60 protein-coding genes are annotated in these 54820 nt (G+C 59.6%); 22 read left to right on the forward strand and 38 right to left on the reverse strand.

Annotation, left to right across the window (positions count from 1 at the left end):
* Positions 1 to 110: 110 nt before the first annotated feature.
* Together BFP90_RS08280 and BFP90_RS08285 are read right to left on the reverse strand one after the other, a co-directional pair.
* Positions 111 to 1286, reverse strand: coding sequence for an aminotransferase class V-fold PLP-dependent enzyme (locus BFP90_RS08280; RefSeq protein WP_065896423.1), 1176 nt, complete (start codon positions 1284 to 1286; stop codon positions 111 to 113).
* 18 nt (positions 1287 to 1304) lie between these two features.
* The gene (locus BFP90_RS08285) at positions 1305 to 1541 is read right to left on the reverse strand and encodes a DUF3820 family protein (RefSeq protein ID WP_065887770.1); all 237 of its coding nucleotides are present in this window, start codon (positions 1539 to 1541) and stop codon (positions 1305 to 1307) included.
* 205 nt (positions 1542 to 1746) lie between these two features.
* On the opposite strand from BFP90_RS08285, the gene BFP90_RS08290 reads away from it, so the two are divergent.
* Positions 1747 to 2214, forward strand: a complete 468-nt coding sequence (locus BFP90_RS08290) for a ferritin-like domain-containing protein (protein ID WP_065895035.1) — start codon at positions 1747 to 1749, stop codon at positions 2212 to 2214.
* A 130-nt stretch (positions 2215 to 2344) separates the two neighbouring features.
* On the opposite strand, the gene BFP90_RS08295 is transcribed toward BFP90_RS08290, so the two are convergent.
* Entirely contained in the window at positions 2345 to 2815 is a 471-nt protein-coding gene (locus tag BFP90_RS08295) for a MaoC family dehydratase (protein WP_034115694.1), read from the reverse strand.
* A gap of 57 nt (positions 2816 to 2872) precedes the next feature.
* Positions 2873 to 3817: an alpha/beta hydrolase gene (locus tag BFP90_RS08300; RefSeq protein WP_065896424.1), complete on the reverse strand. Its 945-nt coding sequence runs from the start codon at positions 3815 to 3817 to the stop codon at positions 2873 to 2875.
* Positions 3818 to 4030: 213 nt separating this feature from the next.
* Here BFP90_RS08300 and fadD2 point away from each other — a divergent pair, with 213 nt between their 5' ends.
* Both fadD2 and fadD1 read left to right on the forward strand, forming a co-directional pair.
* Entirely contained in the window at positions 4031 to 5719 is a 1689-nt protein-coding gene (gene fadD2 / locus BFP90_RS08305) for a long-chain-fatty-acid--CoA ligase FadD2 (RefSeq protein ID WP_065895033.1), read from the forward strand.
* A 389-nt stretch (positions 5720 to 6108) separates the two neighbouring features.
* A complete protein-coding gene (fadD1, locus tag BFP90_RS08310; protein WP_065887701.1) occupies positions 6109 to 7800 on the forward strand; it encodes a long-chain-fatty-acid--CoA ligase FadD1 in 1692 nt (563 codons plus the stop codon).
* Positions 7801 to 7931: 131 nt separating this feature from the next.
* Here the strand turns inward: fadD1 and BFP90_RS08315 are convergent, their stop codons facing one another.
* Positions 7932 to 8309, reverse strand: coding sequence for a hypothetical protein (locus BFP90_RS08315; RefSeq protein ID WP_065895032.1), 378 nt, complete (start codon positions 8307 to 8309; stop codon positions 7932 to 7934).
* A 200-nt stretch (positions 8310 to 8509) separates the two neighbouring features.
* Between BFP90_RS08315 and BFP90_RS08320 the strand changes: the two genes are divergently transcribed.
* The 3 genes from BFP90_RS08320 (at position 8510) to def (ending at position 10366) form a co-directional block, all read left to right on the forward strand.
* Positions 8510 to 8695, forward strand: coding sequence for a CsbD family protein (locus BFP90_RS08320; RefSeq protein ID WP_065895031.1), 186 nt, complete (start codon positions 8510 to 8512; stop codon positions 8693 to 8695).
* A gap of 181 nt (positions 8696 to 8876) precedes the next feature.
* Positions 8877 to 9830, forward strand: coding sequence for a YihY/virulence factor BrkB family protein (locus BFP90_RS08325; RefSeq protein ID WP_065895030.1), 954 nt, complete (start codon positions 8877 to 8879; stop codon positions 9828 to 9830).
* Positions 9827 to 10366 carry a peptide deformylase gene (def, locus tag BFP90_RS08330; protein ID WP_065896425.1) on the forward strand — a complete coding sequence of 180 codons (540 nt, stop codon included), beginning with the start codon at positions 9827 to 9829 and terminating at the stop codon, positions 10364 to 10366. The genes BFP90_RS08325 and def overlap by 4 nt, the downstream gene beginning before the upstream one ends.
* A gap of 108 nt (positions 10367 to 10474) precedes the next feature.
* On the opposite strand, the gene BFP90_RS08335 is transcribed toward def, so the two are convergent.
* On the reverse strand, positions 10475 to 10906 hold the full coding sequence (locus tag BFP90_RS08335; RefSeq protein WP_065896452.1) for a GNAT family N-acetyltransferase: 432 nt from the start codon (positions 10904 to 10906) through the stop codon (positions 10475 to 10477).
* A gap of 184 nt (positions 10907 to 11090) precedes the next feature.
* Between BFP90_RS08335 and BFP90_RS08340 the strand changes: the two genes are divergently transcribed.
* Positions 11091 to 12017: an aliphatic sulfonate ABC transporter substrate-binding protein gene (locus tag BFP90_RS08340; RefSeq protein ID WP_065896426.1), complete on the forward strand. Its 927-nt coding sequence runs from the start codon at positions 11091 to 11093 to the stop codon at positions 12015 to 12017.
* A gap of 68 nt (positions 12018 to 12085) precedes the next feature.
* On the opposite strand, the gene BFP90_RS08345 is transcribed toward BFP90_RS08340, so the two are convergent.
* From BFP90_RS08345 to BFP90_RS08375, 7 genes are all read right to left on the reverse strand, one after another.
* Complete coding sequence (locus BFP90_RS08345; protein ID WP_065896427.1) at positions 12086 to 12556, reverse strand: hypothetical protein; 471 nt, start codon at positions 12554 to 12556, stop codon at positions 12086 to 12088.
* 133 nt (positions 12557 to 12689) lie between these two features.
* Positions 12690 to 14105, reverse strand: a complete 1416-nt coding sequence (locus tag BFP90_RS08350; RefSeq protein ID WP_065896428.1) for an MFS transporter — start codon at positions 14103 to 14105, stop codon at positions 12690 to 12692.
* A gap of 182 nt (positions 14106 to 14287) precedes the next feature.
* Entirely contained in the window at positions 14288 to 14725 is a 438-nt protein-coding gene (locus BFP90_RS08355) for a hypothetical protein (RefSeq protein WP_065895026.1), read from the reverse strand.
* A gap of 131 nt (positions 14726 to 14856) precedes the next feature.
* Positions 14857 to 15594, reverse strand: coding sequence for an NAD-dependent epimerase/dehydratase family protein (locus tag BFP90_RS08360; protein ID WP_065896429.1), 738 nt, complete (start codon positions 15592 to 15594; stop codon positions 14857 to 14859).
* A gap of 16 nt (positions 15595 to 15610) precedes the next feature.
* Positions 15611 to 16243 (reverse strand): glutathione S-transferase family protein, encoded by a 633-nt coding sequence (locus BFP90_RS08365; RefSeq protein ID WP_065895024.1) that lies wholly within the window; start codon positions 16241 to 16243, stop codon positions 15611 to 15613.
* Positions 16244 to 16426: 183 nt separating this feature from the next.
* Complete coding sequence (locus BFP90_RS08370) at positions 16427 to 16666, reverse strand: DUF6124 family protein (RefSeq protein WP_065896430.1); 240 nt, start codon at positions 16664 to 16666, stop codon at positions 16427 to 16429.
* Positions 16667 to 16978: 312 nt separating this feature from the next.
* The gene (locus tag BFP90_RS08375) at positions 16979 to 18010 is read right to left on the reverse strand and encodes a LacI family DNA-binding transcriptional regulator (protein WP_163002785.1); all 1032 of its coding nucleotides are present in this window, start codon (positions 18008 to 18010) and stop codon (positions 16979 to 16981) included.
* Between the two features lie 213 nt (positions 18011 to 18223).
* On the opposite strand from BFP90_RS08375, the gene BFP90_RS08380 reads away from it, so the two are divergent.
* The 3 genes from BFP90_RS08380 (at position 18224) to BFP90_RS08390 (ending at position 20628) form a co-directional block, all read left to right on the forward strand.
* Positions 18224 to 18757, forward strand: a complete 534-nt coding sequence (locus BFP90_RS08380) for a gluconokinase (protein ID WP_065887724.1) — start codon at positions 18224 to 18226, stop codon at positions 18755 to 18757.
* An 82-nt stretch (positions 18758 to 18839) separates the two neighbouring features.
* Positions 18840 to 20192 (forward strand): GntP family permease, encoded by a 1353-nt coding sequence (locus tag BFP90_RS08385; RefSeq protein WP_065887726.1) that lies wholly within the window; start codon positions 18840 to 18842, stop codon positions 20190 to 20192.
* Between the two features lie 109 nt (positions 20193 to 20301).
* Complete coding sequence (locus tag BFP90_RS08390; RefSeq protein WP_065896432.1) at positions 20302 to 20628, forward strand: hypothetical protein; 327 nt, start codon at positions 20302 to 20304, stop codon at positions 20626 to 20628.
* Between the two features lie 346 nt (positions 20629 to 20974).
* On the opposite strand, the gene alaC is transcribed toward BFP90_RS08390, so the two are convergent.
* Entirely contained in the window at positions 20975 to 22192 is a 1218-nt protein-coding gene (gene alaC, locus BFP90_RS08395) for an alanine transaminase (protein ID WP_065895020.1), read from the reverse strand.
* Between the two features lie 195 nt (positions 22193 to 22387).
* Between alaC and BFP90_RS08400 the strand changes: the two genes are divergently transcribed.
* Positions 22388 to 22870: a GyrI-like domain-containing protein gene (locus BFP90_RS08400; protein ID WP_065895019.1), complete on the forward strand. Its 483-nt coding sequence runs from the start codon at positions 22388 to 22390 to the stop codon at positions 22868 to 22870.
* A gap of 60 nt (positions 22871 to 22930) precedes the next feature.
* Here BFP90_RS08400 and BFP90_RS08405 read toward each other — a convergent pair whose 3' ends face one another.
* The 3 genes from BFP90_RS08405 to BFP90_RS08415 all read right to left on the reverse strand — a co-directional run bounded on the left by BFP90_RS08405 (position 22931) and on the right by BFP90_RS08415 (position 25705).
* Positions 22931 to 24106, reverse strand: a complete 1176-nt coding sequence (locus BFP90_RS08405; RefSeq protein WP_065896433.1) for a hypothetical protein — start codon at positions 24104 to 24106, stop codon at positions 22931 to 22933.
* Between the two features lie 156 nt (positions 24107 to 24262).
* Positions 24263 to 24757: a GNAT family N-acetyltransferase gene (locus BFP90_RS08410; RefSeq protein ID WP_065895140.1), complete on the reverse strand. Its 495-nt coding sequence runs from the start codon at positions 24755 to 24757 to the stop codon at positions 24263 to 24265.
* A gap of 93 nt (positions 24758 to 24850) precedes the next feature.
* Positions 24851 to 25705 (reverse strand): LysR family transcriptional regulator, encoded by an 855-nt coding sequence (locus BFP90_RS08415; RefSeq protein WP_065896434.1) that lies wholly within the window; start codon positions 25703 to 25705, stop codon positions 24851 to 24853.
* Positions 25706 to 25793: 88 nt separating this feature from the next.
* On the opposite strand from BFP90_RS08415, the gene BFP90_RS08420 reads away from it, so the two are divergent.
* Positions 25794 to 26231, forward strand: coding sequence for a multidrug/biocide efflux PACE transporter (locus BFP90_RS08420; protein ID WP_065895015.1), 438 nt, complete (start codon positions 25794 to 25796; stop codon positions 26229 to 26231).
* Positions 26232 to 26242: 11 nt separating this feature from the next.
* Here the strand turns inward: BFP90_RS08420 and BFP90_RS08425 are convergent, their stop codons facing one another.
* Positions 26243 to 27004, reverse strand: a complete 762-nt coding sequence (locus tag BFP90_RS08425) for an SDR family NAD(P)-dependent oxidoreductase (protein WP_065896435.1) — start codon at positions 27002 to 27004, stop codon at positions 26243 to 26245.
* 105 nt (positions 27005 to 27109) lie between these two features.
* On the opposite strand from BFP90_RS08425, the gene BFP90_RS08430 reads away from it, so the two are divergent.
* Positions 27110 to 28006, forward strand: coding sequence for a LysR family transcriptional regulator (locus BFP90_RS08430; protein ID WP_065896436.1), 897 nt, complete (start codon positions 27110 to 27112; stop codon positions 28004 to 28006).
* Positions 28007 to 28183: 177 nt separating this feature from the next.
* Here BFP90_RS08430 and BFP90_RS08435 read toward each other — a convergent pair whose 3' ends face one another.
* The 5 genes from BFP90_RS08435 to BFP90_RS08455 form a co-directional block, all read right to left on the reverse strand.
* The gene (locus BFP90_RS08435) at positions 28184 to 29788 is read right to left on the reverse strand and encodes an inorganic phosphate transporter (RefSeq protein ID WP_065895012.1); all 1605 of its coding nucleotides are present in this window, start codon (positions 29786 to 29788) and stop codon (positions 28184 to 28186) included.
* A gap of 97 nt (positions 29789 to 29885) precedes the next feature.
* Complete coding sequence (locus BFP90_RS08440; RefSeq protein WP_065887744.1) at positions 29886 to 30914, reverse strand: transporter; 1029 nt, start codon at positions 30912 to 30914, stop codon at positions 29886 to 29888.
* A gap of 133 nt (positions 30915 to 31047) precedes the next feature.
* Positions 31048 to 32220: a sensor histidine kinase gene (locus tag BFP90_RS08445; protein ID WP_065896437.1), complete on the reverse strand. Its 1173-nt coding sequence runs from the start codon at positions 32218 to 32220 to the stop codon at positions 31048 to 31050.
* A gap of 147 nt (positions 32221 to 32367) precedes the next feature.
* The gene (locus BFP90_RS08450; RefSeq protein ID WP_065887745.1) at positions 32368 to 32676 is read right to left on the reverse strand and encodes a PepSY domain-containing protein; all 309 of its coding nucleotides are present in this window, start codon (positions 32674 to 32676) and stop codon (positions 32368 to 32370) included.
* Between the two features lie 91 nt (positions 32677 to 32767).
* Complete coding sequence (locus tag BFP90_RS08455) at positions 32768 to 33919, reverse strand: glycerophosphodiester phosphodiesterase family protein (RefSeq protein WP_065887746.1); 1152 nt, start codon at positions 33917 to 33919, stop codon at positions 32768 to 32770.
* Between the two features lie 232 nt (positions 33920 to 34151).
* On the opposite strand from BFP90_RS08455, the gene BFP90_RS08460 reads away from it, so the two are divergent.
* Positions 34152 to 34475 (forward strand): DUF2025 family protein, encoded by a 324-nt coding sequence (locus tag BFP90_RS08460; RefSeq protein ID WP_065896438.1) that lies wholly within the window; start codon positions 34152 to 34154, stop codon positions 34473 to 34475.
* A 45-nt stretch (positions 34476 to 34520) separates the two neighbouring features.
* Here the strand turns inward: BFP90_RS08460 and BFP90_RS08465 are convergent, their stop codons facing one another.
* Together BFP90_RS08465 and BFP90_RS08470 are read right to left on the reverse strand one after the other, a co-directional pair.
* Positions 34521 to 34841: an antibiotic biosynthesis monooxygenase family protein gene (locus BFP90_RS08465; protein WP_065896439.1), complete on the reverse strand. Its 321-nt coding sequence runs from the start codon at positions 34839 to 34841 to the stop codon at positions 34521 to 34523.
* Positions 34838 to 35545: a CTP synthase C-terminal region-related (seleno)protein gene (locus BFP90_RS08470; RefSeq protein ID WP_065896440.1), complete on the reverse strand. Its 708-nt coding sequence runs from the start codon at positions 35543 to 35545 to the stop codon at positions 34838 to 34840. The genes BFP90_RS08465 and BFP90_RS08470 overlap by 4 nt, the downstream gene beginning before the upstream one ends.
* Before the next feature lie 80 nt (positions 35546 to 35625).
* Here BFP90_RS08470 and BFP90_RS08475 point away from each other — a divergent pair, with 80 nt between their 5' ends.
* Positions 35626 to 36510: a LysR family transcriptional regulator gene (locus BFP90_RS08475; RefSeq protein ID WP_065895006.1), complete on the forward strand. Its 885-nt coding sequence runs from the start codon at positions 35626 to 35628 to the stop codon at positions 36508 to 36510.
* Here the strand turns inward: BFP90_RS08475 and BFP90_RS08480 are convergent.
* The 3 genes from BFP90_RS08480 to BFP90_RS08490 all read right to left on the reverse strand — a co-directional run bounded on the left by BFP90_RS08480 (position 36507) and on the right by BFP90_RS08490 (position 39323).
* Positions 36507 to 37025 carry a DUF1003 domain-containing protein gene (locus BFP90_RS08480; RefSeq protein ID WP_065895005.1) on the reverse strand — a complete coding sequence of 173 codons (519 nt, stop codon included), beginning with the start codon at positions 37023 to 37025 and terminating at the stop codon, positions 36507 to 36509. The two genes, BFP90_RS08475 and BFP90_RS08480, sit on opposite strands and share 4 nt — an antisense overlap.
* A gap of 74 nt (positions 37026 to 37099) precedes the next feature.
* A complete protein-coding gene (locus tag BFP90_RS08485; protein ID WP_065896453.1) occupies positions 37100 to 38419 on the reverse strand; it encodes a methyl-accepting chemotaxis protein in 1320 nt (439 codons plus the stop codon).
* A gap of 283 nt (positions 38420 to 38702) precedes the next feature.
* A complete protein-coding gene (locus BFP90_RS08490; protein ID WP_065896441.1) occupies positions 38703 to 39323 on the reverse strand; it encodes a TetR/AcrR family transcriptional regulator in 621 nt (206 codons plus the stop codon).
* 121 nt (positions 39324 to 39444) lie between these two features.
* Between BFP90_RS08490 and BFP90_RS08495 the strand changes: the two genes are divergently transcribed.
* The 4 genes from BFP90_RS08495 to BFP90_RS08510 all read left to right on the forward strand — a co-directional run bounded on the left by BFP90_RS08495 (position 39445) and on the right by BFP90_RS08510 (position 43694).
* Positions 39445 to 40503: an MBL fold metallo-hydrolase gene (locus tag BFP90_RS08495; protein WP_065896442.1), complete on the forward strand. Its 1059-nt coding sequence runs from the start codon at positions 39445 to 39447 to the stop codon at positions 40501 to 40503.
* Positions 40504 to 40611: 108 nt separating this feature from the next.
* Positions 40612 to 41349 (forward strand): hypothetical protein, encoded by a 738-nt coding sequence (locus tag BFP90_RS08500; RefSeq protein ID WP_176718025.1) that lies wholly within the window; start codon positions 40612 to 40614, stop codon positions 41347 to 41349.
* A 199-nt stretch (positions 41350 to 41548) separates the two neighbouring features.
* The gene (locus BFP90_RS08505) at positions 41549 to 43000 is read left to right on the forward strand and encodes an amidase family protein (protein WP_065895002.1); all 1452 of its coding nucleotides are present in this window, start codon (positions 41549 to 41551) and stop codon (positions 42998 to 43000) included.
* Positions 43001 to 43136: 136 nt separating this feature from the next.
* Positions 43137 to 43694, forward strand: a complete 558-nt coding sequence (locus BFP90_RS08510; RefSeq protein WP_065895001.1) for an AAA family ATPase — start codon at positions 43137 to 43139, stop codon at positions 43692 to 43694.
* On the opposite strand, the gene BFP90_RS27180 is transcribed toward BFP90_RS08510, so the two are convergent.
* From BFP90_RS27180 to argH, 7 genes are all read right to left on the reverse strand, one after another.
* The gene (locus BFP90_RS27180; protein WP_083203185.1) at positions 43624 to 44004 is read right to left on the reverse strand and encodes a helix-turn-helix domain-containing protein; all 381 of its coding nucleotides are present in this window, start codon (positions 44002 to 44004) and stop codon (positions 43624 to 43626) included. The two genes, BFP90_RS08510 and BFP90_RS27180, sit on opposite strands and share 71 nt — an antisense overlap.
* Before the next feature lie 107 nt (positions 44005 to 44111).
* Entirely contained in the window at positions 44112 to 45059 is a 948-nt protein-coding gene (locus tag BFP90_RS08520; RefSeq protein ID WP_065896443.1) for a hypothetical protein, read from the reverse strand.
* Between the two features lie 54 nt (positions 45060 to 45113).
* Positions 45114 to 46283: an MFS transporter gene (locus BFP90_RS08525; RefSeq protein WP_065896455.1), complete on the reverse strand. Its 1170-nt coding sequence runs from the start codon at positions 46281 to 46283 to the stop codon at positions 45114 to 45116.
* Between the two features lie 89 nt (positions 46284 to 46372).
* The gene (locus BFP90_RS08530; RefSeq protein ID WP_065894998.1) at positions 46373 to 47194 is read right to left on the reverse strand and encodes an ABC transporter substrate-binding protein; all 822 of its coding nucleotides are present in this window, start codon (positions 47192 to 47194) and stop codon (positions 46373 to 46375) included.
* 25 nt (positions 47195 to 47219) lie between these two features.
* Positions 47220 to 47984, reverse strand: a complete 765-nt coding sequence (locus BFP90_RS08535; RefSeq protein ID WP_065887758.1) for an amino acid ABC transporter ATP-binding protein — start codon at positions 47982 to 47984, stop codon at positions 47220 to 47222.
* 25 nt (positions 47985 to 48009) lie between these two features.
* Complete coding sequence (locus BFP90_RS08540) at positions 48010 to 48888, reverse strand: amino acid ABC transporter permease (RefSeq protein WP_065896444.1); 879 nt, start codon at positions 48886 to 48888, stop codon at positions 48010 to 48012.
* A gap of 145 nt (positions 48889 to 49033) precedes the next feature.
* Positions 49034 to 50461 (reverse strand): argininosuccinate lyase, encoded by a 1428-nt coding sequence (argH, locus tag BFP90_RS08545; RefSeq protein ID WP_065896445.1) that lies wholly within the window; start codon positions 50459 to 50461, stop codon positions 49034 to 49036.
* A gap of 193 nt (positions 50462 to 50654) precedes the next feature.
* On the opposite strand from argH, the gene BFP90_RS08550 reads away from it, so the two are divergent.
* The 3 genes from BFP90_RS08550 (at position 50655) to BFP90_RS08560 (ending at position 52432) form a co-directional block, all read left to right on the forward strand.
* Complete coding sequence (locus tag BFP90_RS08550; RefSeq protein ID WP_065896446.1) at positions 50655 to 51614, forward strand: LysR family transcriptional regulator; 960 nt, start codon at positions 50655 to 50657, stop codon at positions 51612 to 51614.
* Positions 51615 to 51867: 253 nt separating this feature from the next.
* Complete coding sequence (locus BFP90_RS08555; RefSeq protein WP_065894994.1) at positions 51868 to 52155, forward strand: type II toxin-antitoxin system Phd/YefM family antitoxin; 288 nt, start codon at positions 51868 to 51870, stop codon at positions 52153 to 52155.
* The gene (locus BFP90_RS08560; protein ID WP_370671689.1) at positions 52145 to 52432 is read left to right on the forward strand and encodes a type II toxin-antitoxin system RelE family toxin; all 288 of its coding nucleotides are present in this window, start codon (positions 52145 to 52147) and stop codon (positions 52430 to 52432) included. Before BFP90_RS08555 ends, BFP90_RS08560 begins: the two co-directional genes overlap by 11 nt.
* Positions 52433 to 52555: 123 nt before the next feature.
* Here the strand turns inward: BFP90_RS08560 and BFP90_RS08565 are convergent, their stop codons facing one another.
* From BFP90_RS08565 to BFP90_RS08570, 3 genes are all read right to left on the reverse strand, one after another.
* Positions 52556 to 53203, reverse strand: a complete 648-nt coding sequence (locus BFP90_RS08565; protein WP_065887762.1) for an HAD-IB family hydrolase — start codon at positions 53201 to 53203, stop codon at positions 52556 to 52558.
* Between the two features lie 72 nt (positions 53204 to 53275).
* Complete coding sequence (locus BFP90_RS27185; RefSeq protein ID WP_083203186.1) at positions 53276 to 53992, reverse strand: HNH endonuclease; 717 nt, start codon at positions 53990 to 53992, stop codon at positions 53276 to 53278.
* A gap of 99 nt (positions 53993 to 54091) precedes the next feature.
* Complete coding sequence (locus tag BFP90_RS08570) at positions 54092 to 54622, reverse strand: BRO-N domain-containing protein (protein ID WP_065896447.1); 531 nt, start codon at positions 54620 to 54622, stop codon at positions 54092 to 54094.
* Positions 54623 to 54820 lie beyond the last annotated feature (198 nt).

Consider the following 54820-nt stretch of genomic DNA (forward strand, 5'->3'; position numbering starts at 1 on the left):
TCAAAAGCAGATCAAGATCAAGAGCGACTCGCTTCGCATCGTGGTTACGGTTGGGCGCTACAGAGTTGTGAAGATACCTATGGCCATCGGGGGCAAGCCCCCTCCCACATTTAATCTTTGCTCAGTTCGGTAATGGCGTTGACCAGCGTGCCGATGTCCTGCGCTGACGTCACCAGCCCCGGCGTCACTCGAATACAGGTGCCAAACGCCGCGCCTGAGCGGGTCGTGGTGAACACGTCATGCTCCTTGAGCATGCGGTCAACCATCATCTGCTGATCGCGTCCAATGAACTTGAATGCGGTAATCGCGCAATACAGCCTCGGATCATCCGGGGTCAGCACCTCAATGCCCGGCAACTCGCGCACCTGGCTCACCCACATGTCCCGCAGATGGTTGACCCGGGCACCCTTGGCCGCCGCGCCGCCCAGTTCCCGATGCTCTTCAAGCACTAATGGCAAGCTCATCAGCGCCGGAAAGTTCGGTGTGCTGTAGGACGTACGTGCCCGCACATCCGTGGCGGGGTAGTGGAATTCGCCCATGTCCGCGTCGATATCCGGCAGGCGTTCGGGGGCAATGTAGAGAAAGCCCAGGGTCAGCGGCGCGCCGATCCATTTGTGCAGGTTGAAGCCGGCGAACTGAATGCCCAGTTCGCCAAGGTCGAAATCGATCTGGCCCAGGGCGTGGGCGCCGTCAAGGATCACGTCGACCCCCTGATCACGTGCAGCCCTGGCAATCGCCGCCACCGGCATCACCAGGCCGGTACGGTGGGTGACATGGGTCAGCGCCATCAGCTTGAGGCGCGGGTGTTGATCGAAGGCGTCGCGATACGTCTGCACCAGGCTGTCGAAGCTGGCCGGGTGGGTGTGGGAAATTTCGATCACTTCAACACCGCGCACGCCCGCCAGCCAGCGCATCGCGCCTTTGACTGTGTCGTACTCCAGATCACTGATCAGCACCTGATCGCCCGGTTGCAGGCGGTTGTAGTTGCGGATCAGCGACTGCAAGGCTTCGGTGGCGTTGCGGGTGAAGGCCACCGAGCCGGGGTCGGCATTGATCAACGCGGCCAGTTGGCGGCGAATCTGGTTATTTTCCCCTTGCTCGAAGCGCTGACGCACATACACCGAGTTGCTGCGGTTGATAAACGCCACATGCTCCAGGTACTGCGCCTGGACTGCACGGCTCATGCGCCCGAAGTAACCGTTTTCCAGATTGATCGGGCCGGGCTCCAGCGCATAGCGCTGGGCGATGGCCTGCCAGTGAGGTTCGTTGTTTGCATTCCTTGGCATGGTGTGGCGCTCAATCAATTAATGGCGAGGGGCGGGTTTACCGTGTTTAACGCGCAACGGTTCGAGCAATTCGGCCAGGCCGTTGTGGTCGATTTCCTGCATCAGTGCCAGTAAGCCGCCCAGTTCTCCGTGGGGAAATCCCTCGCGAGCGAACCAGTTCAGGTAAGGGCCGGGCAGGTCGGCGATGATCCGGCCTTTGTATTTGCCAAACGGCATTTGGCGGGTGATCAGCAATTCGAGCTTTTCAGGGTTCATGGTTTCGAGCAGTGAAGGCGGGGTGTTCGAAAATACAGGCATTCTGCATGAAGGCCAAATGACAGATCATGCAAATAACATACATACAGATGGTTCAATTATTCGTAAGCTGTTGAATTATTTAATAAAATTAATTTTTCAAAACCTGGCACGGGCGCTGCAATCATTAAGGCAACCTTCATCAATCCACACAAGGAATTGAAAAATGACTGACATCAACAAAGAATCGATCTCTGTACTCAACGACCTGATCGAGACCAGCATCGATGGTCAGAAAGGTTTCAAAGAGTGCGCAGAAGATATCAAGCACCCTGAACTCAAAGCGCTGTTCGCCAAGCGCTCTGTTGATTGCGGCACTGCTGCCGCCGAGCTGAAAACCGCCGTACGTGCCCTGGGTGGCGATCCGGAAGATTCCGGCAGCGTGGCCGGTGCCCTGCATCGCGGCTGGGTTGACGTGAAGTCCATGGTGACCGGCAAGGACGAAGAGTCCGTGCTGAACGAAGCCGAGCGCGGTGAAGACCACGCACTGAAGGCTTATAAGGAAGCGATCGAGAAGATCAACAAGCACAACCTGCTGGGCATTCGTGACCTGGTTGAGCGTCAGTATCACGGCGTGCAACGTAACCACGACCAAGTCAAAGCCTTGCGTAACCAGGCTCGCGCCCAGTCGTAAGCCCTGTGCTGTAAGGCTGTAAAATGTGGGAGGGGGCTTGCCCCCGATAGCGGTGGATCAGTCGATAGCTCTATGACTGACACACTGCAATCGGGAGCAGGCCCCCTCCCGCTTTGCTTTCGTCTGCCTGTCAGCCGATGCTGATCGGCGGCAGTTCGGTCAGCGTTACAACTTGCTGCTTACGCGGCGCAAGGATCTCCGCTTCGCCATCCACCACCAGTTCATCACGCTGGTTGAACACGCGAGTGGCAATGCGTACCCGGAACTTGGGCAGTTTTTCCAGAATTTCCAGGCGCACCGTCAGGGTGTCGCCGATTTTGACCGGCTTCTGAAAGCTCATCTGCTGTCCGATATAAATCGTGCCCGGCCCAGGCAATTCGCAGGCAACCGCCGCACTGATCAGCGCGCCGCTGAACATGCCGTGGGCGATACGCTCCTTAAACATGGTTGCCTTGGCATATTCGGCATCCAGGTGCACCGGGTTGTGATCGCCGGACATGGCGGCGAACAGCTGGATATCGCGTTCTTCGACGGTCTTGCTGAAGCTGGCGGTCTGGCCGACTTCAAGGGCCTCGTAGGGGGTGTTGGTTACCTGGGTCATCTAAACGTGCATCCTGTGGCTAATCGATAATTTAATCGGCTGATTTTAAACGCAAAGTCATTCGCAGCGGGTGGGCCTGCGCAATGCCTGGGTGTGCTCGAGCCACGTCAGGACATCCGCGGTGACGTCGTCGCGGTTGGTTTCGTTGAACACCTCATGACGCGCCTGCGGGTAGAGTGTCAATTGCAGGTGCTGGCAGCCGGCCTCACGCAGGGCGCGGGCCAGGCTCTTGAGACGCTTGCCTTCACTCACCGGATCACATTCACCGCCGATCAGCAGCATCGGCAGGCCCGGATCGATCTGCGCGAGATTGGACGCTTTGCTGATGTGCTGCAAGCCGCCGAGCAGGTCGACCCACAGTTGATTGGTGCAGCGAAAACCGCACAGCGGGTCATGGATGTACTTGTCGACTTCAACCGGGTCGCGGCTGAGCCAGTCGAAGGCGGTGCGATTGGGTTTGAACGCCTTGTTGAATGAACCGAATGACAGAAAATCAATCAACCCACTGCGCCCGCGCAGGCCCTGGCGCGCGCGCTCGATACGTGCAATCAGCCGCGCTGCGCGATACAGCGCCACCGGCTGGAAATTCGAACCGCTCAGAATGGCGCCGTGCAAGCTGGCGCTGTGGTGCAGCAGGTACGCCTGGGCGATATAGCTGCCCATGCTGTGGCCCAGCAAGATGATCGGCAGCCCCGGATGCTGCTGGCCGATGTGCTGGTTGAGGCTGGCCAGGTCTCCCACCACCTTGTTCCAGCCATCGTTCTCGGCATACAGCCCCAGGGTGCCCTCGTCGGCGGTGCGGCCATGCCCGCGTTGGTCCAGCGCATATAAACCGTAGCCGGCGCCACACAACGCCTGGGCCAGGCGTGCATAGCGGCCGCTGTGCTCGGCCATGCCGTGGGACAGCATCACCACGGCCTTGGGGAGCGCGTCAGGCATCCATTGATTGACGAACAGCCGGCTGTGGTCATTCGCTGTCAGCCAGAAAGTGCTGTGGTTCATGGCGGTTCCTTTGCTCAGGGTCGTTGCAGTGTATAGCTCATCTGCCCGAGGGCGGGGTATCTGCCTGCGCCTTAGCGACAAGATTCATACAATCAATGACACAGTTCAGCGTATTTGCCTGTTTGGCCATTACTGCTAACGTCCTCAAAGCTCCGCTCTTTGTAGCTGCATAGAAAAGCGGCCGGACCTGTTCAGGTAAAGAGGACAAGAATAATGCAACCTGATTTCTGGAATGACAAACGCGCCGCGGGCGTTCCCAATGACATTGATCTGACCAGCTACACATCGGTGATCGAAGTTTTCGAGCGCTCCTGCAAGACCTTTGCCGACCGTCCAGCGTTCAGCAACATGGGCATTACCCTGACCTACGCCGAGCTTGAGCGCCACAGCGCGGCGTTCGCCGGTTACCTGCAACAGCACACCGACCTCAAGCCCGGCGAGCGCATCGCGGTGCAGATGCCCAATGTGTTGCATTACCCGATTGCCGTTTTTGGCGCACTGCGCGCCGGGCTGATCGTGGTCAATACCAACCCCTTGTACACCCCGCGTGAAATGCGCCACCAGTTCAAGGATGCCGGCGTGCGCGCGCTGGTCTATCTCAATCTGTTCGGTTCGCGGGTTCAGGAGGTGTGTGCCGACACCGAGATCGACTACCTGATCGAAGCCCGGATGGGCGACTTCATGCCCGCCGCCAAGGGCTGGCTGGTCAACACAGTGGTCGATAAGGTGAAGAAGATGGTCCCGGCCTACCACCTGCCGCGTGCGCTGTCGTTCAAGCGCGCCCTGCGCATGGGCGGCGGCCTGGGCGTGACCCGCCATCCGGTGACCCTCGACGACATCGCTGTGCTGCAATACACCGGTGGCACCACGGGCCTGGCCAAGGGCGCGATGCTCACCCACGGCAACCTGGTGGCGAACATGCAGCAGGTGCGGGCGTGCATGTCCCAGACCGGCGACGATGGTCACCCGCTGGTCAAGGAAGGGCAGGAGGTGATGATTGCGCCGCTGCCGCTGTACCACATCTATGCATTCACCGCGAACTGCATGTGCATGATGGTATCCGGCAACCACAACGTGCTGATCACCAACCCGCGGGACATTGGCGGCTTCATCAAGGAGCTGAAGAAGTGGCGTTTCACCGGGTTGCTGGGGCTCAACACGTTGTTTGTGGCGCTGATGGACCACCCGGACTTCAAGCACCTGGACTTTTCCCATCTGAAGCTGACCAACTCCGGCGGCACGGCGTTGATCAAGGCCACCGCCGAGCGCTGGCAGCACATCACCGGTTGTGCGATCGGTGAGGGCTACGGCCTGACCGAAACCTCGCCGGTGGCCAGCACCAACCCGTATGGCAATAAGTCGCGATTGGGTACGGTCGGCATTCCGGTGCCGGCCACGGCCATGAAAGTGATCGATGACGAGGGCACCGAGCTGCCGCTGGGCGAGCGCGGTGAGCTGTGCATCAAGGGCCCGCAGGTGATGAAGGGCTATTGGCAGCAACCGCAGGCCACCGCCGAAGCGCTGGACGCCGAAGGCTGGTTCAAGACCGGCGATATCGCGGTGATCGATGCCGACGGTTTTATCCGGATTGTGGACCGTAAGAAAGACCTGATCATCGTGTCGGGCTTCAACGTGTACCCCAACGAAATCGAGGACGTGGTGATGGCGCATCCGGCCGTGGCCAACTGTGCGGTGATCGGCGTGCCGGACGAGCGTACCGGGGAGGCGGTGAAGCTGTTTGTGGTGGCGCGTGCCGAGGGGGTGAGCGTTGAGGAGTTGAAGGCGTACTGCAAGACCAATTTCACCGGGTACAAGGTGCCCAAGCATATTGTGCTCAGGGATTCGCTGCCGATGACGCCGGTAGGCAAGATTCTGCGGCGGGAGCTGCGCGACATCGCCTGAACCTTGAATTGAAATGCAATTAAAAATGTGGGAGGGGGCTTGCCTCCGATAGCAGTGATTCAGTCAACACATTGAGTGACTGACACACCGCCATCGGGGGCAAGCCCCCTCCCACATGTGTTATTTGTCGCCCGGTATGGCTCATTCCAGAGCGGATTCCAGCGGTATAGAATCTTTGCTCTAAAAATGACCACTGGATATTCTTGAGTCATGTTTATGACTGTAGGGCCCTCTTTTGGCTCTAGGCGGGCCTTGGCAAAGCTGCTACTCTCGGCGCGCTTTGTGACGTCTAGGCCTGCTTGAAAGCGCCAGATTCACCTTAAAACACACACCAATAATAATCGCATCAAATGCGATGATGAATTCGCGTCGCTGAGGAGTGGGCTTCCATGAACGAAGACTTTTGGAAGGATAAGTACCCCGCCGGGATTGCTGCACAAATCAATCCAGACGAGTATCCGAATATTCAGGCGGTATTGAAGCAGTCCTGCCAGCGCTTCGCCAACAAACCGGCTTTCAGCAACCTGGGCAAGACCATCACCTACGGTCAACTGTACGAATTGTCCGGCGCATTTGCCGCCTACCTGCAACAGCATACCGACTTGAAGCCCGGCGATCGAATTGCCGTGCAACTGCCCAACGTCCTGCAGTACCCGGTCGCCGTATTCGGCGCCATCCGTGCCGGGCTGATCGTGGTCAACACCAACCCGCTGTACACCGCGCGGGAAATGGAACATCAATTCAACGACTCCGGGGCCAAGGCCCTGGTCTGCCTGGCCAACATGGCGCACCTGGCTGAAAAAGTCGTGCCCAAGACCGCCGTCAAGCACGTGATCGTGACCGAAGTGGCCGACTTGTTGTCGCCGTTCAAGCGCCTGTTGATCAACAGTGTGATCAAGTACGTGAAGAAAATGGTTCCGGCGTATCACTTGCCGCAAGCAATCAAGTTCAATGACGTGCTGGCCAAGGGGCACGGCCAGGCGGTCAGCGATGCCAACCCGGCCAGCGGCGATGTGGCTGTTCTGCAATACACCGGCGGCACCACCGGGGTGGCCAAGGGCGCGATGCTGACTCACCGCAATCTGGTCGCCAACATGCTGCAATGCAAGGCGCTGATGGGCTCCAACCTCAATGAGGGGTGCGAAATCCTGATCACGCCGCTGCCGCTGTATCACATCTATGCGTTCACCTTTCATTGCATGGCGATGATGCTGATCGGCAACCACAACATCCTGATCAGCAACCCGCGCGACCTGCCGGCGATGGTCAAGGAACTGTCGAAGTGGAAGTTCAGCGGCTTTGTCGGCCTTAACACCCTGTTCGTGGCGCTGTGCAATAACGAAGGTTTCCGCAAGCTGGATTTCTCCGCGCTGAAGGTCACGCTGTCCGGCGGCATGGCGCTGCAACTGGCGGCGGCCGAACGCTGGAAGGCCGTGACCGGTTGTGCCATCTGCGAGGGTTACGGCATGACCGAAACCAGCCCGGTGGCCACCGTCAACCCGATCCAGCATATCCAGATCGGCACCATCGGCATTCCGGTGCCTTCCACCGTGTGCAAGGTGATTGCAGACGATGGCACCGAGCTGGCGCTGGGCGAAACCGGCGAGCTGTGCGTCAAGGGCCCGCAAGTGATGAAGGGCTACTGGCAGCGTGAAGACGCCACCGCCGAGATGCTCGACAGCGAAGGCTGGCTGAAGACCGGTGACATCGCGATCATTCAGCCCGATGGCTACATGCGTATTGTCGACCGCAAGAAGGACATGATCCTGGTCTCGGGCTTCAACGTGTACCCCAACGAACTGGAAGACGTGCTGGCGGGCCTGCCGGGTGTGTTGCAGTGCGCAGCCATCGGCGTACCGGATGAGAAGTCCGGGGAGCACATCAAGCTGTTCATTGTGGTCAAGCCGGGGGCCACCCTGACCAAGGAGCAGGTGATGGAGCACATGCGCGCCAATGTCACCGGCTACAAAGTACCCAGGGCAGTTGAGTTCCGCGATGCATTGCCGACCACCAACGTGGGCAAGATCCTGCGGCGTGAATTGCGTGATGAAGAACTGAAGAAGCTCGGTCTTAAAAAGTAACTTAAACCAAATGTGGGAGGGGGCTTGCCCCCGATAGCAGTGGTTCAGTCAACACATTGAGTGACTGACACACCGCCATCGGGGGCAAGTCGAATCGTCGCACCGCCCCTCCCACATTTTTGATCGCGTTCTTACAGAGCGAACTGGGCGAAGCCGATTCCTGCACCGGCCGGCCGCACGTCCTTGAGGAACGAGTCCTTGTCGGCGCTCAACTCCAGGGTGATCTCCGGCTTGCGTTTGCCGGCATTGCGCACCACCAGCCCTTCGAGGTTTTCGCGCAGGAACAGGGTCGGCACCTTCAGGTGCAGCAACTGGTCGGTGTCGGCGTTGTGCATCAACAGGTGGATCCACTCGTACTGGCCCACGCCGATCCGCACCACGGGCAGGTCGAACCACCAGATGTTGCGTTTGCGGTCCAGGTCGGTGAAATGACAGTTGTTGACGCCGAGTACGGCACCCCCCAGTTCCTGGTTTCTGCGGGCGATGGCCTGTGCTTTATCGAGTTTCATAACCTTCCTACGGGATCTGTTATTCAGCGTGTGAGCCTGAATGTGCCGGGCATTCTCGTGGGTTGGCCACAAAACATAAAGGCAAACCTGCCCCTTTCGATGAAATGCCCGCTGAAAATAATTGAAACTCTGGCGCATGGCGTCGAGTCAACCGCAGCGTAGTGACCAAAAACCATTTGATTGTTATCAGGAGTAATACCATGGGCAGCACTTCCGATAAGGTAAAAGGCATGGCTAACGAAGCCGTCGGTAACGTCAAGCAAGGCGTCGGCAAGGTTACCGATAACGATAAACTGCGTGCTGAAGGCGTGATCCAGGAAAAGAAAGGCGAAGCGCAGCAGGCCGTTGGCAAGACCAAGGATGCGGTGAAAAAAGCCACCGAGTAACACGGCTTGGCTGGCTCCTCTCCAGCAGCCCGACGGCCATCCACGGATGGCCGTTTTTGCAGGTACTGGCGCAACTAAACTTCAGAAATTGTTTCAAAGTCGCCAAATGGGCTACTTTGATGTAGAAAACGGCCCCTGAGTCGCCCACGACTTCAACTCTTTGCGGCGAAAGGAGACGCTAATGATTTTTCCGGTACTTGATGGTCTCAAGCTGCACAAGGTGCTGGTGCGCACCGTCACCGAATTCGTCGACGACGAGATGCCCACCTACGCCTCGGCGCTGGCGTACCAGATGCTGTTCTCGCTGTTTCCCTTCCTGCTGTTCCTGATTGCTTTGATCGGTTTCCTGCACCTGCCGGACTTTTTCACCTGGCTGCGCCTGCAGTCGGAGCTGGTGTTGCCGCCCCAGGCTCTGGAGCAGGTCAACCCGGTGATTGACCAGCTGCAGCAATCCAAGGGTGGGCTGCTGTCGGTGGGTATCGTGATCGCCCTGTGGACCGCTTCCGCCGGTGTGCGCCTGATGATGAGTGCGATGAACGCGGCGTATGACGTGGTGGAGGGGCGGCCGATCTGGAAGCGTTTTCCGCTGTCGATTTTCTACACCGTCGGCATCGCCGGCATGCTGCTGGCCGCCGCCGCGCTGATGGTGCTCGGCCCGCAAGTGATGGAGTGGCTGGCGGGGCAGATCGGCATGCAGGAGTTCGTCGTCACCCTGTGGACGATCCTGCGCTGGCCGCTGATCGTGATCCTGCTGATGTTTGCCGTGGCCCTCATGTATTACGTGATGCCTGACGTGGAACAGGAGTTTCGCTTTATCACCCCCGGTTCCGTGCTCGCGGTGGTGGTGTGGATCGTCGCCTCCCTCGGCTTTGGCTACTACGTCAAGACCTTCGCCGACTACAACGCCATGTACGGCAGTATCGGTGCGATCATCGTCCTGCTGCTGTACTTCTATATTTCCGCCGCCGTGTTGTTGCTCGGTGCGGAGATGAACGCCGTGATCGAACACATGTCCGCCGAGGGCAAGGACCCCGGCGAGAAGGAAATCGACGAACCGGGTCATACCTCTGAAAAACAGCATGTCTCAGGCCTCGGCCGGGACCACTCCAAGCCCCTCGCCGAGCCTGAACAATGATCCGTGACATCCTCAAAATGGGCGATGAACGCCTGCTGCGCATCGCCCCGCCGGTACCGCCGGAAATGTTCGACAGCCCCGAGTTGTGGCAACTGATTGATGACATGTTCCAGACCATGGAACATGTGGGCGGCGTCGGCCTGGCCGCGCCGCAGATCGGCGTCGACCTGCAACTGGTGATCTTCGGTTTCGAGGCCAGCGAGCGCTACCCTGACGCGCCGTCGGTACCGCAGACCATCATGATCAATCCACTGATCACCCCGCTAAGCCCGGTACTGGAAGAGGGCTATGAGGGTTGCCTGTCCGTCCCCGGCCTGCGCGGCGCCGTGGACCGTTACCAGCAGATTCGCTACGAAGGTTTCGACCCCAAGGGCGAGCCGATCGTACGCTTCGCCGACGGCTTCCATGCACGGGTGGTGCAGCATGAATGCGACCACCTGATTGGGCGCTTGTACCCGTCGCGGATTACCGACTTCAGTAAATTCGGGTTTATCGAGGTGATGTTCCCGGAAATGGACCCAACCGCCGACGAATGATCTGCAGGCCCTCTGTAGGAGCGAGCTTGCTCGCGAAAAACGTCAACGATAACGCGTGCTTCCTGAATGAACGCGGTGCCTGTGAATTTTTCGCGAGTAAGCTCGCTCCTAACCACCGCTATCGGGAGCAAGCCATCCAGGTGATTGAAGTCCCATCGCGATCATCGGCTTGTTGCGCTTGTAACGCACCAGCCGCTCACTGAGCGATTGCGGCAGTACGGCGTCCTGTGAAAACCCCATACGCCGGTACAACCCTTCAAGGTCCGGATGGCACAACAGCCAGACCGTGCCGTCCACACCCGCCACGGCCTGGTGGATCAATCGCGCTGCCAGCCCCTGGCCGCGATAGGCCGGGTCAACGAACACCCCCGTCAGCCACTGCCCACCCACCACAGGTGTCAGGCACAACCCGGCCACAATCTCAGCGTCTCTGGCCACCCACAACTGCCCGCCCTTGAGCGCCTTCATCGACGAGTTATGATTGCGGTAAAACTTGTTCAGCAACGGCCATAGCGGCGCTGCCAGCCGTTCGATGTGCATGGTCAAACCAATTGAAAAGGGCAAGGCGCGCATTGTAACCGGTGCCGGCGGAGCACCGACAATGGCTGCGCTTATAGTGCATAAAGTTATAATTAGATGACTTTTAAATATTATTAAAGAATAAGAGGGCTTGTTAGGATCGCTCCCAACCTGCACCCGCCGCCAAGGCCAAGGAAGCGCTCTTATGCTGAAAATAATTGTTGTCGCCGTTCTTTCGCTGTTCGCTGCCAACGTGCTGGCCGCCGATCCTCCCACCCTGCGCATTGGCTATCAGAAAAGCTCGGTGAGCATGGTGCTCGCCCGTGAGCACAAGCTCTTCGAAGCCGCGCTGCCCGGCACACAGGTGCAGTGGACCGAGTTCCTCGGTGGCCCGCCGCTGATCGAGGCGCTGAACGCCGGCAGCCTGGACATCGGCAATATCGGCGACATCCCGCCCATTTTCGCCCAGGCCGCCGGCATCGAGTTGCAGTACATCGCCGTCGAGCCCAATGACGGCAAGACCGAAGCCGTGCTCGTGCCCAAAGCCAGTACGATTCAGAGCGTGGCCGAACTCAAGGGCAAGCGTGTGGCCTTGCTCAAGGGGTCCAGCGCGCACAACCTGTTCCTCAAGAGCCTGCTGCGCGCCGGCTTGCAGTGGAAGGATGTGAACGTGGTGTACCTGTCGCCGTCCGACGGCCGCGCCGCATTCGAGCAGGGCAAGGTGGACGCCTGGGTCGTGTGGGACCCGTATTACTCGGCCGTCGTGGTCGACGGTGCCGCCCGTGTGTTGGGCACCGGCGAAGGCCTCAATCCGGCCGGCAGCTTCTTCGTGACCAGCGGCGCGTTTGCCCGGCAAAACCCCCAGGCCATCGCCACCATCATCCAGACCCTCGGCAAGGCGCAGCGTCTGTCGCTGGACCAGCCCGAGGACAGCATCGCGCTGATGGCCAAGACCCTGGGCCTGCAACCGGCCGTGGTCAAAAGCTACTTCGAGCACCGCTCGCCGGCGCCGATCCGGCCGCTGCAGGGGGGCGACATCGCCACTCAGCAAGGCACCGCCGACCTGTTTTTCGCCAATGGCCTGATCCCGAAAAAGATCGAGGTGCAGCAGGTTGTGTTCAAAGGTCCATAAGCCCAGGCTGAGTTCAAAGTGTGGGAGGGGGCTTGCCTCCTCCCACATTTCTTGTTCAGCGGTGTGGCTTAGATGGCTGCCAGGGTGTCTTTCAGTGCCTGGGTTTGTGGAGCAGCCGTCTTCGCCACTACCTGCTGCTGTTGCTGCTCCTTCAAGCGCTCCGCCACTTGGCTGGCAATGGCGTCTTGCCTTTCCTGCGGCAGGGCCTGCACTTGTTCCTCGGTCATCCCCTGCTCCTTGAGCAACTGTTCGCGGATGCGTTCGGCCGGGGATTTGCTCATGTATTCGGTGAATTCAGCCCGCGCCCCCGAGGTCGGTGCTGTGGTCTGCAGCTGCACGCGAGTCTTGGCGAACGCCTCGTCGATGCGGTCGCCCGCCTTGTCCAGCTCCTTCTGCGCGGCCGGCATCGCCGTACCTGGCTGCGCACCCTGCAGGGCGCCGCTGTACAACGCGCTGGCGGCGGCATTGGCCGGGTCCATGTCGGGCCGCTTGATCTGTTGAACCGTCGAAACGGCTTGGGTGTTGGTGTTAACCAGCATGATCGTTCACCTGTGCAAATATGCGGTGTGACAGCTGGAGCAATTAGCATGCCGGGCGCAGGGTGCGCGTTTTTACTGGGGTAGAGGCCGCCGTCGCGGCAAACACTGTCCCGCCGACGGCCAACTGTTGCCGTCAGTGGGCGATATGCTCCAACGCCAGGTTACGCGTACGCGGCCCGAACCAACTGATGGTAATCATCACGATCAACATGCTGCTGGCGATAAACGCCAGCACGCCCGGCGTGCCCAGGTGCTCGAGGATAAAACCGATCAGCAGGCTGCTGAAGACCGTGGACAAGCGGCTGAACGAATAACAGAACCCAACCGCCCGCGCGCGGATATTGGTGGGGAACAACTCGCTCTGATACGAGTGATAGCTGAAGCTCAGCCAGGCATTGCAGAAAGTGATCATCACCCCGCAGAAAATCAGCCCTACCGCCGTGGTTTGCAGGGCGAACAGGCTGCCGAAGATCACCGCGCCCATGGCCGAGCCGACGATCTGCCATTTGTTTTCAAAACGGTTGGCGACCTTGACGAACAGCAACGGGCCCAGCGGGTAGGCGAGGGTGATGATAAAGGCATAGAGCAGACTGTGGGTCACACTGACGCCCTGGCCCGACAGCAAGGCCGGCAGCCAGTTGCCAAAGCCGAAGAAACCAATCGCCTGGAACACGTGGAACACGATCAGCATCAAGGCGCGGCGACGGTAGGGCGGCTGCCAGATATCGGCGAAACGGCCGCTGCCCTGCACGCTGACAGCCTCCGGCTCCGGCGCGTCCAGAGGTTTGCCGTGATCCTTCAGGCAGCGCGCCTCCAGGTTGTCCATGATCGCGCCGGCTTCCTCGAAACGACCTTTCTGTGCCAGCCAGCGCGGTGACTCCGGCAGGCGCTTGCGCAGCTGCCAGATAAACAGCGCGAACACCGCACTGCTGAGCACCACCCAGCGCCAACCGGAGATGCCGAACGGCGCCTGGGGCACCAGCCACCACGACATCAGCGCCACCGCCGGTACCGACAGGAACTGGATGAAAAACGCAAAGGCAAACGCCGAACTGCGCATGCGCTTGGGCACAAGTTCCGACAGGTAGGCGTCAATGGTCACCAGCTCGATGCCCAGGCCAATGCCCACCAGAAAGCGCATGCAGATAATACCCACGGCCGACGTCTGGATGCCCATCAACACCGTGGCGACGGTGTACCAGATCAACGCAAAGGTGAAGATCGCCCGGCGTCCGAAACGGTCGGCGAAGGGGCTGAGCAGGCTGGCACCGAGGAACAGGCCGAGGAACGTGGCCGAGGCGAATGCGGCCTGGTCAGAGAAGCCAAACGCGCCCGCGCTGCCGGTGTGGAATATCCCGTCGCTGATCAGGCCTGGGCTGATATAGGCCGTTTGGAACAGGTCATACAGCTCGAAGAAACCGCCGATCGACAGCAATGCCACCAGGCGCCAGATGCTGGCGACTGCGGGCAGGCGGTCGATGCGCGCGCTGATGTGGGCGGCGCGGGTCGGGTTGATGCCGTCGGTGGCAGCGGCGCTGAGGTTGGGCATGGGAGAAGTTCCAGAAGCAGTGAGCTGGAATCTTAACCTGCAACTGACAGTGAGCAATTGTGCAATGTAGGGCGAAAGCCGCTGTTTTGGCGATTTATTGCGTGCGGGTTTCATCGACGACCAATAATGGCCGTCGATTGGGCTCATGCACAGTAAAACAGCGGACCTTGAGTCACGCTTTCTTAGGAGGAAGAGGCTGCCCGCACATGCTTGAAGTTCTCTACCGTAAAAGCGCCAGATGAGAAGCTCATTTGCTGCACGCGGCGACCTCTCGTTTCAGCCTCGAAGTGAAATTTTGCAGTCAGGACACCGTCCTGTAATTGCAAGACGGTGAATTCTCCCCGGCTTGCAAAATAAGTACCCTGATTACCCGCGCGCGTATCATCAAATTCCAGCCTTACCTTGTGATCGGTATCCGTTGCACCAATCGCGTAGGTCTCGCCTGAGCGAATATCCTGGTCAATGCTGATTTTGAGCAATGCGTGGTCCGTCATGATTCCGACGGTCGAATTAAAGCCGGCCTCTCCATTTAAATGAGCGACAAAGCTCGTCTGAAAGGGGACAGACCATCCGGAAACAGTTCCCGAGATTTTATCGTTTGGGCCCAGTATGTTAGTCATTTGTTTTTTCCGTATTCAAAGGGGAGCAATGGGTTGTCAGTGCCGCCCGATATGAATAAGCGAAGAGAAAAACCAGATCTACTGTCAAATCTGACAGGTATAGCGCGTTTCCGACTAACGGGTCGGCTAGTTCAATAAGTTATCGGTATCCCAAACTGTGCGAATGCATCGTCCATCGGTTGGTAGTCAAGCACACGCGCTGTCTCGCTCAGGTCCAGGCGTTTGAAACGGTTATTGGAGATGCCATGGGCGATCAAGTGTTTCACGCCTTCGGCCTCAACCGAACGCTGTAATAATTGCACGGCATCGCGGGGGCTGAGCCAGGCGCTGAGGTCGCGGGCGTTGTTCAGGTCGTGGGTTTCGGGAAATTCAAACGCGCCGATGCGCACGGCGATGGTCGACAGCGCCGTCTTGGCGGCATAGTAGCCACATAGCGCCTCGCCGTAGCATTTGCTCACGCCATACAGGTTGGCGGGCATCACCGGCATGCCTGGCGTGATCTGGCGATCCACCGGGTAGCCTTCGATGGTTTGCGCGCTGCTGGCGAATACCAGGCGCTGCACGCCGGCGTTCACGGCGGCTTCGAACAGATAGGTAGTGGCGAGGATGTTGTTGGGCAGCAGTTCGTCGAACGAGGCGCTGGCGTGGGGGATGCCTGACAGGTGCACGATCACATCGATGCCTTGGAGCAGGGCTGCGAGGCTGGATTTATCACTGAGGTCGGCGTGTATGAAGCGGTGTCCGGCCAAATCGAACTCCGGCGCGATGCGGTCAGTGAGGGTGAAACGGTAGCGATCTTTCGACGCCTGGAAAAATGTCTTGCCGATTCTGCCGCAGGCGCCGGTGAGGAGTACGTTGAGTCCGTTCAAGAGGGTGTCCCTGTATTCAGTTGTGGCCGTCGAGGGCGAAGGTGTTGAAACCGGCATGTTGGCTGAGCCGCTGGTAGTAGGCGGCGATGGCCGGGTAGGGCGGACGCTCCATGGGTGTCACCTGCCAGCGGTGCACGGAGAGGCCGATCAGGATATCGGCGAGGGTGAACTCGTCGCCGGCTACGTAAGCGCCGGTCCTGGTCAACTGTTGTTCGAGGATGCCCATCTTGTCGTTCCAGACCTGCACGGCGGCGGCAATCTGTGTCGCGTCCAGCCCATCGGGATTGTTACGCACCAGCGCGGTGAATGCGTCGCCCCAGGCACGGTTGAGTTCGGTGGCTTGCCAGTCGATCCATTGTTCGACGCGGGCCCGTGGCGCGGGCTCGAAGGGCAGCAGGTCAGCGCGTTGATACAGGCCGACGAGGTATCGGCAGATGGTATTGGACTCCCATAGCACGCCGTGGTCATCGATCAAGACGGGGATTTGGGCGTTGGGGTTCAGGGCGAGGAACTCAGTGGATTGGGTGGGCTTGAAGCCGATGCCCCAGTCCTCGCGCACATAGTCGATGCCCAGTTCCTGGCAGGTCCAGAGTACTTTTCGCACGTTGATGGAAGAGGTGCGACCCAAGATTTTCAGTGAGTGTCCCATGGTGCTTCCCTGGCTTGGAAAGTGGTTAATCTAGCAGGGGCCAAGTGGGCACGGTTAAAAAATGTGGGAGGGGCGGTGCGACGATTCGACTTGCCCCCGATAGCGGTGGGTCAGTCAACTTATCTGTGACAGACCCACTGCAATCGGGGGCACGCCCCCTCCCACATTTTGATCGAGTAGGACTTAAGCGCGTGGTGTGTACTGGTCCATGGCTTTGCCCACCAGCAAGACGCTCAGCTCGCTCAGTTGATGAATGGCGAGTGCTATATCGCGCTGCTTGCCGGTGAGGTCATCGGACAGGTCGAGCAGCAAGGTGCTGACGGAGCATACGGTTTCGTAGCTGTTGATCAGCAGGGTCTCGGTGGAAACATCGGGGACGAGGGTGAAGAGGGTGGTTGGCGGCGTATCGATTTTTTTGATCATGAGAGCATCCTGGAATGGGCTGCCGCCGTATCGCTACTAAACGAGGGTGGCAGCTGTACGCAGGTTAGTAGACCGGTGGACACTCAAAGCCGGCGCACTCGAAAGTGCCCTACGCACAGCCGCCATTAACGCGGGCAGACTTATGCACCTGGAGTGACCAAACTCAGGCTACTAAACCCGATCACCGAGAAATTCAGCGACCGGCAAACCTTAAAGACCGCCACCCAGGCACACAAGCCGGCCGATTCTGACGTAAGCGTAGGTAGCGGAGCAAGGCGCTTGCCTTAATGTCAGCCGCTTCCTACAGCCGTCCTACGTACTCTCCCGCACCTGCAACTCGAACCCCATATCCACCACCGGCTTGGCGATCCGGTTGCCCGCCATGATTGTCAGCAAGTGCTCCGCCGCGCGCCGGCCAATGGCTTCCCGTGGCGTGCTGATGCTGCTCAGGCGCGGCACCATGAACGACGAGGCGGGCAGGTCGTTGAAGCCCAGCACGGCCACGCGCTCTGGCACTTTGATGCCGTGGCGCAGGGCTTCGAGCAAGGCGCCCTGGGCCAGGTCGTCGTTGCCGAAGAAAATCGCATCCACGTCCGGATGCGCCGCCAGCAATTGCAGGAACAGTTCGCCGCCCAGGCCCACGGAGGAGGGGCGAGGTGTCAAAAGCTCCAGCGCCGGGTCGTACAGGCCCGCTTGCTGCAAGGCGCGGCGGAAGCCTTCGCCACGCAGCAAGGTGCGCTGATCCAACTGCGCGCCGATGTAGGCCAGGCGCTTGCGCCCACGGGACAGCAAATGCGCCGCCGCTGTTTCGCCTGCGGCCAACTGTGAGAAGCCCACGCAGTTCACCCCGGCATTAGGGTCCAGATCCATCATGTATACGCACGGCACATTGCTGGCCTCGACCATCCGTCGCGCGCTTTCGGTGCGGTCGAACCCGGTCAGCAGCAAGCCGCGAGGCTGGTAGGCCATGTAGTTGCGCAGCAGGTTTTCTTCTTCGTCGCGGCAGTAGTGGGAGTTGCCGATAAGCACTTCAAAGCCCTTGGGCCGCAGCACCTGGTGGATGGCTTCGAGGGTTTCGATAAACAGCAGGTTGGACAATGACGGCACCAAGACCACCACCGAATGGCTCTGGGCCGACGCCAGGGCGCGGGCGGCGGGGTTGACCACGTAGCTGAGTTCGGCGGCGGCCTTCTGCACTTTCTCCACCAGTTCGGTGGCGACCGTGCTGATGCCACGCAGGGCGCGGGAGGCGGTGATCGGGCTGACGCCGGCCAGACGGGCAACTTCATTCAAGGTGGGGCGACCGGTGGTGCGGGTATTTTTATCGTTCTTGGAGGTCATCAGGCGGCTTGCCAAACAAAAATCGAGGCACTAAGGTAGCGCTGTCTCCAAACGGCTGCAAATGCTTGAACGTTGGGTTGCCTGATCCCGTTCGAATGATTGGAGCGGATGCACGCGTCACTCCATAAAAAAAGACAAGACGGCGCGGGAAAAGCCTGTTTTTGCACTAGCCTTAGGCTGTGCAAAGGTAGCGCTATCTGCGTCCTGAGGTGTTTCATGAGTCAACCTGTTACCGCCCTGGTCATCATGGGTGTTTCCGGCTGTGGCAAGTCCAGCGTCAGCGAGGCCTTGTGCCGCCTGAACGGTGCCACCGCCATTGAAGGCGACAGCTTTCACCCCGCCGCGAACATAGAAAAGATGAGCGCCGGCCACCCCCTCAACGACGACGACCGCGCCGGCTGGCTCGACATCCTCTGCGATGAATTGCGCCGCTCGCTCAAGGCCGGTGAACATCCAGTGCTCACCTGTTCGGCGCTGAAAAGGAAATACCGTGACCACCTGCGCGAAGCCGCGCCGGGCCTTGGCTTTGTATTCCTGGAGCTGACCCGTGAAGTGGCCGCCGACCGCGTGTCCCATCGCCCCGGCCATTTCATGCCGGCAAGCCTGATCGACAGCCAGTTCGCCACCCTCGAGTCGCCCAAGGGCGAGCCGCTGACCCTGGCCCTCAACGCCAGCGAAGACAGCGTCGAGGCACTGGCAGAGCAGACCAATGCCTGGTGGCGCGAGCACGGTTTTGAACCTACCCATTAATTTTTTGCCGGAAAGATAGCGCTATCCCCGGCAGGAAGTTCAACACCCGCTTTAATAACAACAACAAACAGGAGAGATCCCCATGTTTGGCATGTCCCACGAGTCGTATCTGCTGCTGGATGCAGTCGTCACTATCATCGGTTTGATCGTTCTGATCACCAAGTTCAAGGTGCACCCGTTCATCGCACTGATCATCGCGGCCGGCTTCCTCGGCCTGACCTCGGGCATGCCCGTGGAGAAGATCATCAAGGCGTTCCAGGACGGCTTCGGCGGCGTGCTCGGTTTTGTCGGCATCATCCTCGCGCTGGGGACCATGCTCGGCAAGATGATGGCCGAGTCCGGCGGTGCCGATCAGATCGCCCAGACCCTGATCCGCGCCTTCGGCAAGGAAAAGGTCCAGTGGGCCATGATGTTCGCCGCGTTCCTGGTGGGCATCCCGCTGTTCTTCGAGATCGGCTTTGTGCTGCTGATCCCGCTGGTGTTCATCGTGGCGCGGCGTACCGGTGTGTCGCTGATCAAGATCGGCATCCCGTTGCTGGCCGGCTTGTCGGCCGTACACGGTCTGGTACCCCCGCACCCGGGCCCGCTGCTGGCCATCGGCGTGTTTGGCGCGGACATCGGCAAGACCATCCTGTATGGCCTGATCGTCGCCTTGCCGACCGCCATCATTGCGGGCCCGATCTTCGGTACGTTCATCGCCAAGTACATCCCGGGCAACCCGTCCCAGGAACTGGTCGACCAACTGGCCCGCGAGACCGATAACAAGGCGCTGCCCAGCTTCGCCATCACCCTGGTCACCGTGCTGCTGCCGGTGTTCCTGATGCTGCTCAAAACCTTCGCCGACATCGCCTTTGCCGAAGGCAACGTGGTGCGCAACTGGATGGACATGATCGGTCACCCGATCACCGCGCTGTTGCTGGCATTGCTGCTGTCGCTGTACACCTTCGGCCATCGCCAGGGCATCCATTCCAAGCAGATCCTCAAACTGCTCGACGCCAGCCTTGCGCCGACCGCCGCGATCATCCTGATCATCGGTGCCGGTGGTGGCTTCAAGCAGATGCTGGTGACCAGCGGCGTGGGTGACGTCATCGGCCACATGGCGGTAAACGCCCAGATCAACCCGATTCTGCTGGCGTGGCTGGTGGCGGCGGTGATTCGCGTGGCCACCGGTTCGGCCACCGTGGCGACCATTACCGGCGCGGGCATCGTGGTGCCGGTGGTGGGCATGATTCCAGGGGTTAACCGTGAACTGCTGGTGCTGGCGACGGGGGCTGGGTCGTTGATCCTGTCTCACGTCAACGATGCGGGGTTCTGGCTGGTCAAGCAGTACTTCAACATGACCGTGGCCGAGACCTTCAAGACCTGGACGGCGATGGAAACCATTCTGTCGGTGGTGGCGCTGATCTTCATCATGTTGCTGTCGTTGGTGGTGTAGGCCTCAACCACCTGTCGCAACCGGTAGTTTTCACAGTATCGAGTGATCACGAAGACTTCTAAAACGACTCCGAAGCTCGTCATTTTTGACGAGCATTGGAGGAAAAATCATGGAAAACGACAGTTCTAAGCCAGAAAGTGACTCAAAAGTCTTAGTGCCGACGCCTATTATTCAAAACCTGAAGGAGGGGGACAGGGTCGCTGCTGATTTCGTGATAAGAGGGTGGGCTTCTCCTGGCGGAGCGGCAGTCGTGGTGAAAAATAGCAACTCGCCCTATCAACAATTTGGTACTGCGCAGGTTACGTTTCCGACTGAGTGGGAGTTTTCCTTGAGCAAGCATTCCATGGGGCCGGGGTCGTACAAGATCAGTGCTTATACGCATTCTGGACCGCAGATTTCCGATCCAACGAACCCCCTGTCATTTGAAGTGATTTGAACGGGCGTTCATACGGCGACTCTTTAATCTGTCAGGCCCGCGCCAGTAAGGGCCTGACAGAACCCTCATTGCGTCGCTTACCCGCCTGTTTTTTTAACTAACCCATCGACCCTGAACATCCCGCGAATCCCTCGCACTGCCTGGCGAATTCAGGCCCAGACATACATCGACGCTTTGGGATTCTCCACCACTGTCGTTGGTGGTATAGGCCGCACCGCAGCTTCCTATGTGGCCACCCAGTCAAATGTGGGAGGGGGCTTGCCCCCGATAGCGGAGTGTCAGTCACTGTATCTGGTGACTGAACCACTGCCATCGGGGGCAAGCCCCCTCCCACATGTTGACCGAGTCAGACGCTGGCTTTCGGTGCTATTCCATCGGCCCTGAACATCCCGCGAATCCCTCGCACCGCCTGGCGAATCCGGTCCTGGTTTTCGATCAGCGCAAAGCGCACGTGATCATCCCCATACTCGCCAAACCCGATCCCCGGCGACACACACACCTTGGCTTCCAGCAGCAGCTTCTTGGCGAATTCCAGCGAACCCATGGCGGCATATTGCTCGGGAATTTTGGCCCAGACATACATTGATGCCTTCGGATTTTCCACCATCCAACCCAGCTCATGCAGGCCCTTGACCAACACATTACGGCGCTGGCGATACTGCTCTGCGATGTCTTTCACGCACTGTTGATCGCCTTCCAGCGCCGCAATTGCCGCCACCTGCAGCGGGGTGAAGGTGCCGTAGTCGTGGTAACTCTTGATCCGCGCCAGGGCGTTGACCAGTTCCGGGTTGCCCACCATGAAGCCAATGCGCCAGCCCGCCATGTTGTAGCTCTTGGACAGGGTGAAAAACTCCACCGCAATGTCCTTGGCGCCCGGCACCTGCATGATCGATGGCGCTTTCCAGCCGTCGTAGACGATGTCGGCGTAGGCTAGGTCGTGCACCACCAGTACGTCGTACTGCTTGGCCAGGGCGATCACGCGCTCGAAGAAGTCCAACTCCACGCACTGCGCGGTCGGGTTGGACGGAAAGCCCAGGATCATCATCTTCGGCTTGGGGATCGAACCGCGAATCGCCCGCTCCAGTTCGGCGAAGAAGTCCACGCCGGGCACCAGCGGCACCGAGCGCACCTGGGCGCCGGCAATCACGGCACCGTAGATGTGAATCGGGTAGCTCGGGTTCGGCACCAGTACGGTGTCGCCCTGGTCGAGGGTGGCCAGCATCAAGTGCGCGAGGCCTTCCTTGGAACCGATGGTGACGATGGCCTCGGTTTCGGGGTCGATATCCACTTCATAACGGTCCTTGTACCAGCGCGAAATCGCCCGGCGCAGGCGCGGAATGCCTTTGGAGGTGGAGTAGCCGTGGGTGTCTTCGCGCTGGGCGACGGTGACCATTTTCTCGACGATGTGCGGTGGCGTGGCGCCGTCGGGGTTACCCATGCTCAAGTCGATGATGTCTTCGCCGCGCCGACGCGCAGCCATCTTCAGCTCGGCAGTGATATTGAACACGTAAGGGGGGAGTCGATCTATGCGCGCAAAGCGGCGCGGCGAACCTTGGTCTGCCATTGTTGCCTCGAGGTACGTAAGCGCCCGGAACCGTCCGAGCGACGTCGGCCACTGCGGTGGCCTGCGGGGCAGACAATACGGTCGATGATGGCAAGTTGTCCATATGCGTAGGAAAAATTTCTGCATGGAGTACGGCGCGGATATGCCCCTATACTCGTTGCGGGTTTGTTCCCTCATAAGAAGGAGACTGTTCGTATGGATCAGCAGACAAGACAACCGTTGGAACCACGCATGGAAGCCGGCAAGGCCCTGGTGATCGCAGGCGTCCAGGGGCGTTATTCGAAAGCCACCGTGGGGGACATTCCGCGGCTACGGGAATTGTTCGACAGCTGTATCAAGGACATCAAAAAGCGTGTCGGCGGCGTGACCTACGGGGTTTGCCATAATCCCAGGCATGGCGAATTCGACTACATGGCCGGTGTTGAAGTCCCCACCAAAAGCGATGTACCGGGCAATTTCCAGTTCATTGAAATTCCACCACTGAACTATGCCGTGTTCCCTCATCACGGGGCGGTGCAGGCGCTTGAGCAAACCTACGAGCGCATCATGTTCGAGTGGCTGCCGCACTCGGGCTACAAGGTGATGGGGGCGGATTTCGAGCGCTATAGCGCGGATTTTGATGCGAGGAAGGGCACCGGGACGGTGGAGATCTGGTTGCCGGTTGGGCAAAAGGTCTGATCGGAACAGGGGCCGATGGAGTGGCCCCTGTCAGTGCCTGGTCGGGCAGTGAGACGGGCTCTACACACTCAGCACGCGCCCAATGAACGATCCCCCGGACACATCGCCGGAAATCTGCAGCTTGCCGTGGCCCGAAACCCATTCAAGCTTGTCCACGAAGGCGGTCAGGGGACGGCCTTGCGGGACTCTATAGGCCTCGGCGACGCCGCCGATACCGAACAGGGTGTCCCAGTATCCGCCCAGCGTATGCCTGACCAGATTGACGTAGCTGCCCCTTGCGTAGTCCCTGGCCAGGGCAACCATTTTTCCATCGTCTTGAAATATCAGACTTGTGTAAGCACCCGTATTATTGTCATCGGTGACCTTCGGGGAGCCGTTGTTGAATTCCTGGCTGAATGAGCCATTGGGCTGGAGTTTCGTGATGAAATTCTGCTCATCGGGGGGGAAGCGACTCGCCCCTACGACCCCAATAGAGCCTTGAGGGCCGAGAGCCAGAGCCGAGACAGTGAGGTTTTGCCCCAGGGTTTTCTCGCCTCTTTCACCAAATTCGACATCAGGCTCACCACTTGCGTCATAGCCCAGAAGCATGGCTTGGCCTGCCCTGTCACCGCCTACTACGAATCCCGTGGAGCTGATTATCAAGGACGTGGCGGCCGTTCCATCCAGTTTGACAGGCCCTGGTTTTCCAAAGTTGGTCGCCGTGCCGTTGCTATTCAATTCATGGATATAGCTTTCTTGCGTACTGGTGTGAGCGACCAGGATGGCCCCATCGTGCCTGACGGCAAGGCCACTTCTGGGCAGCAGACCGGCGTGGATTCGGATATTGAGCGAGCTTGTACCTTCAACACCAAACTCGGTATCCAGGGTTCCATCCTTATTGAACCGGGCCACCATCGCTATTGCAGCGTCGCCCAAAGAGAAGAGAAGCAGGGGCTTACCGTCCGGTTGGATGATCAGGTTGAATAGTCTGGCGAAACCAGTGGTTGGAATAAACATGGGTGAATGCTCGGGGTCGAGCTCACCGTCGGCGTTATGGATGAACACGGCGATGTATGGCAGGTTTTCAAAATAGCAAATGCCTGCCGTGATAATTGAACCATCGTCTCGTAATGCAGAAATGCCGGTGATCTGCGAAAAAAAGCTCTCGCCTGTTTTAGGAAGGGTATTACCGAAGCTCAGATCCTTGCTGCCTGCGGAATTGGCATCGATGTTCGAGCGTCTGGCTGGAATGCTCATGAGTCTGCTCCTTGAGGGGGTAGAGGTTTCCATACCTGCTTGATAACCGCTCAACGCGACGACGATGGAGTCCTATTGAACAACGGGTGGGCCCTCATGCGCAGCTGGCAACTATCACAGTAGACAAGTCGAGGGATCTTCGGGTTGGATCGCCACTCACCTTGCAAACTCCCAGCTCAGCCTGCGCTCATACCCGACCCGCCCTTTGTATGCCTCACCGCTGTCCACCCAACCAGCCCCCAGATACAACCCCATCGCCGCCACATTGTCCGCATCCACCGACAATTCCAGCGCCTTGATCTGCGGCCATGCCTGTAGCGCCGCTGCAGGCAGCATCTGCAGACAGATTTTGCCGTAGCCGCGCCCTTGCTGATGCCGATCCACCTGCAATGCATGCAAGGTGGCGCTGTGTTCATCTGCCCAATGGGGCAGGCACGGTGGGCGTTTGAGCAGCAGGAACGCCACGGGCACGTCGCCCGCGAGCAGGGCGAAGCCTTTGACGCTGTCGGGGTTGGGATTGACCAGCAGGCTGTTCAGGGCGCAATAGATATCACCGGAGTACGCCAGTTGCTCGGGGTGCACCGTCAGGCCGTCCAGTTGCTGTTTTTGCAGAACGTTCAGCGTTTCGTAGGGGGCGAGGCGGGTTTGCATGGGCGGCATATCCAAAATTCCTACGAAGGGGCGGGAATTCTACCTCATCCGCTTATAGCGCTCGTGCCCCTTGCATACGCCGGTCCTCATGGCTCACTCGAGCATTTTTGCCAACAACCAACTCCCCGCCGGGCCCGGCGGTTGTTGTCGCGACCACAGCGCATCCACCGCCACCGAGCGTGGCCAACCGCGCACCTTGAGCTCGACCAGCCGGTTGTCGCCGAAGCGCTCCACCAACCAGCGCGGTATAGGGGCCCAGCCAAAGCCCAGTTGCGCCATCTCCATCAGCATCAGGTAGCTCGGTGCCGACCACACGCGTTGGGCGCCACGGTTTTCGTCAGGGTTGATGACGCTTGCCAGGCGCAGTTCCCGATGTGCTTGCAGGGTATGCGGATCAAGACCGGCCTGGCTCGCCAGCGGGTGTCTGGGCGAGACGAACAGGGCGATCTCGGTGCTGTCCTCAATCGTCGAGCAACTGAGGTCCGGGGGGTAAACCTGCTGCTGCTCGATAAACGCGATGTGCGCCCGGCCACTTTGCACCAGGGCGATCAGGTCTTCGCATTCGGCGATCAGGCATTCCAACTCAAGGTCCGGGTAGCGTTGTTCAAAAGCGCTGAGGGCGACTTCGAAACGGTCGGACTGGTAGGTATCGGACATGGCGATACTCAGCTTCGGCTCCAGCCCCTGGGCCAATTGACTGGCCGCCAGTTCCAGCCGGCTGCTGGCTTCCAGCACCTGTTCGGCACGCTGCAACAACACCTGGCCGGCCGGGGTCAGCGTCGGCTTGCGGCTGCCGCGATCGAACAACACCACATCCAGGTCGATTTCCAGGCTGGCCACCGCTGCGCTGATGGTGGACTGGCTCTTGCCCAGCTTGCGGGCGGCGGCGGAAAACGAACCCTGGGTGGCGGCCTGGACAAACGCCTGGAGCACTTCATGGGAGGCCATGACTATCGCCTTGATCGATGGTTATTGGTTATGAAGTATCGGCCTGGGGCGTGATCATGGCAACCATCGTCACTCACGGAGCCGGGTCATGCACCCTACCAAGTCGATTACTGAACGTGTTTTCCAGGCCTTGGGGTTTGAAGGTTTGGCCTTATTGATCTGTACGCCTTTGCTGGTCTGGGTGACCGGTCGACCGGCCTTGGAAATGGGCACGGTGACCTTGGGCGTCAGCTTGCTGGCGCTGAGCTGGAACGTCATGTTCAACAGCCTGTTCGACCGCCTTAAAGCGCGCCTGCACCTGTCCAACGGTGGCCGCACGCGAGTGCTGCACGCGCTGCTGTTCGAAGGCGGGTTGATCCTGCTGGCGGTGCCGTTGATTGCCGCATTGATGAAGACCAGCCTGTTGGAGGCGTTCATCCTCGACATTGGCGTGCTGCTGTTCTTCCTGCCATACACCTATGTGTACCACTGGGCGTATGACGTGATTCGGGAACGAGTCACCCGCAAAACGCCAATCGCCCTGTAGTCGCCAGGCGCTTACAGAAACATGCCGCCCGAGGCCTCGATCCGCTGGCCGGTGATCCATTGGCCGCCATCGGCCAGCAGCAGCGCCACGGCCCCGCCAATATCGTCGGGCAAACCGGCGCGGCCCAGGGCGGTGTTGTTGGCGACCATGGCATTGAGGTTGGCGTTATCGCGTACCGCTCCGCCGCCGAAGTCGGTTTCAATAGCGCCAGGGGCGAGGATATTCACGCTGATGCCACGCGCGCCGAGCTCCTTGGCCTGGTAGCGGGTCAGCACTTCCATCGCGCCTTTCATCGCCGCGTAGGCCGCGTAGCCCGGCAGGCTGAAGCGCGCCAGACCGCTGGACACATTGAGAATGCGCCCACCGTCGCCAATCAACGGCAACAGCTTCTGGGTCAGAAAAAACGGCCCCTTGAATTGGATAGCGACCAGTTGGTCGAACTGGGCTTCGGTGGTTTCGGCAAAGCTTGCGTGAATACCGATACCGGCGTTGTTGACCAGAAAATCAAACTGATCCTGTGCGAACACATCCTTGAGCGCGTCAGTCACTTGATCGGCAAAGCCTGCAAACGTCGCGCTCTGGCTCACATCCAGTTGCAACATCGCCGCGCGGCCGCCCAGTTGTTCGATTTGCGTCACTAACGCCTGCGCCTCATCGGCCCTGCTGTGGTAAGTGCCGAGGATATCCACGCCCTGGGCGGCAAGGTGCAGTGCAGCGCTTTTGCCCAGGCCGCGGCTGGCGCCGGTGATCAGTGCGATTTTACGTGGGGTCATGGTGCAGTCCTCTTGGGTGATGGTGGGACTGAGTGTATTTGTCCGCCCATAACGTGATAAACAGCGCTATACCGGAATCACTGGTCGGACAGGGCGAACAATCCCATGAATAAACTTGAGCTGTTGCGCACGTTTGTGCGCGTGACCGAGCTGTCGAGCTTTACCCAGGCCGGTGAAAGCCTTGGCTTGCCGCGCTCCACCGTGTCCGAACAGGTGCGCGCCCTCGAAGAACTGCTCGGTGCACGCCTGTTGCAACGCACCACGCGCAAGGTGCAGGCCACCCAGGACGGCCAGGTGTTGTATGAGCGCAGCAAGGATTTGCTGGCGCACATGGAGGAACTGGAGGGGCTGTTTCGACAGGACGAAACCCAGTTGGCCGGGCGCATACGGGTGGACATGCCCAACGTGATAGCGCGCACGCTGATCGTGCCCAACTTGCCCCCGTTCATGGAGCGCCACCCCCTGATCGAGATGCAAATCGGCAGCTCGGACCGCCAGGTGGACCTGATCGCCGAAGGCTTCGACTGTGTTGTGCGCGTGGGTGCCCAGCCCGACCAGAGCGTGGTCGCGCGGCGGGTGTGCAGCATGCAGATGGCCAATTGTGTGAGTGCGGGGTACGTGCAGCGCCACGGCATTCCGCGCACCCTGGCTGACCTGCAACATCATCAGCTGGTGCATTACGTGCGCCCGCTCGGCGCACGCTCGGCGGGGTTCGAGTACCTGCAAGGCAACAAGGTGCTGCGGCTGCCAATGGCCGGACGGGTGACCGTCAACAGCACCGATGCGTACCAGGCGGCGTGCCTGGGCGGCTTTGGCATTATCCAAGTGCCCCGGCTGGGCATCCGCGACTTGCTGGCCAGTGGCGAATTGGTCGCGGTGCTGGCCGGTTACCCGGCACCGCCTTTGGACGTGTCATTGCTCTACGCCGGCCAGCGGCATTTGCCGTTGCGCGTGCGGGTGTTCATGGAGTGGTTGGCGGCCACCCTGCAAGCCCATCTTTAACTTGCGCCGCCAACAATGTGGGAAAGAGCTTGCCCTATCACGCTTTCTGTAGGAGCGAGGGGGGCGCCTAGCTCTTGCTCGCGAAAAACGTCAACGATAACGCGTGCTTTCTGAATGAGCGCGGTGCTTGTAAGTTTTTCGCGAGCAAGCTCGCTCCTACATTCGATTGAGGGTGGGTCAGAACAGTTGGGTGAACAGCCAGTAAAGGCTGCCCGACAACACAATCGCCGCCGGCAACGTCAGTACCCAGGCCATCAGCAAATTGCGGATGGTGCGCATCTGCAAGCCGCCGCCGTTGGCTACCATGGTCCCGGCCACGCCCGATGACAACACATGGGTGGTCGATACCGGCAAACCGAACATGTCCGCCGCGCCAATGGTCAGCATCGCCACGGTCTCGGCCGAGGCGCCCTGGGCGTACGTCAGGTGGGTCTTGCCGATCTTCTCGCCCACCGTCACCACGATGCGCTTCCAGCCGACCATGGTGCCAAGCCCCAGGGCGATGGCCACTGCGATCTTGACCCACAGCGGGATAAAGCGCGTGGCGCTGTCGATCTGTTGCTTGAACAGTTGCAGCTTGCCCTGGGTGTCGGCGTCGAAATTGCCGACCTTGCCCTTGTCCATCAGGCGAATGGTTTCGCTGGTCAGGTACATGTCGTTACGCACGTTGCCCACGGCTTCAGCCGGTACCGCGGCAAGGGAGCCATAGCCTTTGACTTCGGCGCCGATGTGCCCGGTGATGGCGGCAAGGGCGGGCACCAGTTCCGGGGTGGCTTCTTTGGTGCGCACGTAAGTGGATAAGGTTGCTCGTGAATCGCCGGGAGCCGGCTGCGGTGCGGATTTCACCAATGCGGCCTGGGTGACTTCCGCCACCGCTGCAAATTGCAGTGACTGATCGGCCGGCATGGTGCGGTTCAGCGCGTAGGCCATCGGCAACGTGCCCACCAGAATCAGCATGATCAGGCCCATGCCTTTTTGCCCATCGTTGGAGCCGTGGGCGAACGACACACCGGTGCACGTGACGATCAGCATGCCGCGAATCCACCACGGCGGCGGGGTGTCGCCCTTGGGCGCTTTGTACAGCGCGCGGTTCTTCACGAAGGCGCGCAGCGCCAGCAACAGCAAGGCGGCAAACGCAAAGCCGATCAGCGGCGACAACAGCAGCGCGTAACCGATCTTGGCCGCCTGGCTCCAATCCACGCCACTGGTGCCATCGCGGCCATGCATCAACGCATTCGCCACGCCGACACCAATGATCGAGCCGATCAGCGTGTGGGACGACGACGCCGGCAAACCCAGCCACCAGGTGCCGAGGTTCCACAGGATCGCGGCGATCAGCAGGGCGAAGATCATGGCGAAGCCGGCCGAAGAGCCCACCTGCAGAATCAACTCCACCGGCAGCAGGGCAATGATGCCGAACGCCACCGCGCCGCTGGACAGCAGCACGCCGAGAAAATTGAAAAAGCCCGACCACACCACCGCGAAATGCGGCGGCAGCGAGTTGGTGTAGATCACCGTGGCCACCGCATTGGCGGTGTCGTGAAAGCCGTTGACGAACTCAAAGCCCAGGGCGATCAACAGCGCCACGCCGAGCAGCAGGAACGGCGTCCACGTGGTGAGCTGGGCGCCCATTTCGTGCATGTCGTGCATCAGGCTGTAAGCGGTGAACAGCAGGCCCATGGCGAGCACGGCGAAGAACATGATCACCGTAACCAGGCCGGGCTTGGTGTCCAGGCGCGGTTTGGGGGCGGAGGGTGAGGCAGTCAGGGAAGGGGTGGCCATGCCGGAGCATCCAGTGTGAGGAGGATGGCGTTCATGATCATTGCAAATTGTTACAGAGATGCTGCGGCAGGTCAGTGTTCAGGTGGGGGAGGGCCTTTCAGTTCATTAAATCCTTACGCTTTCTGAATGCCCAGCGCCCGGCAATCAGGGTGAAGGTCGCCACCAGCGCGACCAATATCCAAAAGCCTTCCGGGTCCTGGGACAGCGGCACCCCACCCACATTCATGCCGAAAAAGCCGGCGATGATATTGATCGGCAGCGCCAGCACCGTCACCACCGTGAGGGTGAACAGCGTGCGGTTGCTCTGCTCGTTGAGGTTGGCGGCGATCTCTTCCTGCAACAGCTTGATGCGTTCGCCCAGGGCCGTCAGGTCGTTGATGATCAGCGCAAACTCTTCGGTGGATTTGCGCAACTCCTTCACGTCTTCCTTTTGCAGCCATTGCGGCGGCCGGTTGAGCAGGCGCAACAGCGAACCCGGTTCCAGCGCCAGCAGGCGTTGCAAGCGCACCAGCACGCGGCGCGCGGCACCGAGTTCGGCGCGGTTGGTGGACAGGCGCGAGGACAGCAACTGGTCTTCGATATGATCGACGCTGAGGCTGGTCTTGCGCACGATCTGGGTCAGCACTTCGCCCTGGTCGCGCAGCAAATGCACCAGCAACTCCAGCGGCGAGCGAAAACGTTCACCGGCCTTCACCGACGAGCGCAACTTATCCACCGAGTGCAGCGGTTGCAGGCGCGCACTGATCAGCAGGCGACTGCGCGCACACACCCACAAGGTGGATATATCCGAGGAAACCATGCTGCTGAAGTTGAACACCACATCGTTGACTACCGCCAGCAGGGCCGAATCGACATGCTCGATGCGCGTGGAGCGCGAACCTTCGTGCAGCGCTTCGAAGAACTCCTCGGGCAGTTCCAAGTGCGCTTGCATCCAGCGTTCACAGGCGGCATGGGCCAGGTTCAGGTGCAGCCAGAGAAATTCCTGCGGGTCACCGGGTTGTTGCAGGCATTGCAGGGCGGTAGCGGAATCAATCTGCTGGCCTTTTTCGCCGGGCAGAAAGCGGAAACCGTAAAGCAGGCCAAACAGGTCGGGATCCTGGTGGGCGTGGTCAATGCTGTGGTTCATGGGGGCTCGCACAGAAAAAGCCTGTAGGACATTTCACAGGTCGCGTGGCCCATCATTACAGACAAATCTGACGTTTTTATGACGGCTTACCCAGGCGCGGGCGTTGTTCAGGGTGGCGCGACTGGATGCTGGCTCACGCCACTGGCAGGCGGAAGGTGAACACCGTGCCCTGCAGTTCACTGCTGCAAACGCTCAGTTCGCCGCCATGGGCGTCGGCAATCTGTTTGACGATATACAGTCCCAGGCCAAGGCCGGCCTGCGGGCCTTCGGTGGCGGGGCGTGCGTAGGGTTCAAACAGCCTCGGCAGCGCCTGCCGGTTGATCTGCCCGGCGTTTTTCACCACCAGTTCGAAGTGCGCCTGTTCAACTGTCGCACTCACTTCGATGGGACCGTCAGGATCACCGTGGCTGACAGCATTGGCCACCAGATTGGACAGCAATTGTGCCAATCGGTCACGGTCACCCCTGATGCCTTCGACCATTCCGATCTGCGCACGGATGTCACGCTCGGGATGCACACTCTGCAATTCCGCCACCACCTGCTGCAGGGCGGTTTGCAAGTCTTCGCAGTTGCCCAACTGCAATGGAATACCGCCGCCCAGCCGCCCGCGCGCAAAATCCAGAACATCTTCTACCAACTGCGCTGCACGGCGCCCGCTGGCCAGGATATGGCGCACGATGTTGTCCGTGGCAGGGTGGGGGTGCTTACGCAGCAGGCGTTCGGCGCCAACGTTGATGGCGAACAGCGGGTTGCGCAGATCGTGACCCAGTACCGCGATGAATTGTTCGCGCAGCTGCGCCGTGTTGCGTTCTTCGCGCAGGGTGTCTTCGGTGCTCTGCTGGTTTTCCTCGGCTTCGATTTGCAGCGATAAGACCCGTGCGAACGATTCCATGGTGGACTGGATGGTGCTGCTGCGCAGCTGCGCGGGGTTCGGATCGAGGGCGCAGATGGTGCCGAAAAAACTGCCGTTGGTACGGAACACGGGGACTGAGATGTAGCTTTCGAACCTGTACATCAGTGGGGTGTGATGTGTGCGGTACAGCGGGTCTTCACTGGCATTGTCGATCACCACGGACACATGGGAGCCGCGGATTTCATGGCAAATGGTGGTGGTCAGGTCCAGTTCGCCCCCCACGTCCAGGCCGAAGGCCAGTTGGTCGAGCACGGCGCAGGCGGTCCAGGTGTTGTCGGTCACTCGGGCGACGGCGACAAAGCGCAGGCCGGTCATGTCACTGATGACGCGAAGCATCGCGGGCACGGCACTGATTCGGCCGATGGTGGCGATGTCGGCGGTTTTCTGCCCCATGGACGTTCTCATATTGGCGATGACGGCAGCGTAGTGCTCGGTCGATGTCGCTGAGTTTAACGACCTTGCAGGGTGTAGGGCGAATTTGATCTTTGGCAGGGCAAAAAAAAGCGCCACCCGAAGGTGGCGCGTTTTTTTGGATTGAACTCAGGTATCGAGTTTGTCTTCCAGCACAGCGCCGGTCTTGGCGTCGAGCTTCACTTCGTAGTTCTTGCCGGCGGTGTCGGTCAGGTCAACTTCATAGACCAGTACGCCGCTGTTGTTGTGGTCCAACTCGGTGTCGTTGATCGTTGCGCCAGCGTGTTTGGCCACGGCCGCAGCGTTCAGTTTTTCGAATGGCATCACGGCACCGGACTTGAGCAGGCCTTCAATCTGGTCCGGACGAATATCCGCCTGGGCCAGGCCCGCAGTCAGTGTCAGGGCAGTGGCGGCGAACAAAGCGGTCAGGGTTTTCATGGTGTGTGTCCTTCTGGTTGAGCTGTTTAAGTGGCGCCAGATTAACCGGCGCAACTTAACTCATCCTTAATGGCTCACTGACACCAACGCCTCAGTATTTATGATCGCTCAACAGGTCCTGCACGCTGGACGACGGCCAGCGCTTGTAGAACTTCAGCAGTTCGGCGGCACGGTTGGTGAAGATGCCATCGACGCCGGCCTTCATCACCTTGTCGAAGTCGACCGGCTCGTCCACGGTGTATACGTGCACCAACAGGCCCTTGTCGTGGGTCAGCTTGTTCATCTCAGGCTTGACCAGGTCGGTGTAGCTCTGGTCGCCATGGTCAGTCAGCTCTGCCGAAGGGCCGGTGCCGATGGCGCCGAGGCTTTTGGCCTGGTCGACCCATTTTTCGAATTCGGCCGCGTCTTTCGGTTCCTGCTTGGCGTAATAGGCCGCTTTGGTCGCCTCGCCGGATTCGGCGAACGTCACCTTGGACTTGGGCTCAATGCTGCCTTCACCGACCCACAACAGCAGGATCTTCGGCGTGTTGGGCATTTCTTTTTGCAGTTCTTTCAAGCTGGCCACCTCAAAGGTTTGCAGCACCACACGGCCCTTGCCCTGGCCGACGCCGGTGTTGCTCTTGCCCAGCTTGGAGCCGGCGGAGCTCAACCAGCCCTTGTCGAGCAACTTGTTTTTCAGGTCGGCTTCGATGCCCGGGAATTGCTTGGGCTCCTTGGTCTCGATGTACAGGCCCGGCTTATGTTGCGGATTGCCTTCGGCGATCTTGATGATGTCATCCAGGCTCTGAATTTTCAGGCCGACGAAACCCGGGCGTGCACGGTCCGGGTAGGCGGCGTTGAACCAACTGCCGGCGTCGAGGCTTTGCAGTTCTTTCCAGGTGAATTCGTTGGCCGGCGCGTCTTTGCGCTCGGGGAACTTGGTCGCCACGTCGGTGGTGCGCTGCAGGTTGTTGTCGTGCAGGGCGAACAATACGCCGTCCTTGCTGCGCTGCAGGTCCAGTTCCAGGTAGTCGGCGCCCAGGTCACGCGCGACCTTGTAAGCGGCGGCGGTGGACTCGGGGGCGTCATAGGACGCGCCACGGTGGGCGATCACCGCAGGGTAGGGGATGCCTTCGTTTGTCGCCAATTCAGCCGGGCTGATCGGGTCGGCAGCCTGTGCGGGAGCAAGGCCGAGCATCAGCGCCAGCAGCACGGCACTCCCTATCGTGGTGCGCACCAGGCCGTTGGTTAACGTGACAGGCATATGGGAAGTCCTTTCGTGGAGGTAACTTTGAGAAGGCGTCCTTTTTAACAATTGATTGCGAAAGGCGCTATCACCAAACCGACATTAACCTGCGCGCGGGACAATTTTTAGGGTTTTTCTGTGATGTATTGCAGTACTCTTGGCCGCAGCTGCCCCGTCAGAGGGCGGTATTTTTTGCCACGCGTGTAAACCATCTTTCCAGTCCCTGTGGGACTTTTCAGTGAGGTTTACCATGCACATCACTTCCGAGCTTATCTGCCAGGCCGCCGACCAACTCCACGGTTTTGTTGGCCTGAATCGCAAGACTGGCCAGTACATCGTGCGTTTCAGCGAAGATGCCTTCGGCATGGACGTGGCCGATGACGGCATCATTCCCACCGCCGAGTTCGTCTGGGTCCCGGCTGCCGACCACAGCATGATCCTGTCGCGCGCGCGCATTCAGTTATTGCTGGAGCAGAATATCGACGACCGGCTCAACATCAGCGAACCGTTGCGGGTGTATATGCGCCGGATCGAGATCGCGCAGATCAGTGCATTGCGCAGCCTGGTCAGCTAGGCCTGCACCTGTGTGCAGGTCAACCTGGGGGAGCGGGCCTGGGGCTCACGTCGGGAATGCGTAGTCGCGTTCTACTTTGCATACGCGAGTTTGAAACGCGGTGTACCAGAGGGAACGCCCTTGCTCCCGCACCTGTCGATGCTCGGCCTGCTGTTTCCAGGTCAGGATCGCCGCTTCGCTGCTCCAGTAGGACACGGTGATCCCCAAACCCTCTTCCCGCGCCGACTCCACGCCGAGAAATCCCGGCTGTTCACGCGCCAGTTCCAGCATGCGCGTGGCGGCCTGACCGTAGCCCTGGTCGCCCTCGGTGCGCAGTGAGCTGAAAATCACCGCGTAGTAAGGTGGCGTCGGTGTCTTGGCGATCATGCCGCGGCCTCCCGGCACGCCTTGAGCAGGGCTATCGCCAGCGGCGGCGTGGTGCCTTTGAGGGCGGCACGTTCGGGCTGGAACAGGGTGGCGACGAAAAATGGATGGCCCAGCAGCTCTATCGCGCGAAGCTCGCCAGCCGCGTCATGGCCGCCGGGGATCAACGTTCCGTCGAGCAGTGCGTGAGCGAACTGCGGATTGATACCGTAGCTGCAACGATAACCTTCGTGGATATCCAGGCTGCCGTAGGCTTGGGCGATACGCGTATTGGGTAGCAGGCGCACGGTGTCGCTGGCTTCCACCAGCGCACAGCTCAATGGCGTAATGACCGCGCGTTCGGCGTCCGGTACCAACTCGCCGTGTTCGGCATCCGCCCATCCCAGCACGTTGCGGGCATATTCGAGTACCACGTGCTGAAAACCACCGCAGGTGCCGAGGAACGGTCGCCGCTGTTCGCGGGCAAAGCGGATGGCTCGCAGCGCGCCGTCGGTATCGCGGTAAGGACTGGCAGGCACGCACCAGAAGCCGTCAAACCCGTGCAGCGATGCCGTGGAGGTGAGGGTGTCGGTGCCGAGCCAGTGCAGGTTGATGTCAAGCTTCAGGGCTTGGGCCGCTTGTTGCAGCGCTACCGGGATGGCCTGGTGCGCAATCACGTCGGGGTTGTAATCGCCGATCAGAGCGAGGTGCAGCGGGGTGTCGTTCATCGTGTGCATCCCATAGCTTGTGGTGTCCTGGTGGGCACTATAGATTGGCGCTCACGCAATCGATATTGGCGTTTTCCCACATGGTCAATGCAGCCACGCACTATCAGCTCGACTATAACGACCTGTCGCTGGTCCTCGCTCTGGTGCGTGGCGGCACGCTGGCGCGGGCGGCGGGGTTGCTGCGCGTGGATGTGTCCACGGTGTTCCGCGCGGTACGGCGCCTGGAAGCAGCCCTGGGCCAACCGCTGTTTGAAAAAAGCCGCGCCGGCTATCTGCCCACCAGTTTGGCCAACCACTTGGCGCAACAGGCCGAGCGCGCAGAGCTTGCCCTGGAGGCTGCACGCATCGGTGTGGAGCAGGGCGGTGAAGTGATCAGCGGCACGGTGCGCCTGACCTGTTCCGACTCGGTGCTGCAAGGTTTGCTGCTACCCGCCCTGGCCAGCTTCATGGCGGACTATCCGGCGTTGATCCTGGAGCTGAGCACCTCCAACGATTTCGCCAACCTCAGCCGCCGCGATGCGGATATCGCGCTGCGCCTGACCAGGAACCCGCCGGAGCATCTTGTCGGACGTTGCCTGGGCACGGTGACGTATCAGGTGTGCGCCAGTGCCGACTATGCCCGTCGGCATGCAGGCCATGAACTGGCCGATCTGACCTGGATCGCGCCGGATGACTTTTTGCCCGACCACCCCACCGTGGCCTGGCGCCGCGAGCATCTGCCGGGCGTGCGTCCCGGTTATCGCTGCAACAGCATGCAGTCGGTGACGGAATTGGTACGCGCCGGGCTTGGGGTGGCGGCGTTGCCGGATTTCCTGATCGACGATGGCTTGCAACGGCTGGGCCCCGCTTTGGCAGGACATGACACGGCGCTGTGGCTGTTGACGCGCCCTGATTGCCGGGCGTTGCGTTCGGTGGTGACGCTGTTTGATGAGCTGGGGCGACACGTGCGCTGGCTGCGCCGTTAGGTTTTGCGCACAAAGTGCTCATGCATTTCACTGGTCAGGGTTTCGATACGCTCGGTCAGCTGTTTGGTCATTTGCGTCAACCGCGTGTTCTGCTCCAACAGTTCCAGCAGCTGTTGGGTGGTCTGTTCCGCCTGGGCCTGACGTGCGGTATTGGCGGTGGCCAGGGCTTCGCGGTGCTGCGCGTCGGCGTCGGACTGGGCTTTGTCGCGCGCCGCCTGGCGCGTCTGGGCCAGCAGGATCAGCGGCGCGGCATACGCCGATTGCAGACTGAAGGCCAGGTTGAGCAGGATGAAGGGGTAGACGTCGAAGTGGGTGATGCCGGTCGCGTTCAGCACCACCCACAGCACCACAATGGCGGTTTGCGCGCCAAGGAACGTTGGGGTGCCAAAGAAGCGCGCGAAGGCTTCGGCCTTGAGGGCAAAGGTATCGTTGCCAAAGGTCGGCGCCAGGTGAGCGTGGTGGCGATGGAAACGCAGGTGGTCGACAGGGATCGGGTCGGGTTTATCTGAGGTCATGGCAGGCTCGAGTCGAGGGCGTAAGGCTTACGCACTATAGACCGAGCCTCCCGGCCAGGCACATGAAGAAGCCGTCAGCGATTGCCCCGCTCATTGGCGAACGCGCTCACCGCCTGCACCGCCTCGCTGGTGCCTTCACGAATCTGCAGGATCACCGTACCGGCCTGGTTGGCCAGCTCCACGCCCTGGGCCGCACGGTCGCGGGTGGCGTCCATGCTGTCGATGGCCTGGCGGGTTTCGTCCTGGATCATGGCGATCATGCCGGAAATTTCCGTCGTGGAGCCGCTGGTACGCGCCGCCAATTGGCGGACTTCATCGGCGACCACGGCAAAGCCACGGCCTTGCTCGCCCGCGCGGGCGGCCTCGATGGCGGCGTTGAGGGCCAGCAGGTTGGTCTGGTCGGCGATCCCGCGAATGGTGTTGACGATGGTGGTGATCTGTTGCGAGCGCTCGCCCAGCTTGGCGATCAGTTGCGAGGAAGCGTCAATATCCACGGCGATTTCGCGCATGCCGGTGGCGGTTTTCTGAATCACGTCGGCGCCTTTTTCGGCCATGTCCTGGGTATTGAGCGACAGGTGATACGCCTGCGCAGCGCTTTGCGCGTCAGCGGCATGCTGTTGCACACGGGCGGTGACGTCCGACGCAAACTTCACCACCTTGCACAGACGCCCGCTGGCGTCGTACACCGGGTTGTAGTTGGCTTCGAGCCACAGCGTGTTGCCGTGTTTGTCCACGCGCTCGAACTGGCCGTTGAACAGTTCACCCTGGTTCAGACGTTTCCAGAATTCGCTGTAGGCGGCGCTGCCGGCCAGCTCTGGTGTGCAGAACAGGCGGTGATGCTTGCCCTGGATCTGCGCCAGGCTGTAGCCCATGCGCTGCAGGAAGTTCGCATTGGCGGTGATGATGGTGCCATCGAGGTTGAACTCGATCATCGCCATGGCGCGGTCGATGGCCTGCAGCTTGGCGTTGGCTTCACTTTCGGCCTGCAGGCGTGGGGTGACGTCCATCGCGTATTTCACCACTTTGATCACGCGGCCGGTTTCATCCTTTACCGGGTTGTAACTGGCTTCCAGCCACACCGATTGGCCATTGGCGCCCACTCGCTCAACGGTGCCCGACTCGAATTGGCCGTTGCGTAGATGCGTCCACAGCTGGTTGTACTCTGCGCTACGGGCGAACGCCGGTGTGCAGAACAGGCGGTGGGGTTGGCCCAGGATCTGTTCGGCGCGATAGCCCATGGTCTTGAGGAAATTGTCATTGGCGCGCAGCACCGTGCCCTGCGTGTCGAATTCGATGACCGCCATGGAGCGCTCGATCGCGTCCAGCAGGCTGGCTTGTTGGGCATTGGTGTGTTGCAAGGCGGTGATGGTTTTTTTGTAAGCATTGAATAGCATGGTCGGAAGCTCGAGCAGGCATGCGTATGAGGATTCCATGTAGATGCGCCTGACCCCGTAGGGCATCTGGGCCTCACGGTTGACTTGCTCATTGCCAGCTTCCTTGTGCTGACAGAGGGGTGGAACAACGGGTTCAGAGTGATCGGCCGGCCGAGAAGTTCGCCGCTTTGGGGGCGTATTTCATGACCATGCGACCAATGGCGGCATTATGCTATCTCGGCAGGCTGGCGGAATAAAATTCAGACGAAGCGTTGTAAGACGACTCAGGCCGGACGGCGCACCGTCAGCGGTGAGCATTGACCTCATAACCTGCCAGGAACAGATCGATTGCCGATTCGATCACATGGGTCTGGGACGCTGCATCGAGGGTAGGTTGGCCAAGGGTAATCTGCGGCCAGAATGCGAAGGCCTTGAGCAGGCTTTGTACCTGGTGAGCGGCGAACGCCGGGTCGTCGCCACTCAGCCGGCCGTCTTCCTGGGCGGCGCGTATCCACAGGGTAAAGCCTTCTTCACGGGCGCTCAGGCGGTTGACCATGTCCTGGGCACGTGCCGGCGAATGAATGGTGGCCGCAATGGCCACGCGCGCCAGGTCGAGGAAGTTGGTATCCGACATCATCTTCATTTTCGCTTCCAGCAACTGGCGCAATTGATCGCGCAAGGGTTGGTCGCGGCTGTATGCCACATCCAGTTGCGCGGCGCTGCTGGCCCACAATTTGTGCATGATTTCGGCAAACAGCTCTTCTTTACTGGGGAAGTGGTTGTACACCGTACGCTTGGAAACCCCGGCAGTGGCGGCGATCTTGTCCATGCTGGTGACCTCGAAGCCATTGGCGCGAAATTCGGCAATGGCCGCCGTCACGATAGCTTCGCGTTTACGGTCGGTGAGGCGTGGGGAGGCATTCATGGAGGGCGTTCGGCTCGAAGATGAAGTTACACTCGGTAGTTTACTTGTTCAGGATTTTGTTGCAATGTAGAAACTACACTGTGCAGTGTAATTCATCAGCAGACGTAGGAGTCACTGTGTAATGGGCACTCTTTCAACCCGTCTCGATCCCGCACCCACTGCGCGCAAGCCTGCCGAGCGGGAGCAGGGGCATTTTCATAACGATGCGCCGGTGCCGCACGGTGGCTTTGGCAAGACCTTGCGTATCTTTTGGAACATGTTGTTCAACAAACCGCGTACTACACGGCCTGTGGGCAATATCCCGGTACAGCGTCTTACCCGCGAACACCTGATGGCAGCCCCTGACCACAGTGTGTTCCGCCTGGGCCATTCAACCGTGTTGCTGAAAATGCGCGGTAAGTTCTGGATCACTGACCCGGTATTCGCCGAGCGCGCCTCGCCGTTCAGTTGGGCCGGCCCCAAGCGTTTCCACCAACCGCCTATCAGCCTTGAAGAGTTGCCGCCGTTGGAGGCGGTGATCCTGTCCCACAATCACTACGACCACCTTGACCGCGCGGCGGTCGTCCAACTGGCCGACAAGACGCGCTACTTCCTGGCGCCTTTGGGCGTGGGAGACACGCTGGTCAAATGGGGTGTGGATGCCGACAAAGTGCGGCAACTGGACTGGTGGCAGGGCACCGAGGTCGATGGCATTCGTTTTGTTGCCACGCCGGCGCAGCATTTTTCCGGACGTGGCCTGTTTGATGGCAACCAGACCCTGTGGTGTTCCTGGGTGATGATCGATGACGCGCGGCGGATTTTTTTCAGCGGCGACACGGGGTATTTCGACGGTTTCAAGCGGATCGGCGAGCAATACGGACCGTTTGACCTGACCCTCATGGAGACCGGGGCCTACAACGTCGACTGGCCTCACGTGCATATGCAGCCGGAGCAGACATTGCAGGCGCATATCGACCTCAAGGGCCGTTGGCTGCTACCGATTCACAACGGTACGTTCGACCTGGCGTTCCACGCCTGGCACGAGCCGTTCGACCGCATCATGGCGCTGGCCTGGGAACGCAATGTGTCGATCACTACCCCGGCCATGGGCCAGGCTTTCAGGCTCAGCCAGCCCGAGCGAGGGCATGCGTGGTGGCTGGAAGTAGAGCGTCATGATGCAAAAGAACACGCTGCGGGCTAATTGACGAGCGTGTGGAAAAAGGTATTTTCAGGGTGTTTCAACGCTGCGACAAACGTCGGAAGGGAGTGCGATGATCCCTCGGAAATTTAATTTCGGGGAGACGTTGTCATGAGCGACGATTGCAAGAAACTATGGCGATTGGGCATACCCTGCTTCTCGGCGGCGTCGCACGCCGTTGAGCAGGGGAGCGTTGATCCTGGCTCTGCCAGCACCACGGCGGCGCGTACCGATAACGCCAACCCCGGTGCTATCGTCTTCGGTGCCGCACGCGCTGAGGGCGCGGTGCTCATACCCGGCTACAACGCTTTGGCGCCCATGATCAAACCCCCGCGCGACCCGGCCTTATCACTGATCGCCATCAGTGGTGTCGACCCCACTGAGCCTGTGATGGTTGAAGTCCCCCTGGTGCAAAACAACAGTGCTTCGCGTGCATCCCTGGTACTGGAGGGGTGGCGTATCGGTTATGCCAGCCGCTATGTACGCGGTGGTCATATCGAACCTGCTGACCACAGTGCGACCCTGCAGCGAGCGTTCGTCATCCTGCGCCAAGCGGGCGTGCAGTTGGTGGCAGTGGACGCGCAGTGTACGAGCGACCCGCTTGAATCCGGCACGGCCATTGATGAGCTTGCGACCCGCCATCGTCTGGATGCCTTGATATCAGACGAGCAAAGCCAGGCGTTTCATGCCGCCTGCAGAAGCGGCTACCCCAGTGGTTGCCAGGCACTGGAAGACGGGGCCAGGCTCTGGTTTTATGGGGCTCGCTGGGCAAGTGAGCGGGTGAGGGTTGTGCTGCGAACTTATGCTCAGTTGATATCACCCCGCGTACCTACAGCGGCTATGGAATGATCATACCGGGCGGTAGGATTAGCCTGTACAGCGCTGCCGGAATGACCTCTTAGACTGCTGTCGGGTTATCGCAAGATAACCCTCATTCAGTCACTTACAGGGGTATTTCATGATCGGACCCGTTTCGGCAGGTGGGTGGGCGTCAGGCCTGTTGCAAGAACTTTCAAATCCGCCGCAGGGCTTCAAAGGCGCCTGTCAAATGGCAGGGGAGATGGCCAGCCAGGGCGGGGTCACCTCAGAGTCGCTGGTGAAGGACTCATTCAGACAAATCGCTAATATTGACCGTGGCCTGCAGGGCGGTAACGCGTTTGTAGAAACCAACCCGGATGCCCTCAACGACGCCAGGGCTCGCGATCTGGAACGTAAAAGAGGCCATGTGCGCGGGTATTTGCACGGCGTTCCCATTGCCCTCAAGGACGTGTTCGAAACCAGGGACCGTATGCAAACAAGCGGTGGTTCCAGGGCTTTGGTGGGAAAGGCGGCGACTAAAAATGCCAGGGTTGTGGACAACTTGCTGGGGGCGGGGGTGGTGGTTGTCGGTAAAACCAACATGAGCGAACTGGCCAACTTCCGCTCTGAACTGCCCGTGGATGGCTGGAGTTCGCGAGGCGGCCAAACGCTGAACCCACATCGCCTGGGCGGGGTGGTAGCAGGGTCGAGTTCAGGCTCCGCCGTGGCAGTTGCACAGGGGCATGTACCGCTGGCGTTGGGGGTGGAAACCAGCGGGTCGGTCATTACGCCAGCGGCTTATAACGGCGTGTTTGGCTTGAAAACCTCCGTAGGCTTGCTGAGCAACGAAGGTGTCATGACCAGTTCACGCATGGATACGATTGGCACATTCACCCGCAATGTCTGCGACGCGGCAGAAGCGCTAAACGCCATGGCCGAGACCCGTGTGTACACCGAAGGCCTGCGCTCCGATGCGTTGAAGGGCAAGCGCATCGGCTACACGCCGGTGCCTGAATTGTCCGAAGAGGATGCAAAGGACCCCGCGAAGCGCGCCGACAGCAAGCATTACGCAGAGGCGCTTGAGGTGCTGCGGTCTCAAGGTGCGATCCTGGTGCCCGTCGGCACCCTCGAGGAGGGCGTCGAAGAGCAAACCTACAGCGATTACAACGAAGCGTTGTTTTCAGACGTCAAGCATCACTTGGAAGAGTATCTCGCCGGACGCGAAGGCTTGCCGGTCAAATCGATTAGCGATCTGATTGCATTCAATCAGCGTACCCAGCAACCGGGTGAGCCTGATCACAAGCTGCTTGAGATTATCAATGGCCTGGAAACGACTCAGGACCAGCGCGATGAGCTGTGGGAGAGCGTCCTCCCTCTTTTTCAGAAAACCATCGATGATCCGATGAAAGAGCACAAGCTCGACGCCATGGTGTCGAATTTCCTCTCGAACAATTATTTTTTCACCGCAGCGGCAGGCTACCCCGGAATGTCCGTTCCGTCCGGCATGGATGACGAAGGTATGCCAACTGCACTTTACCTTTACGGGGCGGCTAACAGCGAGGCGACATTACTGTCGGCTGCCTACGTTTATGAGCAAGCCACACAGGCGATCAAAAAACCGGCATTCCTCCCCGGCACTCCGTTTACGCCGGCACCCGTAACGGTAGATAACGCCGCTGAGGTACCTGCAGGCAACGTCTGAATGTGATCCAACCTCTGCCCGATGGCATACGGCAGAGGTTGTTCCTGTGCGGCCAATCGACAAATAATGCATAGGGCTGCGCCACTGCTGGCCCGATGTCGGCGTGGCTTGAACTCAATGTCATGGAGAGAAAACCATGGCCTGTAGAATTCACATCCTTGGCGCTGCAGGCGCCGGTACGTCCACCTTGGGCAAGGCGTTGGCCGACTGCCTGAATGTGGCCTTTTTCGACTCGGACTTCTATTACTGGCAGCAAACCCCGGAGCCGTTCTCTGCTGCCCGACCCAAAGGTGAGCGCATCCGCCTGCTGCAGGAACACACCGCACGCCATGAAGGTTGGGTGTTATCCGGCTCGCTATGCGGATGGGGGGATACCATGATCCCGCTGTTCACCCACGTGGTCTTTCTGCGCCTGGACCCCGACGTCCGCCTGCATCGCCTGCGCGTGCGAGAACAGCAGCGCTACGGCGACCAGATACTCGAAGGCGGCAGCCGCCATGCAAACAGCGCGGCATTTCTTGACTGGGCCGCGCGTTACGACGACGGCAACCACAGCCTGCGCAGTTTGCGTCGGCATGAAAGCTGGTTGAAACCACTGAGTTGCCCGGTGATCCGGCTGGACTCTACACGCCATTCGGTTGAGGCGTTGTTGACTCAATTGATGCAGTGGGTGAGCCCAGCAACCGGGAGATAATGCCAGGTGTGGCAGGCTCGGCCGATACGACGTCGAACCGGCGTTTGCTCATTCCCCATCCGGGTGCAAACCCCGGGAAAAACACCAGCCCTTGGGCCTCCAGGCAAAACGCCAGGGCCAGTCGAGTTTCATCCTCGACATCGCCATGGCTCTCCAGTTGTTGAACGGCCTGCACCGCCACGCCAGCCTGGCGGGCCAGTTCTTCGCGGCTCCAGCCCAACATGACACGGGCCTGGGCGCTGTGTTTGGCGGTGAATTGATGAAGGACGATCTGCTGTTCTACGAAAGAGCTCATTGCCAGAGAGGACATGGGGATTTCTCCAGGTTCGACAGGGGAGGCACAACTATACTGTGTTTTTATACAGTTGTTCCTACCGCTCATCAACTCAGGGCAATGGCTGGCGTTCCAGCTTGCGCCTACTCCACGCCGGGCGCCTCGCGAATGATCAGGTGATCCAGGTTTTCAATATTGGCACTGAATACCCCGAACGTCTGCTCGGGGTTCTTCTTGCTCGGCACGTGCTTGAGCTGCGGCGTGACGCCATAGAAAAAGCAATACAGCGCTTGTTCGCTGGCTGCTGCGGCCTTGATCTGCTCCAGAAATGCCGTGCGCTTGCGATAGTGCTCGATGAGCTTTTTGCTCAAGTAGACGTTGACGGTGTAGGGCTTTTTGTCGAGCCATACCTTCTTTTCGAAGTCGATGCGAAAGCTGCTGGTGTAGTCCTTGATGGCCTTGATCCTGCCCCAGTAGATCAGGCCCTTGTTGTCCTGCAGGTATTCGATTTTTTTGAAGAACGCCCAGTACGTCGCCGTGTGCTCGCCGATTTTCAACGGCATTGATTTGAGCTTGTCCTTGTCATCGATATTTGACACGTAGCACTCCACCGGGTGGGCGAATACGCTGGTTTTGTCCGGGGTGGTGTCGTTGTGGCCGTGGGATGTGGCGACGCGATTTGAAGGGGTCTTCGTTGATTCTTGCAGGGCGACGTTCTCGGTGCCTGTCAGGTGGCTCTTACGTTCGTATTGGCGCCGTGTCAGCACAAACTCCGACGGGAAGTTTTCCTCGCGATCGTCATCGCTTTCTCCGGTCGCGTTCCGGTGCGCGCTGGCGTAGCGGCAACCTTCGATATGCCGGGTGCCGGTCTTGTTCTTGAAGTGCGGCGTGCGCTTGTAGTTGAGGTTCTTTGCGTTGAACGTACTCAGGGTATTGCCGGTATCGAACGCCGCGCGGCAGACATCGTTGGGGCACAGAAAGTGGTCTGTGTCGGAATCGAAATCGGCGGTTTCGTCGAAATTCAGGTCTCGTACGTCATAGATTGACAGCTTGTCATCGAGACTCAGGCTGTAGGCCGTATCGAATTTCATGGGGCTCGGGTCCGTGAGAGGTTTGGCTATTAATAGCGAGAACCTGCGCAAATATCAGCAAGAACTTGCAACCCGTCGCCCACTCAGGAAACACAGGGTTCCGCCGGCTGCGGTCAATGCCGCCAGGGCATAAAACATGCTGGCCGGCGTCGCATTGATCAGCAGGTACCCACACATCACCGGGCTCATCGCTCCGCCAAACGCCGCCAGGTTCTGCGCGCCGTAGTAGCTGCCCCGCAGTGCATCGGGGGCGATGGTGTCGATAAACAGAAATTCTGCGGGGTAGATAATCATCTCGCCCAAGGTGAATACGAACATCGCCAGGCACCAACTGACCAGGCTGTCGGCCAGGCTGAACCCCATCAACCCGAGAATAAACAGCAAGGTGCCCAGCGCAATCCAGTGGCGTAACTGCTCGCGTTTGAGAAAACGGCCAATCTGGTACTGCAGCAAAATCACCGTGATGGCGTTGCAGGCCAGCACGGCGGACAGAATCTTCAAGGCGGCTGCGGGCTTGTAGGCAACCAGTAGAAACTGCGACAGATACAGGGTGTAGCGCCCGTGGACAATGGTGCTCAACAAACTGCCGCTGGTGAAGAGGATCAGCGTGCGGTCGCTGCGCAAGGTCTGCAGGGTGCGCAGAAAGCTTTGCGGTTTATGACGGGTATCCCGTGCGGTCGGGGCAATGCCGACCATCAGGAACAGGCTGCCAAAAGCAATCGCGCTGGCGATCAGGAACGGCGCCCAGGGCAGTTGGCCGGCGATCACCACGCCGACCATGGGGCCGGTGGCATAGCCGACGTTGGTCAGGGTGTAGCGCAGGGAAAACACTTTGGCGCGCTCACCCACCGCGAGGTTTTCGCTGATGATCGCCTTGGAACCGATCAGGAACAGCGCCGACGCGGCTTCAGTGATCACCAGGGTCAGCGTGGTGAGGTAGAGGTTGCTGGCAAACGTCAGCAACAGAAAACCGATGGAGCTGGAGAGCATGGCCAGGATCAGCAGCTTGCGCTTTTCCAGGCGGTCGATGACGTAGCCGCCGTACAGACCGAGCAACGTGGCGATAAACACGGCAACGCCCATCAGCAGGCCGATGTCCTGCTGGTTGAGGCCCAGACGGGTACTCAGCCAGAGGGCCAGCAGTGGGCTGGTCATGGAACGGCTGACCACGATGGTCACCGAGCAGATCAACAGGCGGCGAATTACCAGGGAGTAGGTGGCCACGGTGGGGGAGAGCATCCTTGTTGTTGCTTAAGATCACACAGATCCAATGTGGGAGGGGGCTTGCCCTCCCACATTTTCAGACCTTGTATCTACTGGCCCGCATTGATGCTGATCTTCTCGACCGCACCTTGCTCCAGATCCCACTTCTTCAAAATCTTGCCGTAGGTCCCGTCATCGATCATGCCCTGCAATGCTTCACTGATCGCGGCGACCAACTCAGTATTGCTCTTCTCGATCCCAAGCCCGGTGAACTGCTTGGAAATCGCCAGCCCCACCGGCTTGTACTTGCCCTTGTCCAGCGACATCAGATAAGGAATCGTCTCGCTGCCCTGCATCGCCGCATCCAGGCGGTTCTGCTGCAACTGCGCGCGCGCATCGGCCGAGCCTTCGGTGCCGATCACCACGATCGCCGGCTTACCCGCCGCTTCGCAGTTTTCCTTGCTCCACGCGGCAATTTCCGACGGCCAGGTGGTACGGCGGCTGGTGCCGACTTTTTTACCGCACAGGTCAGTCAATTCCTTGATCTCTTCACGCTTGGCCAGGGTGTACAACTGCGGGCCACTGGTGAAGTAGTCGATAAAGGTCACCGATTTCTGACGCTCGGCGGTGTCGCTCATGCCCGACAGCACAATGTCGACGCGCTTGGTGGTCAGGCCGCTGAGCATCTGCTCGAAGCCGGTTTCCTGCCACTTGATCTTCACACCCAGACGTTCGGCCAGGGCGTTGCCCAGGTCGAAGTCAAAGCCGGTGAGCTTATTGGTGGCCGGGTCCTTGAAATCCATCGGCGGGTAGTTCGGCACGATGGCTGCGCTGATTTCACCCTTGTCCTTGATGGCTGCGGGCAAGGCCGCGAACACCGCGCTGGAAGCCATCAGGCCGGCGAGCAACGAAGGAATAAACATCTTTTTCATGGGGGCGTTCTCGTTAGTTTTTTAGTTAAGTGCGAACGGCAGAAATAAAGCTTTGGGTACGCGGGTTTTGTGGGCTTATTAGAATGTCTTCGGGGCTGCCGGCTTCCACAATCTGGCCGGCATCCATAAACACCATGCGGTTGGACACTTCGCGGGCAAAGCCCAACTCATGGGTGACCACGATCATGGTCATGCCGGTGGTGGCCAAATCGCGCATCACCGACAGCACTTCGCCTACCAGCTCCGGGTCGAGGGCTGACGTGGGTTCGTCAAACAGCATCAGCTTGGGGCGCATCGCCAACGCGCGGGCGATCGCCACACGCTGCTGCTGGCCGCCGGACAACTCCACCGGGTAGGCATTGCGCTTGTCCGCCAGGCCCACGCGGGCCAGCAACTCCAGCGCATCCTCGGTGGCCTCCTTGGGCGAGCGCTTGAGCACCTGGCACGGGCCTTCGATGATGTTTTGCAGCACGGTCATGTGCGGGAACAAATTGAAACGCTGGAACACCATGCCGGTGGCCAGGCGCTGCCGGGCGATCTGCACTTCGTTCATCTCGTGCAGCTTGTTGCCGACCACCCGGTAACCGACCAGTTCGCCGTCGACCCACAGACCGCCCTTGTCGATTTTTTCCAACTGGTTGACGCAACGCAGCAGGGTGCTTTTACCCGAGCCGGACGGGCCGATGATGCACATCACTTCGCCTTGCTCGACCTCGATATTGATGTCGCGCAGCGCGTGATACTGGTCGTAATACTTGTTCAGGTTGACGGCCTTGACGATGCTTCTCATGGGGGCAAATCTCCTCAACCCAGACTTACGAACGCTTGCCGGCGCCGCGGGCAAAACGACGCTCGAGGCGGCTTTGACCAAATGAAAGAACCGTCACCACCGCCAGGTACCAGATGCCGGCCACCATCAGCAGCTCCATGACCCGCGCGTTGGCGTAGTAGATGTTTTGCGCGTTGTGCAGCAGCTCCGAGTACTGGATCACGCTGGCCAGGCTGGTCATTTTCACCATGCTGATGAACTCGTTGCCTACCGGCGGAATGATCACGCGCATGGCCTGCGGCAGAATGATCCTGCGCAGCGCCTGCAGGCTGGGCATGCCGATCGACTTGGCCGCTTCGTACTGGCCGGTGTCCACCGACAACAGCCCGGCGCGCACCACCTCGGCGGTGTAGGCGCCCTGGTTGATGCTGAGGCCGAGCAGGGCGGCCACGAACGGCGTCATCAGGTCGACGGTGTCGAGGCTGAACAGGCCGGGAATGGCGATCACCGGGAAGATCAGCGCCAGGTTGAACCACAACAGCAGTTGCAGAATCAACGGCGTGCCGCGGAACAACCAGGTGTAAGTGATCGCCACGTAGCGCAGGATCGGGTTGGCCGACATGCGCATGATTGCCGTGATTACCCCGATGATCACGCCCAGCGCCATCGCCAGGATCGACATGATGATGGTATTGGCCAGGCCCCAAAGAATGGCTTCAGACGTCAGGAACTGCCCGATGTAGGACCATTCGATCTGACCATTGGCAAACGCGCGCAACAGCGCCGCCAATGCAATCACGATCAACGTGGCAAAAAACATTCGTCCATAATAACGCCGCGGTACGTGCTCGTACTGGGTGATATCGAACTGATTCTCGGACAACTTGCGCTCTATCTCCAAGCGCTCGGCCGGGGTTTGGTTCATGGTGATTCTCCAAAAATTTTGCTTGATGCTGATCGTTCCCACGCTCCGCGTGGGAATGCCGCCCCGGACGCTCCGCGTCCCGCGCATAATGTGGCGACGCGGAGCGTCACGGGATGCATTCCCACGCAGAGCATGGGAACGATCGTCAAATCCTGAATCCCTGATAACTCCCAGCCCATACCTGCTGCTCAGCCAACGCCACCTTCAACCGCCCAATCTGCTCCTTCACCCGCTCCGGCGCCGTTCCGCCCCACCCATTGCGCGCCGCAATCGCCGCCTCCAGGGTCAAGCAATCGCGCACCTCAGGTGTGAGTCGCGCATCCACCTGCGCCAGCATCGCCGGCGAGGCTTCCCACAACTCAATCTCATGCTTCTCACAGGCCTGCACCAACGCGCCGGTAATCTCATGCGCTTCTTTAAACGGCACGCCCCGGGTGGCCAGCCAATCCGCCACCTCAGTGGCCAGGGTAAAACCCATCGGCGCCTGCCGCCGCAGCTCGTCGACCTGCACCTTCATGGTCGCGACCATCCCGGCCATCGCCGGCAACACCAGCAGCAAGGTGTCCACGCTGTCCAACACGCTGTGCTTGTCTTCGCTCAAGTCACGGTTGTACGACAGCGGCAACGACTTGAGCGTCGACATCAACCCGGTCAGGTTGCCAATCAAACGCCCGGCCTTGCCCCGCGCCAGTTCGGCAATGTCCGGGTTCTTTTTCTGCGGCATGATCGAGCTACCGGTAGCGTAGGCGTCATCCAATACTACCCAGCGAAACTGGCGCGACGACCACAAGCAAAACTCCTCCGACAGCCGCGAAATATTCACCCCGAGCATGCCCGCCACAAACAGAAACTCCGCGACATGGTCGCGGCTGGCGACAGCGTCGATGGAGTTTTCGCACGGGCCGGTGTAACCCATTTCCTTGGCCGAATACTGCGGCTGGCGTGCAATCGCCGAACCCGCCATCGCCGCCGCGCCGAGGGGCGACAACGCCGTACGCGCGTCCCAATCCACCAGGCGCTGCACATCGCGCAGCATCGACTGCGCATGGGCCAGCAAGTGGTGGGCGAACACAATCGGCTGCGCCTGCTGCAGATGTGTGAAGCCGGGGCAGATGCTCTCAATATGCTGCTCGGCCTGCTCGACCAATGCCTGCTGCAACCCCAGCACCTCGGTGGCGATGGTGCGCGCATGGTCACGCAGGAACAGGCGCAGGTCGTTGGCCGTCTGGTCATTGCGCGAACGCCCGGCGCGCAGCTTGCCGCCCAGGGCGCCGAGGCGCTCGGTCAATACGCGTTCGATAAAGGTGTGAACGTCTTCGTCATCCAGGGTTGGATGCAGGCGGCCGGCGGCGAAGTCATCGCCGATACGGTCCAGGGCTTCCAGCGTGCGCAGGGTCTCCGACTCATCCAGCAACCCGGCGCGCTGCAACTCACGGGCATGGGCGCGGGAGCCGGCCAGATCGTAGGGCGTGAGGCGAAAATAGCGCTCGGGGCAGCGTGACAACGCGGCCAATGCCGCAGACGGACCGGTCTTGAAACGAGCGCCCCAAAGGCGGTCGGTGGGCTGGGACATGGGTATTCCTCACGCTTGTTCTTAGAAGAGTCGGAGGCAGTAACAAGAAAATTTCAACGCGTTGGAACCGGCGTCTGACGCGCCGTATTCAAGGTTGCCAAGGGCGGATGTTTATGTTCATTATCGCCGCCTGGCTATGTTCAAGGATTGGGTTCAAGCCTGTTGAATATGGCACTCGAGGTCAACGCGCATTATGGAAACCCCACTTTCCACTTCTGGAAACCTGCCCCCCAAACCCGGCACAAGACCACCACTGCAACTGAGCGGGCTGGACTTCAAGTTGCTGCGGGTATTCATGGCCGTGGTCGAGGCCGGCGGTTTCAGTGCCGCGCAAAACGAGCTGAATGTGGGCCTGGCGGCCATCAGCAAACAGATCTCCGACCTCGAGATTCGCATCGGCATGCGCCTGTGCACACGCGGCCGGGAAGGCTTCGGGCTGACCGAAGAAGGCAAGTTGGTGTATCAAGCGTCCATTGAGTTATTTACCTCAGTGGACAGTTTTCGCGACAAGCTTAGTTCAGCGCAAAACGAGCTGATTGGTGACCTTAGTGTGGGCGTTATTGATAACACCGTCTCCGACATTAACTCGCCGCTTATTGTCGCCTTGCGCACCTTGCACAGCGAATCGCCAAAGATCAGATTGCGCCTGCACGCCTCGCAATTGGATGAAGTTGAACGCGGCGTCGTGGAAGGGCGCCTGGTCGCCGGCATCGTCCCGGTGTACCAGCGTCGCGAAGAATTCGACTACTTCCCACTCTACGAAGAAAAGGCCCACGCCTTCTGCGCCGTAGGACATCCGCTGTTCACCGCAACCGACATCCCACCCGAGGTACTGCGCCAATACGAAGTGGTCAACCACCGCTACGCCATCCACCGCGACAAGCCCAACTTCGTCAACCACGACAGCCAGTCGGCCTCGGCCTCCCAAGTGGAAGCCGTCGCCATCCTGATCCTCACCGGCCGCTTCCTGGGCTTTCTGCCGGAACACTACACCGCGTCGTTGGTAAGGGAAGGGCGCCTGCGCGCCCTGTGCCCGGAGCGGGTCCACCTGAGTACCGCGTTCAACCTGATCCTGCGCCACAACGCGCCAAGAAGCCCGATGGTCAAAGCCTTCGCCACGGCGCTGGGTGTGGACCTGAAGACGCCGCTCTAAGCCCCGTCAAAGATCAAATGTGGGAGGGGTGGAGCTTCAGCGAGGCTGCGATGGGATCACCGCGTTCTAGCTGGCGAGCGCGCTATGTGTAGCGACATATTTTCTGCATTGGCGGCAAGCCTATTGTCTTCAACATCCCGTAGGAGGGTGTCTATGCATCACACAAATCACTTCAAGGAACCTCTCCGTCAGCCGCTTGTGGGTAATCGAAAAAAGACCAAAATAACGACCTGTTTTAAAAGGAGAGATCTCCATGCAACTTGTTTTGGCTGACGTGGCCGTCAGCGTATCCGAACTCAAAAAGAACCCTTCATCCGTCATGAACGGAGCCAACGGCTCGGCGGTGGCTGTCCTCAACCATAATCGCGTGATGGGTTATATGGTCCCGGCTAGCGTATACGAGGCGATGGTTGAGCGCCTTGATGAGCTGGAACTGGTGCAATTGGTCAAGGAGAGGCTGGACGCCAAGGAGGCACCGATTCGGGTGTCCCTTGATGAGCTGATTGCTGAGGCAGAAGCGGATATCGCCAATGGGCATTGAGTTTAGTATTGAGTGGGATCCGAAGGCGTTAAAGGAACTCAAGAAACTGCACGGTACAATTCGTCATCAGTTTTTGCGCAAACTTCAGGAGCGCCAAGATCACCCGCGGGTTCCAGCTGACGCGCTTTATGGAATGAAGGATTGCTACAAGATTAAATTACGTGGTGCCGGCTTTCGGCCGGTCTACCGTGTTGAAGACGATCGAATAGTCATCCTCGTATTAGCGGTGGGTAAGCGGGAACGTAGCGCTGTCTACGATTCGGCCAAGAGCCGATAAGCAACCGACGAGGTCTGTTTCACAGCCCCTCCGTACGCTACGTAACCCGGTGGTAGAGTTCACCCGGCTATTTCAGAAAGTTGAGGGGCCGGAAAGCTTTTCGCTGTTCGTCTAGACGGCGCATCACCGCTGCAACCGAGCCCGCCTTTTCTTCTTCGCATGAAAATGCCGAAAATGCGCATCCTGCGCCGCCGCCAGCAACTCCCGATCCCCACGCGTATCGCCCCAGGCCCTGAGCCGATACTCCCCCAGGTCCCCATACACCGCCTCAAGCCGCAGCACCTTGTTCTCACAGCGGCAATTGTTCCCCGTGAGCTTACCGGTCAGCACCCCGTCCACCACCTCAAGCTCAGTCCCGATCAAGCGGATCCCCAGCCGATCGGCAAATGGCTGCAACACCAACGCCGGCGACGCCGAACACAGCGTCACCACCGCGCCCGAGCCCAACTCCTGCTCCACCGACAACACCCCCGCCGGACGCATCAACCGCGCCCAATTGCGCTGGCAATACTCCTCGGCCTTCTGCTGCACCCACGCCTTCTCCACCCCGGTCATAAAGGTGCGAATCAACTGCGCCTTCAACTCATCCCGGCTGATCTGCCGCACCAAAAAACGCAGCCCCGGCACGGCCAGCTTCACCATCCGGCCATAAAACGCGCCAGTGCCAAAGGCAAACTTGAGGAAGGGCACGAAACTGTCGTGGTGGGTGAGGGTGCCGTCGAAGTCAAAGACGGAGAGTACTTTGGCGTCGATGGGGCCGGCTTCGAGCATGTCTGGGTTCACGGGTTGGCCTCGGTCCTATCTAGTATTTTTTGAATGTGCATCAGGTGTGACAGCAGGAGTCTACTCCCGTGCCAATCTTCCGACTTTGGCGTAAAGCCCCTCGGTGAAGGCATCCCGATCGCTCGACCGGTGACAACGCTGATGGCAATTGGGGCACAAGGCTACAGCATTGGAGATGCGATCCGAACCCTTCTGGGCGAGGTGCTTGACGTGATGTACTTCAAGAAATGGCTGGCCGTTGTCTAGCGTGAACGGTGCATGTAGGCCACAGCCTTCACAAACACCTGCTGCCTGCTGACGTACCCAAGCCCGCACTTCCGGATCGCGCACGTAGGATGTGCTGGCGGTACTGACTTGTTGCGGCGTAGTGATGCCTTCGGGCTTGGTCTTGATAGGTTTGCTTTGAAGCTTCGCTGCACGCCGCTCAAGTAACTCTTCGTCAAACGTTGGGGCGCTGTCTTGAGATTCAACGACGCCCCGTTGCGCAAGTATTCGGACGATACGAGAGACGATTCTAGAGCCGACATTATTTGCAGCTGTGTAACCAGCAATCGGTTTCTGATTCAGAGTCTCGAATACGGCGGAAATATTGCGCATGCGATAGTCGACTGACGCTGAAGACCTCGCGCTCAGCGCACCGGAACGTAAAAGCTCGTGTTCGACTGATTTTTTATAAGGCTGGCCAGCATCCTCCAGCTTCAACATCTTGAGATAAGCATCGACGGAAGCTTCAAGCTCCTCGTCGCTCCATCCGGTATTACCTTTTTGCGTATCCATACAGCCGCCGAGGGTAGAAAACCCTCGGACGATACTGAGTAGCCATTACTGCGTCTACGAAATTTCCTACGGATTGGTCGGAGTTGACTGTCGTGTTCGTCAGCAAATTCGCTGCTTAATTCGGAAAGGCTGCATGAGCTTGCGCCACCACGGAGTTTTTGAGAACTGTAGCCGATGGGTCCGGTTGACCAACAGGTAAGGCATATCCCGCAGCCTAATCCAGCCTTCGTCCTGCCAATGCAGCAAGTTCAAAGACATCTCCGGCCAATCCAGCATGCTCAGCAACGGTCTCTCTACCGTTCGTGGCTGACGCTCATCTCGCAATGTTGGAACCACTTCGTGAGTGAGCCAGGTGCGTAACAGGCGATTCCCCGGTGTGTAGTGATAGACCAGCAGCGCGTAGGCACCGGATTCGCTGATCATCAGCATTTCTTCGGGCTGACCGTGGAACAGCAGCGTTACCGTTCTTCGCTGGTCTTCATCGAGCTTTCGAGTCGTTCGCTCATCCAGATACCAGCCCATCAAGCGTCCAAGATCGCGAGCGCAAAACCACGGTTGGTTTTCTAGAAGGAGGGCGTGCAGGAAAAGGCTTTGACGGGTGAAGACGGTGGGAGCGAGGGGATCATGCATGACGCACCTCCGTGACTGGACGTGCTTGAAGGGCAGTTCTGACGCAGTAGATAGCCTTCGCAAGGAAGGTGAAAATTTTAGGCATTTCCATTACCTCTGTGTGATGTCAGCTTTCTTAGGGCTAGGTGCCGGGAGTTAAGAAACCCCACACAGAGGGCCGGACATATTCCCCTTTCGGGTCTTGTATTAGCCCACTCC

It is taken from the genome of Pseudomonas sp. 24 E 13 (assembly GCF_900004715.1).
GTDB classification, from domain to species: domain Bacteria; phylum Pseudomonadota; class Gammaproteobacteria; order Pseudomonadales; family Pseudomonadaceae; genus Aquipseudomonas; species Aquipseudomonas orientalis_A.

Coding starts and splice junctions, on each gene's coding strand:
- BFP90_RS08280 (WP_065896423.1), bottom strand. CDS start 1,286: ATGCCAAGGAATGCAAACAACGAACCTCACTGGCAGGCCATCGCCCAG.
- BFP90_RS08285 (WP_065887770.1), bottom strand. CDS start 1,541: ATGAACCCTGAAAAGCTCGAATTGCTGATCACCCGCCAAATGCCGTTT.
- BFP90_RS08290 (WP_065895035.1), top strand. CDS start 1,747: ATGACTGACATCAACAAAGAATCGATCTCTGTACTCAACGACCTGATC.
- BFP90_RS08295 (WP_034115694.1), bottom strand. CDS start 2,815: ATGACCCAGGTAACCAACACCCCCTACGAGGCCCTTGAAGTCGGCCAG.
- BFP90_RS08300 (WP_065896424.1), bottom strand. CDS start 3,817: ATGAACCACAGCACTTTCTGGCTGACAGCGAATGACCACAGCCGGCTG.
- fadD2 (WP_065895033.1), top strand. CDS start 4,031: ATGCAACCTGATTTCTGGAATGACAAACGCGCCGCGGGCGTTCCCAAT.
- fadD1 (WP_065887701.1), top strand. CDS start 6,109: ATGAACGAAGACTTTTGGAAGGATAAGTACCCCGCCGGGATTGCTGCA.
- BFP90_RS08315 (WP_065895032.1), bottom strand. CDS start 8,309: ATGAAACTCGATAAAGCACAGGCCATCGCCCGCAGAAACCAGGAACTG.
- BFP90_RS08320 (WP_065895031.1), top strand. CDS start 8,510: ATGGGCAGCACTTCCGATAAGGTAAAAGGCATGGCTAACGAAGCCGTC.
- BFP90_RS08325 (WP_065895030.1), top strand. CDS start 8,877: ATGATTTTTCCGGTACTTGATGGTCTCAAGCTGCACAAGGTGCTGGTG.
- def (WP_065896425.1), top strand. CDS start 9,827: ATGATCCGTGACATCCTCAAAATGGGCGATGAACGCCTGCTGCGCATC.
- BFP90_RS08335 (WP_065896452.1), bottom strand. CDS start 10,906: ATGCACATCGAACGGCTGGCAGCGCCGCTATGGCCGTTGCTGAACAAG.
- BFP90_RS08340 (WP_065896426.1), top strand. CDS start 11,091: ATGCTGAAAATAATTGTTGTCGCCGTTCTTTCGCTGTTCGCTGCCAAC.
- BFP90_RS08345 (WP_065896427.1), bottom strand. CDS start 12,556: ATGCTGGTTAACACCAACACCCAAGCCGTTTCGACGGTTCAACAGATC.
- BFP90_RS08350 (WP_065896428.1), bottom strand. CDS start 14,105: ATGCCCAACCTCAGCGCCGCTGCCACCGACGGCATCAACCCGACCCGC.
- BFP90_RS08355 (WP_065895026.1), bottom strand. CDS start 14,725: ATGACTAACATACTGGGCCCAAACGATAAAATCTCGGGAACTGTTTCC.
- BFP90_RS08365 (WP_065895024.1), bottom strand. CDS start 16,243: ATGGGACACTCACTGAAAATCTTGGGTCGCACCTCTTCCATCAACGTG.
- BFP90_RS08370 (WP_065896430.1), bottom strand. CDS start 16,666: ATGATCAAAAAAATCGATACGCCGCCAACCACCCTCTTCACCCTCGTC.
- BFP90_RS08380 (WP_065887724.1), top strand. CDS start 18,224: ATGAGTCAACCTGTTACCGCCCTGGTCATCATGGGTGTTTCCGGCTGT.
- BFP90_RS08385 (WP_065887726.1), top strand. CDS start 18,840: ATGTTTGGCATGTCCCACGAGTCGTATCTGCTGCTGGATGCAGTCGTC.
- BFP90_RS08390 (WP_065896432.1), top strand. CDS start 20,302: ATGGAAAACGACAGTTCTAAGCCAGAAAGTGACTCAAAAGTCTTAGTG.
- alaC (WP_065895020.1), bottom strand. CDS start 22,192: ATGGCAGACCAAGGTTCGCCGCGCCGCTTTGCGCGCATAGATCGACTC.
- BFP90_RS08400 (WP_065895019.1), top strand. CDS start 22,388: ATGGATCAGCAGACAAGACAACCGTTGGAACCACGCATGGAAGCCGGC.
- BFP90_RS08405 (WP_065896433.1), bottom strand. CDS start 24,106: ATGAGCATTCCAGCCAGACGCTCGAACATCGATGCCAATTCCGCAGGC.
- BFP90_RS08410 (WP_065895140.1), bottom strand. CDS start 24,757: ATGCAAACCCGCCTCGCCCCCTACGAAACGCTGAACGTTCTGCAAAAA.
- BFP90_RS08415 (WP_065896434.1), bottom strand. CDS start 25,705: ATGGCCTCCCATGAAGTGCTCCAGGCGTTTGTCCAGGCCGCCACCCAG.
- BFP90_RS08420 (WP_065895015.1), top strand. CDS start 25,794: ATGCACCCTACCAAGTCGATTACTGAACGTGTTTTCCAGGCCTTGGGG.
- BFP90_RS08425 (WP_065896435.1), bottom strand. CDS start 27,004: ATGACCCCACGTAAAATCGCACTGATCACCGGCGCCAGCCGCGGCCTG.
- BFP90_RS08430 (WP_065896436.1), top strand. CDS start 27,110: ATGAATAAACTTGAGCTGTTGCGCACGTTTGTGCGCGTGACCGAGCTG.
- BFP90_RS08435 (WP_065895012.1), bottom strand. CDS start 29,788: ATGGCCACCCCTTCCCTGACTGCCTCACCCTCCGCCCCCAAACCGCGC.
- BFP90_RS08440 (WP_065887744.1), bottom strand. CDS start 30,914: ATGAACCACAGCATTGACCACGCCCACCAGGATCCCGACCTGTTTGGC.
- BFP90_RS08445 (WP_065896437.1), bottom strand. CDS start 32,220: ATGGGGCAGAAAACCGCCGACATCGCCACCATCGGCCGAATCAGTGCC.
- BFP90_RS08450 (WP_065887745.1), bottom strand. CDS start 32,676: ATGAAAACCCTGACCGCTTTGTTCGCCGCCACTGCCCTGACACTGACT.
- BFP90_RS08455 (WP_065887746.1), bottom strand. CDS start 33,919: ATGCCTGTCACGTTAACCAACGGCCTGGTGCGCACCACGATAGGGAGT.
- BFP90_RS08460 (WP_065896438.1), top strand. CDS start 34,152: ATGCACATCACTTCCGAGCTTATCTGCCAGGCCGCCGACCAACTCCAC.
- BFP90_RS08465 (WP_065896439.1), bottom strand. CDS start 34,841: ATGATCGCCAAGACACCGACGCCACCTTACTACGCGGTGATTTTCAGC.
- BFP90_RS08470 (WP_065896440.1), bottom strand. CDS start 35,545: ATGAACGACACCCCGCTGCACCTCGCTCTGATCGGCGATTACAACCCC.
- BFP90_RS08475 (WP_065895006.1), top strand. CDS start 35,626: ATGGTCAATGCAGCCACGCACTATCAGCTCGACTATAACGACCTGTCG.
- BFP90_RS08480 (WP_065895005.1), bottom strand. CDS start 37,025: ATGACCTCAGATAAACCCGACCCGATCCCTGTCGACCACCTGCGTTTC.
- BFP90_RS08485 (WP_065896453.1), bottom strand. CDS start 38,419: ATGCTATTCAATGCTTACAAAAAAACCATCACCGCCTTGCAACACACC.
- BFP90_RS08490 (WP_065896441.1), bottom strand. CDS start 39,323: ATGAATGCCTCCCCACGCCTCACCGACCGTAAACGCGAAGCTATCGTG.
- BFP90_RS08495 (WP_065896442.1), top strand. CDS start 39,445: ATGGGCACTCTTTCAACCCGTCTCGATCCCGCACCCACTGCGCGCAAG.
- BFP90_RS08500 (WP_176718025.1), top strand. CDS start 40,612: ATGAGCGACGATTGCAAGAAACTATGGCGATTGGGCATACCCTGCTTC.
- BFP90_RS08505 (WP_065895002.1), top strand. CDS start 41,549: ATGGCAGGGGAGATGGCCAGCCAGGGCGGGGTCACCTCAGAGTCGCTG.
- BFP90_RS08510 (WP_065895001.1), top strand. CDS start 43,137: ATGGCCTGTAGAATTCACATCCTTGGCGCTGCAGGCGCCGGTACGTCC.
- BFP90_RS27180 (WP_083203185.1), bottom strand. CDS start 44,004: ATGTCCTCTCTGGCAATGAGCTCTTTCGTAGAACAGCAGATCGTCCTT.
- BFP90_RS08520 (WP_065896443.1), bottom strand. CDS start 45,059: ATGAAATTCGATACGGCCTACAGCCTGAGTCTCGATGACAAGCTGTCA.
- BFP90_RS08530 (WP_065894998.1), bottom strand. CDS start 47,194: ATGAAAAAGATGTTTATTCCTTCGTTGCTCGCCGGCCTGATGGCTTCC.
- BFP90_RS08535 (WP_065887758.1), bottom strand. CDS start 47,984: ATGAGAAGCATCGTCAAGGCCGTCAACCTGAACAAGTATTACGACCAG.
- BFP90_RS08540 (WP_065896444.1), bottom strand. CDS start 48,888: ATGAACCAAACCCCGGCCGAGCGCTTGGAGATAGAGCGCAAGTTGTCC.
- argH (WP_065896445.1), bottom strand. CDS start 50,461: ATGTCCCAGCCCACCGACCGCCTTTGGGGCGCTCGTTTCAAGACCGGT.
- BFP90_RS08550 (WP_065896446.1), top strand. CDS start 50,655: ATGGAAACCCCACTTTCCACTTCTGGAAACCTGCCCCCCAAACCCGGC.
- BFP90_RS08555 (WP_065894994.1), top strand. CDS start 51,868: ATGCAACTTGTTTTGGCTGACGTGGCCGTCAGCGTATCCGAACTCAAA.
- BFP90_RS08560 (WP_370671689.1), top strand. CDS start 52,145: ATGGGCATTGAGTTTAGTATTGAGTGGGATCCGAAGGCGTTAAAGGAA.
- BFP90_RS08565 (WP_065887762.1), bottom strand. CDS start 53,203: ATGCTCGAAGCCGGCCCCATCGACGCCAAAGTACTCTCCGTCTTTGAC.
- BFP90_RS27185 (WP_083203186.1), bottom strand. CDS start 53,992: ATGGATACGCAAAAAGGTAATACCGGATGGAGCGACGAGGAGCTTGAA.
- BFP90_RS08570 (WP_065896447.1), bottom strand. CDS start 54,622: ATGCATGATCCCCTCGCTCCCACCGTCTTCACCCGTCAAAGCCTTTTC.